The organism is Amycolatopsis acididurans (assembly GCF_012328925.1).
Lineage (GTDB): Bacteria > Actinomycetota > Actinomycetes > Mycobacteriales > Pseudonocardiaceae > Amycolatopsis_E > Amycolatopsis_E acididurans.
The window spans coordinates 111,187-167,191 of sequence record NZ_JAAXLS010000013.1; the positions used below are offsets into that span (position 1 = coordinate 111,187).

Annotated in this window: 56 protein-coding genes (2 of these 56 running past the window's edge); 30 read left to right on the forward strand and 26 right to left on the reverse strand. The window is 69.3% G+C overall.

The window, feature by feature from the left end:
• Window positions 1–517, reverse strand: the beginning of a protein-coding gene (locus HFP15_RS20220) for a serine hydrolase domain-containing protein (protein WP_168517912.1). The gene continues 833 nt to the left of window position 1, outside the view; 517 of the gene's 1,350 nt are visible here — the first part of the coding sequence; the start codon lies at window positions 515–517; its stop codon lies beyond the left edge, outside the window.
• Between the two features lie 94 nt (window positions 518–611).
• On the reverse strand, window positions 612–1,760 hold the full coding sequence (locus HFP15_RS20225; protein ID WP_168517914.1) for a citrate synthase 2: 1,149 nt from the start codon (window positions 1,758–1,760) through the stop codon (window positions 612–614).
• 330 nt (window positions 1,761–2,090) lie between these two features.
• On the opposite strand from HFP15_RS20225, the gene HFP15_RS20230 reads away from it, so the two are divergent.
• From HFP15_RS20230 to HFP15_RS20265, 8 genes are all read left to right on the forward strand, one after another.
• The gene (locus HFP15_RS20230; protein ID WP_168517916.1) at window positions 2,091–2,393 is read left to right on the forward strand and encodes an urease subunit gamma; all 303 of its coding nucleotides are present in this window, start codon (window positions 2,091–2,093) and stop codon (window positions 2,391–2,393) included.
• 8 nt (window positions 2,394–2,401) lie between these two features.
• Entirely contained in the window at window positions 2,402–2,701 is a 300-nt protein-coding gene (locus HFP15_RS20235; protein WP_168517918.1) for an urease subunit beta, read from the forward strand.
• Window positions 2,698–4,416 carry an urease subunit alpha gene (locus tag HFP15_RS20240; RefSeq protein ID WP_168517920.1) on the forward strand — a complete coding sequence of 573 codons (1,719 nt, stop codon included), beginning with the start codon at window positions 2,698–2,700 and terminating at the stop codon, window positions 4,414–4,416. Before HFP15_RS20235 ends, HFP15_RS20240 begins: the two co-directional genes overlap by 4 nt.
• A complete protein-coding gene (locus HFP15_RS20245; protein ID WP_168517922.1) occupies window positions 4,416–5,096 on the forward strand; it encodes an urease accessory protein UreF in 681 nt (226 codons plus the stop codon). The genes HFP15_RS20240 and HFP15_RS20245 overlap by 1 nt, the downstream gene beginning before the upstream one ends.
• Window positions 5,086–5,775, forward strand: coding sequence for an urease accessory protein UreG (gene ureG, locus HFP15_RS20250; protein ID WP_168517924.1), 690 nt, complete (start codon window positions 5,086–5,088; stop codon window positions 5,773–5,775). The genes HFP15_RS20245 and ureG overlap by 11 nt, the downstream gene beginning before the upstream one ends.
• Complete coding sequence (locus tag HFP15_RS20255) at window positions 5,772–6,488, forward strand: urease accessory protein UreD (protein ID WP_168517926.1); 717 nt, start codon at window positions 5,772–5,774, stop codon at window positions 6,486–6,488. The genes ureG and HFP15_RS20255 overlap by 4 nt, the downstream gene beginning before the upstream one ends.
• A gap of 168 nt (window positions 6,489–6,656) precedes the next feature.
• Window positions 6,657–7,328 carry a pyridoxamine 5'-phosphate oxidase gene (gene pdxH / locus HFP15_RS20260; RefSeq protein WP_168517928.1) on the forward strand — a complete coding sequence of 224 codons (672 nt, stop codon included), beginning with the start codon at window positions 6,657–6,659 and terminating at the stop codon, window positions 7,326–7,328.
• A gap of 60 nt (window positions 7,329–7,388) precedes the next feature.
• Entirely contained in the window at window positions 7,389–8,669 is a 1,281-nt protein-coding gene (locus tag HFP15_RS20265; RefSeq protein WP_168517930.1) for an MFS transporter, read from the forward strand.
• Between the two features lie 29 nt (window positions 8,670–8,698).
• Here HFP15_RS20265 and map read toward each other — a convergent pair whose 3' ends face one another.
• The 3 genes from map to HFP15_RS20280 are packed head-to-tail and all read right to left on the reverse strand — an operon-like array spanning window position 8,699 to window position 10,905.
• Window positions 8,699–9,481 (reverse strand): type I methionyl aminopeptidase, encoded by a 783-nt coding sequence (gene map, locus HFP15_RS20270; protein ID WP_168517932.1) that lies wholly within the window; start codon window positions 9,479–9,481, stop codon window positions 8,699–8,701.
• 48 nt (window positions 9,482–9,529) lie between these two features.
• Window positions 9,530–10,345, reverse strand: coding sequence for an MBL fold metallo-hydrolase (locus tag HFP15_RS20275; protein WP_168517934.1), 816 nt, complete (start codon window positions 10,343–10,345; stop codon window positions 9,530–9,532).
• On the reverse strand, window positions 10,345–10,905 hold the full coding sequence (locus tag HFP15_RS20280; RefSeq protein ID WP_168517936.1) for a TetR/AcrR family transcriptional regulator: 561 nt from the start codon (window positions 10,903–10,905) through the stop codon (window positions 10,345–10,347). Before HFP15_RS20280 ends, HFP15_RS20275 begins: the two co-directional genes overlap by 1 nt.
• A 66-nt stretch (window positions 10,906–10,971) precedes the next feature.
• Between HFP15_RS20280 and HFP15_RS20285 the strand changes: the two genes are divergently transcribed.
• Entirely contained in the window at window positions 10,972–11,880 is a 909-nt protein-coding gene (locus tag HFP15_RS20285) for an aldose 1-epimerase family protein (RefSeq protein ID WP_168517938.1), read from the forward strand.
• 25 nt (window positions 11,881–11,905) lie between these two features.
• A complete protein-coding gene (locus tag HFP15_RS20290) occupies window positions 11,906–13,117 on the forward strand; it encodes an amidohydrolase (protein WP_168517940.1) in 1,212 nt (403 codons plus the stop codon).
• Window positions 13,118–13,264: 147 nt separating this feature from the next.
• On the opposite strand, the gene HFP15_RS20295 is transcribed toward HFP15_RS20290, so the two are convergent.
• Complete coding sequence (locus HFP15_RS20295) at window positions 13,265–14,401, reverse strand: acyl-CoA dehydrogenase family protein (protein WP_168517942.1); 1,137 nt, start codon at window positions 14,399–14,401, stop codon at window positions 13,265–13,267.
• A gap of 65 nt (window positions 14,402–14,466) precedes the next feature.
• Between HFP15_RS20295 and HFP15_RS20300 the strand changes: the two genes are divergently transcribed.
• From HFP15_RS20300 to HFP15_RS20315, 4 genes are all read left to right on the forward strand, one after another.
• The gene (locus HFP15_RS20300; RefSeq protein WP_168517944.1) at window positions 14,467–15,126 is read left to right on the forward strand and encodes a TetR/AcrR family transcriptional regulator; all 660 of its coding nucleotides are present in this window, start codon (window positions 14,467–14,469) and stop codon (window positions 15,124–15,126) included.
• On the forward strand, window positions 15,123–16,043 hold the full coding sequence (locus HFP15_RS20305) for a carbohydrate kinase family protein (protein ID WP_168517946.1): 921 nt from the start codon (window positions 15,123–15,125) through the stop codon (window positions 16,041–16,043). The genes HFP15_RS20300 and HFP15_RS20305 overlap by 4 nt, the downstream gene beginning before the upstream one ends.
• Window positions 16,044–16,236: 193 nt before the next feature.
• Window positions 16,237–17,544: a citrate synthase gene (locus HFP15_RS20310; protein WP_168517948.1), complete on the forward strand. Its 1,308-nt coding sequence runs from the start codon at window positions 16,237–16,239 to the stop codon at window positions 17,542–17,544.
• Between the two features lie 98 nt (window positions 17,545–17,642).
• A complete protein-coding gene (locus HFP15_RS20315; RefSeq protein ID WP_168517950.1) occupies window positions 17,643–18,989 on the forward strand; it encodes a cryptochrome/photolyase family protein in 1,347 nt (448 codons plus the stop codon).
• Here the strand turns inward: HFP15_RS20315 and HFP15_RS20320 are convergent.
• The 9 genes from HFP15_RS20320 to HFP15_RS20360 all read right to left on the reverse strand — a co-directional run bounded on the left by HFP15_RS20320 (window position 18,967) and on the right by HFP15_RS20360 (window position 28,701).
• Entirely contained in the window at window positions 18,967–20,139 is a 1,173-nt protein-coding gene (locus tag HFP15_RS20320) for an ABC transporter permease (RefSeq protein WP_376768877.1), read from the reverse strand. The two genes, HFP15_RS20315 and HFP15_RS20320, sit on opposite strands and share 23 nt — an antisense overlap.
• A 5-nt stretch (window positions 20,140–20,144) precedes the next feature.
• Window positions 20,145–21,059 (reverse strand): ABC transporter ATP-binding protein, encoded by a 915-nt coding sequence (locus tag HFP15_RS20325; RefSeq protein WP_168517954.1) that lies wholly within the window; start codon window positions 21,057–21,059, stop codon window positions 20,145–20,147.
• Between the two features lie 82 nt (window positions 21,060–21,141).
• Complete coding sequence (locus HFP15_RS20330; protein ID WP_168517956.1) at window positions 21,142–21,834, reverse strand: TetR/AcrR family transcriptional regulator; 693 nt, start codon at window positions 21,832–21,834, stop codon at window positions 21,142–21,144.
• 37 nt (window positions 21,835–21,871) lie between these two features.
• Entirely contained in the window at window positions 21,872–22,402 is a 531-nt protein-coding gene (locus HFP15_RS20335; RefSeq protein ID WP_312871662.1) for a gamma-glutamylcyclotransferase, read from the reverse strand.
• Between the two features lie 62 nt (window positions 22,403–22,464).
• Entirely contained in the window at window positions 22,465–23,565 is a 1,101-nt protein-coding gene (locus tag HFP15_RS20340) for an S-(hydroxymethyl)mycothiol dehydrogenase (RefSeq protein WP_168517958.1), read from the reverse strand.
• Between the two features lie 81 nt (window positions 23,566–23,646).
• A complete protein-coding gene (locus tag HFP15_RS20345) occupies window positions 23,647–24,843 on the reverse strand; it encodes a C39 family peptidase (protein ID WP_168517960.1) in 1,197 nt (398 codons plus the stop codon).
• A gap of 29 nt (window positions 24,844–24,872) precedes the next feature.
• A complete protein-coding gene (locus HFP15_RS20350) occupies window positions 24,873–25,280 on the reverse strand; it encodes a PaaI family thioesterase (RefSeq protein WP_168517962.1) in 408 nt (135 codons plus the stop codon).
• A 5-nt stretch (window positions 25,281–25,285) separates the two neighbouring features.
• On the reverse strand, window positions 25,286–26,980 hold the full coding sequence (locus HFP15_RS20355) for a TIGR03767 family metallophosphoesterase (protein ID WP_168517964.1): 1,695 nt from the start codon (window positions 26,978–26,980) through the stop codon (window positions 25,286–25,288).
• Between the two features lie 92 nt (window positions 26,981–27,072).
• Entirely contained in the window at window positions 27,073–28,701 is a 1,629-nt protein-coding gene (locus tag HFP15_RS20360) for a long-chain fatty acid--CoA ligase (RefSeq protein ID WP_168517966.1), read from the reverse strand.
• Between the two features lie 267 nt (window positions 28,702–28,968).
• On the opposite strand from HFP15_RS20360, the gene mihF reads away from it, so the two are divergent.
• Both mihF and HFP15_RS20370 read left to right on the forward strand, forming a co-directional pair.
• A complete protein-coding gene (gene mihF, locus HFP15_RS20365; protein WP_168517968.1) occupies window positions 28,969–29,280 on the forward strand; it encodes an integration host factor, actinobacterial type in 312 nt (103 codons plus the stop codon).
• A gap of 71 nt (window positions 29,281–29,351) precedes the next feature.
• Complete coding sequence (locus HFP15_RS20370; RefSeq protein WP_168517970.1) at window positions 29,352–30,467, forward strand: isochorismate synthase; 1,116 nt, start codon at window positions 29,352–29,354, stop codon at window positions 30,465–30,467.
• On the opposite strand, the gene HFP15_RS20375 is transcribed toward HFP15_RS20370, so the two are convergent.
• Window positions 30,464–31,132: a 4'-phosphopantetheinyl transferase family protein gene (locus HFP15_RS20375; RefSeq protein ID WP_168517972.1), complete on the reverse strand. Its 669-nt coding sequence runs from the start codon at window positions 31,130–31,132 to the stop codon at window positions 30,464–30,466. The genes HFP15_RS20370 and HFP15_RS20375 overlap by 4 nt on opposite strands.
• 88 nt (window positions 31,133–31,220) lie before the next feature.
• Between HFP15_RS20375 and HFP15_RS20380 the strand changes: the two genes are divergently transcribed.
• Window positions 31,221–32,390 carry an acyl-CoA dehydrogenase family protein gene (locus HFP15_RS20380; RefSeq protein WP_168517974.1) on the forward strand — a complete coding sequence of 390 codons (1,170 nt, stop codon included), beginning with the start codon at window positions 31,221–31,223 and terminating at the stop codon, window positions 32,388–32,390.
• 160 nt (window positions 32,391–32,550) lie between these two features.
• Here HFP15_RS20380 and HFP15_RS20385 read toward each other — a convergent pair whose 3' ends face one another.
• From HFP15_RS20385 to HFP15_RS20400, 4 genes are read right to left on the reverse strand one after another with little or no spacing between them, the layout of a single operon-like run.
• On the reverse strand, window positions 32,551–32,874 hold the full coding sequence (locus HFP15_RS20385; RefSeq protein WP_168517976.1) for a hypothetical protein: 324 nt from the start codon (window positions 32,872–32,874) through the stop codon (window positions 32,551–32,553).
• A 57-nt stretch (window positions 32,875–32,931) separates the two neighbouring features.
• A complete protein-coding gene (locus HFP15_RS20390; RefSeq protein WP_168517978.1) occupies window positions 32,932–33,573 on the reverse strand; it encodes a TetR/AcrR family transcriptional regulator in 642 nt (213 codons plus the stop codon).
• The gene (locus HFP15_RS20395) at window positions 33,564–35,078 is read right to left on the reverse strand and encodes an AMP-binding protein (RefSeq protein WP_168517980.1); all 1,515 of its coding nucleotides are present in this window, start codon (window positions 35,076–35,078) and stop codon (window positions 33,564–33,566) included. The genes HFP15_RS20390 and HFP15_RS20395 overlap by 10 nt, the downstream gene beginning before the upstream one ends.
• Entirely contained in the window at window positions 35,075–35,791 is a 717-nt protein-coding gene (locus HFP15_RS20400; RefSeq protein ID WP_168517982.1) for an enoyl-CoA hydratase/isomerase family protein, read from the reverse strand. The genes HFP15_RS20395 and HFP15_RS20400 overlap by 4 nt, the downstream gene beginning before the upstream one ends.
• A gap of 46 nt (window positions 35,792–35,837) precedes the next feature.
• Here HFP15_RS20400 and HFP15_RS20405 point away from each other — a divergent pair, with 46 nt between their 5' ends.
• The 7 genes from HFP15_RS20405 to HFP15_RS20435 all read left to right on the forward strand — a co-directional run bounded on the left by HFP15_RS20405 (window position 35,838) and on the right by HFP15_RS20435 (window position 42,153).
• Entirely contained in the window at window positions 35,838–37,415 is a 1,578-nt protein-coding gene (locus HFP15_RS20405) for an amidohydrolase (protein ID WP_168517984.1), read from the forward strand.
• Window positions 37,415–37,861, forward strand: coding sequence for a GNAT family N-acetyltransferase (locus tag HFP15_RS20410; protein WP_168517986.1), 447 nt, complete (start codon window positions 37,415–37,417; stop codon window positions 37,859–37,861). Before HFP15_RS20405 ends, HFP15_RS20410 begins: the two co-directional genes overlap by 1 nt.
• A gap of 43 nt (window positions 37,862–37,904) precedes the next feature.
• Window positions 37,905–38,591, forward strand: coding sequence for a metal-dependent transcriptional regulator (locus tag HFP15_RS20415; protein ID WP_168517988.1), 687 nt, complete (start codon window positions 37,905–37,907; stop codon window positions 38,589–38,591).
• 67 nt (window positions 38,592–38,658) lie between these two features.
• On the forward strand, window positions 38,659–39,468 hold the full coding sequence (locus HFP15_RS20420; protein ID WP_168517990.1) for an LLM class flavin-dependent oxidoreductase: 810 nt from the start codon (window positions 38,659–38,661) through the stop codon (window positions 39,466–39,468).
• A gap of 18 nt (window positions 39,469–39,486) precedes the next feature.
• Window positions 39,487–40,509: a zinc-dependent alcohol dehydrogenase family protein gene (locus HFP15_RS20425; RefSeq protein ID WP_168517992.1), complete on the forward strand. Its 1,023-nt coding sequence runs from the start codon at window positions 39,487–39,489 to the stop codon at window positions 40,507–40,509.
• Window positions 40,510–40,511: 2 nt separating this feature from the next.
• Window positions 40,512–41,342 carry a MurR/RpiR family transcriptional regulator gene (locus HFP15_RS20430; RefSeq protein WP_168517994.1) on the forward strand — a complete coding sequence of 277 codons (831 nt, stop codon included), beginning with the start codon at window positions 40,512–40,514 and terminating at the stop codon, window positions 41,340–41,342.
• Between the two features lie 10 nt (window positions 41,343–41,352).
• Entirely contained in the window at window positions 41,353–42,153 is an 801-nt protein-coding gene (locus HFP15_RS20435; RefSeq protein ID WP_168517996.1) for a helix-turn-helix transcriptional regulator, read from the forward strand.
• A 104-nt stretch (window positions 42,154–42,257) separates the two neighbouring features.
• On the opposite strand, the gene HFP15_RS20440 is transcribed toward HFP15_RS20435, so the two are convergent.
• The 4 genes from HFP15_RS20440 to HFP15_RS20455 all read right to left on the reverse strand — a co-directional run bounded on the left by HFP15_RS20440 (window position 42,258) and on the right by HFP15_RS20455 (window position 47,095).
• Window positions 42,258–45,077 carry a PQQ-dependent sugar dehydrogenase gene (locus HFP15_RS20440; protein ID WP_168517998.1) on the reverse strand — a complete coding sequence of 940 codons (2,820 nt, stop codon included), beginning with the start codon at window positions 45,075–45,077 and terminating at the stop codon, window positions 42,258–42,260.
• 141 nt (window positions 45,078–45,218) lie between these two features.
• Window positions 45,219–45,734: a hypothetical protein gene (locus tag HFP15_RS20445; protein ID WP_168518000.1), complete on the reverse strand. Its 516-nt coding sequence runs from the start codon at window positions 45,732–45,734 to the stop codon at window positions 45,219–45,221.
• Window positions 45,735–45,934: 200 nt separating this feature from the next.
• Entirely contained in the window at window positions 45,935–46,225 is a 291-nt protein-coding gene (locus tag HFP15_RS20450; protein ID WP_168518002.1) for a glutaredoxin family protein, read from the reverse strand.
• Window positions 46,226–46,261: 36 nt separating this feature from the next.
• Window positions 46,262–47,095: a phosphoribosylaminoimidazolesuccinocarboxamide synthase gene (locus HFP15_RS20455; protein WP_168518004.1), complete on the reverse strand. Its 834-nt coding sequence runs from the start codon at window positions 47,093–47,095 to the stop codon at window positions 46,262–46,264.
• Window positions 47,096–47,188: 93 nt separating this feature from the next.
• Here HFP15_RS20455 and HFP15_RS20460 point away from each other — a divergent pair, with 93 nt between their 5' ends.
• Window positions 47,189–48,601 (forward strand): MDR family MFS transporter, encoded by a 1,413-nt coding sequence (locus HFP15_RS20460; RefSeq protein WP_210717581.1) that lies wholly within the window; start codon window positions 47,189–47,191, stop codon window positions 48,599–48,601.
• On the opposite strand, the gene HFP15_RS20465 is transcribed toward HFP15_RS20460, so the two are convergent.
• Complete coding sequence (locus HFP15_RS20465) at window positions 48,594–50,288, reverse strand: SDR family oxidoreductase (RefSeq protein ID WP_168518006.1); 1,695 nt, start codon at window positions 50,286–50,288, stop codon at window positions 48,594–48,596. The genes HFP15_RS20460 and HFP15_RS20465 overlap by 8 nt on opposite strands.
• An 89-nt stretch (window positions 50,289–50,377) precedes the next feature.
• On the opposite strand from HFP15_RS20465, the gene HFP15_RS20470 reads away from it, so the two are divergent.
• From HFP15_RS20470 to HFP15_RS20480, 3 genes are all read left to right on the forward strand, one after another.
• A complete protein-coding gene (locus HFP15_RS20470; RefSeq protein WP_312871663.1) occupies window positions 50,378–51,229 on the forward strand; it encodes an SAM-dependent methyltransferase in 852 nt (283 codons plus the stop codon).
• A gap of 57 nt (window positions 51,230–51,286) precedes the next feature.
• Entirely contained in the window at window positions 51,287–51,937 is a 651-nt protein-coding gene (locus HFP15_RS20475) for a rhomboid family intramembrane serine protease (protein WP_168518008.1), read from the forward strand.
• A 212-nt stretch (window positions 51,938–52,149) separates the two neighbouring features.
• Window positions 52,150–53,064 (forward strand): ribonuclease Z, encoded by a 915-nt coding sequence (locus HFP15_RS20480; protein WP_168518056.1) that lies wholly within the window; start codon window positions 52,150–52,152, stop codon window positions 53,062–53,064.
• A 14-nt stretch (window positions 53,065–53,078) separates the two neighbouring features.
• On the opposite strand, the gene HFP15_RS20485 is transcribed toward HFP15_RS20480, so the two are convergent.
• Window positions 53,079–54,077 carry a hypothetical protein gene (locus HFP15_RS20485; protein WP_168518010.1) on the reverse strand — a complete coding sequence of 333 codons (999 nt, stop codon included), beginning with the start codon at window positions 54,075–54,077 and terminating at the stop codon, window positions 53,079–53,081.
• 137 nt (window positions 54,078–54,214) lie between these two features.
• On the opposite strand from HFP15_RS20485, the gene HFP15_RS20490 reads away from it, so the two are divergent.
• Window positions 54,215–55,504 carry an MFS transporter gene (locus HFP15_RS20490; protein ID WP_312871664.1) on the forward strand — a complete coding sequence of 430 codons (1,290 nt, stop codon included), beginning with the start codon at window positions 54,215–54,217 and terminating at the stop codon, window positions 55,502–55,504.
• An 18-nt stretch (window positions 55,505–55,522) separates the two neighbouring features.
• Window positions 55,523–56,005 carry the 5' portion of an HNH endonuclease family protein gene (locus HFP15_RS20495; RefSeq protein ID WP_376768880.1) on the forward strand. 177 nt of this gene lie beyond the right edge of the window, so the window shows 483 of its 660 coding nt (coding positions 1–483); the start codon lies at window positions 55,523–55,525; the stop codon falls past the right edge of the window.

The window sequence follows — 56,005 nt, forward strand, 5'->3', positions numbered from 1 at the left end:
CGCGCACCACGTCCAGCCAGCTCGTTCCCCGGTGACGCGCGAGCAGTTCACCGAGCACGCCGTAGCCGACGTTGGAGTAGTGGAAACGGCTGCCCGGACGGTTCTTCACCGCGTCCGAGGTCAGGCTCGCCTCCAGCGTGTCCCAGCTGCCGCCGGGGCTGCGTTCCCACCACGAACCCGGCGACTCCGACGTGAGCCCGCCGGTGTGCGACAGCAGCTGCGCGATCGTGGCCGAGCCGAAGCCGGTGCCGGGCACGTGCTTGTCGAGCGGATCGTTGAGGTCGAGCCTGCCCTCGTCGCGTAACCGCATGACCGCGGCGGCGACCAGCGACTTCGTGATCGAGCCGAGCCGGTACTGGGTGTCGTTGTCCGGCGGTGTGCCCTCCACGGTGCCCCGCGCACCGGACCAGGTCAGCTCGCCGTCGCGCACGACGCCGGCGACGATCGACGGGACCCGTGCGGCGGACTGTTCGGTCGCGAGCCGGCGGAGCAGGGCGAATTCGGTGCTGGACAGCATGCGGACATTCTGCCCTCGCTTGCTCCGCCCCCATGGCGTGAGGGACCCCCTCGTGGTGGATGGCGCCACGAGGGGGTCCCTCACGGACAGCGGCTCAGAGCGTGGTGACCGCGCTCCAGCCCTCGACCTCGTCCGGGGTGCGCGGGCTGGGGCCGACGTAGGTCGCCGACGGGCGGACCAGGCGGCCGGTGCGCTTCTGCTCCAGGATGTGCGCGGCCCAGCCCGCGGTGCGGGCCGAGGTGAACATCGCGGGCATCATGTGCGGCGGGACCTTCGCGAAGTCCAGGATCACCGCGGCCCAGAACTCGACGTTCGTCTCGATCTGCCGGTCAGGGCGGCGCTCCCGCAGCTCGGCCAGCGCGGCCTGCTCCAGCGCCGCCGCGACCTCGTACCGTTCTGCGCCCAGCTCCTTGCAGGTGCGGCGCAGCACGCGCGCACGCGGGTCCTCGGCGCGGTAGACGCGGTGGCCGAAGCCCATCAGCCGTTCCTTGCGGTCGAGGATGCCCTTGACCAGCGCCCGCGCGTCGCCCGAGCGCTCGACCTCCTCGATCATTGGCAGGACGCGGGCCGGGGCGCCGCCGTGCAGCGGCCCGGACATCGCGCCGATCGCGCCGGACAGCGCCGCGGCCACGTCGGAACCGGTGGACGCGATGACCCGCGAGGTGAAGGTGGAGGCGTTCATGCCGTGCTCGGCGGCCGACACCCAGTAGGCGTCCACGGCTTTGACGTGGGCCGGGTCGGGCTCGCCCCGCCAGCGGATCATGAACCGCTCGGTGATCGTCCTGGCCTCGTCGACCCGCGACTGCGGGACGGCGGGGACGCCGATGCCCCGCGCGGACTGCGCGACGTAGGACAACGCCATCACCGAGGCGCGGGCCAGGTTGTCGCGGGCTTCCTCGTCGCTGATGTCCAGCAGGGGACGGTATCCCCAGATCGGGGCCAGCATCGCGAGGCCGGCCTGCACGTCGACCCGGACGTCGCCGGTGTGCACGGGCAGCGGGAACGGTTCGGCGGGTGGCAGCGGATTGCCGAACCTGCCGTCGACCAGCAGGCCCCACACGTCGCCGAAGCTGACCTTGCCCGCCAGGTCCTCGATGTCCACGCCCCGGTAGCGCAGCGCGCCACCGTCGCGGTCCGGCTCGGCGATCTCGGTGCGGAAGGCGACCACGCCTTCCAGACCCGGTTTGAAGCCGTCGTCAGGTGCCGCCGGCTGGTTGTTCACAACAGGCGCTGAGGTAGTCACGGTGAGAGACCTTTCAGTATCCGAGCGGGTGCCGCACCCAACCGGTCCTCCGACGCGACCGCTCCTGCCTCGCATCGCTGCGTGCGGCCCCTTCGACCTGCGTTCCCCGACAAAAAGTTGCCCTCTGTTCGTGCCCGCGCAAGCGGCACGCGGGGCGCGCACCGTCGCACGGATGCCCAAACCATGCCCCTCCGGCGGGCGAGTGGCAATCGAAAGAAGCGGTGGTTTCGGTCACGATTACGAGAACGATTCAGTCAACGGAGGCCTTCTCGTGTAAATCCTGTGTTTCTCGCGGGCGCGCCCGCGCCCGCGCGGTGATAGACCTAGCTCATGCACCTCAGCCCCCAGGAACGCGACAAGCTCCTGATCCACGTCGCCGCCGACGTCGCCCGCCGGCGCCTCGAGCGCGGCGTGAAGCTGAACTACCCCGAGGCCGTCGCGTTGATCACCGACTTCGTCCTCGAAGGCGCGCGGGACGGGCTGAGCGTGACCGAACTGGTCTCCAGCGGGCGCACCGTGCTCTCGCGGGAGCAGGTGCTGCCCGGTGTGCCGGAGATGGTCGATTCCGTGCAGGTCGAGGCGACGTTCCCGGACGGCACGAAGCTCGTGACCGTGCACGACCCGATCGTCTAGGAGGTTGCGTGCACCCCGGAGAGATCATTCCCGCTGGTGAGCCGGTCGAGCTGAACCCGGGCAGGCCGAGGATCACGCTGCGCGTGGTCAACACCGGCGACCGGCCCGTGCAGGTCGGCTCGCATTTCCACTTCGCCGACACGAATGCGGCGCTGGACTTCGACCGCGCCGCCGCGCAGGGGTGCCGTCTCGACGTCCCGGCCGGCACGTCGGTGCGCTTCGAACCGGGCGTCGACCGCGAGGTGGCGCTCGTTCCGCTCGCGGGGAACAAGGTCGTGCCGGGGCTGCAGCGGAAGGAATCGAAGTGACCAGCATCGATCGTGAGCGCTATGTCGAGCTGTTCGGCCCGACCGCCGGCGACCGCATCCGGCTCGCGGACACCGAGCTGACCATCGAGGTCACCGAGGACCGCAGCATGGGCCCGGGTGCGGGCGACGAGGTCATGTTCGGCGGCGGCAAGGTCATCCGCGAGTCGATGGGCCAGGGCATGGCCACCCGCGCCGAGGGTGCGCCGGACCTGATCATCACCGGGGCGGTGATCCTCGACCACTGGGGTGTGATCAAGGCCGACGTCGGCGTCCGTGACGGCCGCATCGTCGGCATCGGCAAGGCGGGCAACCCGGACACGATGGACGGCGTCGACCCCGCGCTGGTGATCGGCCCGTCCACGGAAGTGCTGGCGGGCAACGGGAAGATCCTCACCGCGGGCGGGATCGACTGTCACGTGCACTTCATCTGCCCGCAGCTCGTGGACACCGCGCTGGCCGCCGGGCTCACCACTCTCGTCGGCGGCGGTACGGGCCCGGTCGAGGGCAGCAAGGCCACTACGGTCACCCCCGGCGCGTGGAACCTGGGCCGGATGCTGCGCGCGATGGACGCGATGCCGATCAACATCATGTTGCTGGGCAAGGGGAACACCGTCCGGCACGACGCGTTGCGTGAGCAGTTCGAGGCCGGTGCCGGTGGCCTGAAGCTGCACGAGGACTGGGGTTCCACGCCGGCCGCGATCGACGCGGCGCTGACCGTCGCGGGCGAGTACGGCGGCCAGGTCGCCATCCACACCGACACCCTGAACGAGGCCGGATTCGTGGAGTCCACCGTGGACGCCATCGGCGGCCGTTCGATCAACGCCTACCACACCGAGGGCGCCGGTGGCGGGCACGCGCCGGACATCATCAAGGTCGTCTCGCTGCCCAACGTGCTGCCCTCCTCGACGAACCCGACGCGGCCGCACACCGTGAACACCCTCGACGAGCATCTCGACATGCTCGTGGTGTGCCACCACCTCAATCCGTCGGTGCCCGAGGACCTGGCGTTCGCCGAAAGCCGGATCCGGCCGACCACGATCGCCGCCGAGGACGTGCTGCACGACATGGGCGCGATCTCGATGATGAGCTCGGATTCCCAGGCCATGGGCCGGATCGGCGAGGTCATCATCCGCACCTGGCAGACCGCGCACGTGATGAAGCAGCGGCGTGGTTGTCTGCCAGGGGACGGCGCCACCGACAACCTGCGGGCCCGCCGGTACGTCGCGAAGTACACGATCAACCCGGCGATCGCGCACGGCATGGCCCACGAGATCGGCTCGGTCGAGATCGGCAAGCTCGCCGATCTGGTCCTGTGGGAGCCCAAGTTCTTCGGTGTGCGCCCGCACGTCGTGCTCAAAGGTGGGTTCCCGGCGTGGGCCGCGATGGGCGACGCGAACGCCTCGATCCCGACCCCGCAGCCGGTGCTGGCGCGGCCGATGTTCGGTGCGCAGCCCTCGGTCGCGGAGGAGACCAGCCTGCACTTCGTCACCGAGGCGGCGCTCAAGGCCGACGTCGCGGGCACGTTCGGGCTGCGGCGACGGCTCGCGCGGATCGAGGACACACGGTCGGTCGGCAAGGCGGACATGGTGCTCAACGACGCGCTGCCCGACGTCCAGGTGGATCCGGACAGCTTCGCCGTGCACGTGGACGGCGAGCTGATCGAACCGCAGCCGGTGGCGGAACTGCCGATGGCGCAACGGTATTTCCTGTTCTGATGGACGCCGTCTCGCTGCTGCTCGCCGATTCGCGCTTCCCCGGCGGCGGGCACGTGCACTCCGGCGGGCTGGAGGAGATCGTGGCCCGCAAGCTCGTCACCGCCGAGCGTGACCTGCCGCCTTTCCTGTACGGCAGACTGTGGACCGCGGGTCTGCTCGGCGCCGCTTTCGCCGCGGCGGCGGCACATGCCGCACGCCGTGGTGTCCACAGCGGACATTGGCGGCGGCTGGACGCGGAACTCGACGCGCGCACGCCCTCCCATGCGCAGCGGGAGGCCTCGCGGGCGCAGGGCCGTGGCACGGCGAGGGCAGGCCGGATCGCGTGGCCGGCCGTGCGGGACCTGCTGGCCGTGACCCCGCGGCCGCATCATCCGGTCATCGTCGGCGCGCTGGCCGGCGCCGGTGGCGCGCTGCCCCGCGAGGCCGCGCTGACGGCGGCCTACCTCGCCGTCAGCGGTCCGGCGAGCGCGGCCGTGCGGCTGCTGGGATTCGACCCGCTCACCGTCAACGCGACGGTGGCACGATTGGCTCCGGAGCTGGAAGCGGTCGCCGAGCGGGCGGCCGCGACCGCGGGCGCGGATCCGGCGGAACTGCCCGCGCCGAACGCCCCGGCGCTCGATTTGTTCGCCGAGGCACACCTTCGGCAGCACAAGGAAGAGGTGCGTCTTTTTGCCAGCTGAACACGGACACGGTCACTTTCATCCGGTCAGCTTCGATCCGACCGTCGCCGAGCCCGACCACCACGAGGCCGCGCCCGCGCACGGCCGCGCGTACCGGATCGGCATCGGCGGCCCGGTCGGCAGCGGGAAGACGGCGCTGGTCGCCGCGCTGTGCCGGGCACTCGGCGACGAGATCAACCTGGCCGTGGTGACCAACGACATCTACACCACCGAGGACGCGGATTTCCTGCGCCGGGCCGGGGTGCTCGACGCTGCGCGGATCGAGGCCGTGCAGACCGGCGCGTGCCCGCACACCGCGATCCGGGACGACATCACCGCGAACCTCGACGCCGTGGAACGGCTGGAGGAACGCTTCCCCGGGCTGGAACTGGTGATCATCGAAAGCGGCGGGGACAACCTGACCGCGGTGTTCAGCCGGGGGCTCGCCGACAGCCAGGTGTTCGTGGTCGACGTCGCCGGCGGGGACAAGGTGCCGCGCAAGGGCGGGCCGGGCGTCACCACCGCCGATCTGCTGGTGATCAACAAGATCGACATCGCGCATCTCGTCGGCGCCGACATGACGGTGATGACCTCGGACGCGCACCGGATGCGCGGTGAGCTCCCCGTCATCACACAGTCCCTTGTGGACACTCCGGACGCGCCGGATGTCGCAGCCTGGGTGCGTAAGCAGCTTCGGTGAAGGCGGACGCGAGGCTCGTCGCGGAGTGCGTCGAGGGCAGGACGGTGCTGCGCGAGCTGCGCTCGATGGCGCCGCTGACGCTGTTCCCCAAGCGCCGTGGTGGTCCGGACGCGGTGGTGCACCTGGTCAACTCGGCGACCTCGCCGCTGGGCGGGGACGAGCTGACGTTGAGCGTGGTGGTCCGGGCCGGCGCCCGGCTGCGGCTGTCCGGTGTGGCCGCGACGCTCGCGCTGCCCGGCCACCGTCCGGGCGGGAGCCGGGCCCGCGTCGAGGTCGAGATCGAGGGTGACGGCGAGCTGGAGTACCTGCCGGAGCCGACGGTGATCACGTCGCGGGCGCGGCACACGGCGGAGTTCTTCGCGACGGTCGGACCGGACGCGCGGCTGCGCACGCGCGAGGTGCTGGTGCTCGGCCGGTCCGGCGAGGACGGTGGCGTGCTGCGCACGACGCAGCGGATCGTGCGCGGCGAGGTGCCCGTGCTGCACCAGACCCTGGAGGTCGGCGCGCTCAACGCGAGCCTGGCTCACCTGGCGGGGCGGCGCGTGCTGGCGACGGAGGTGCGCATCGACGGCGCACTCGTGGCGCCCGCGAGCGGCGACTGGTGGTCGCGCAGCCCACTGGCCGGCGGCGGCTGCCTGCTGGCCGCGCTGGCGCAGGAAGCGGTGACCGCGGAGCGAGACCTCGATCGGGCGAGGTCGGCCCCGTCCTGGTAGCCCTCGCCGGGAAGTCAAATATCCCGCACCGTGGGTCTTGATCGAGCCAGCTGATCGCCTCCGTGGCTAGCGTCACCGTTCGGCGGGTTTCGTGATGGGGAACAAGGCCCTAACGTCAGCTCTTATCCACTGTTACTGATGCGTGTACACGGGCGCGGAGGTTGGCTCATGCCGGAAGTCGACAACATCGACGACGTAGCGGTTCGCCTGCCAGGTATGCGAGTTGCGTACGAGGGCGAGGCGCTGGACGAAGCCGATCTGGCGCCGACCTGGACCGAACAGCTGCAGGCCTGGCTGAATGAGGCCATCGCGGCCGGTGTCGCCGAGCCCAACGCGATGGTGCTCGCCACCGCCGACGCCGAGGGCAGGCCGTCCTCGCGCACCGTGCTGTGCAAGGGCCTCGACGAGCGGGGGGTGGTCTTCTACACGAACTACACCTCGAAGAAGAGTCACGACCTCACCGTCACGCGGTACGCCTCCGTCACCTTCCCGTGGTACGCGCTGCACCGGCAGGTCACCGTGCGCGGCGAGGTCGAGAAGGTCGACATCAAGGAGACCGCGGCGTACTGGGCCTCCCGGCCGCGCGGCTCGCAGCTCGGCGCGTGGGCGTCGCCGCAGTCGCAGGTGGTCGAGGGCCGCCGCGATCTGGACAACGCGCTGGCCTCGATCGAGCGCCGCTTCGCCGACGTCGACGAGGTACCCTTCCCGCCGCACTGGGGCGGCTGGCGCATCCGGCCGGAGGTCGTGGAGTTCTGGCTCGGCCAGCAGAACCGGCTGCACGACCGCCTGCGCTACGTGCTCACCCACGACGGATGGCGCATCGAGCGCGTCGCCCCCTGACTCCCGGCCAAGGGAAAATCACACTCGGCGAAGTAGTTAGCTCGGCTAAGCTCGTTTGCCGTGACTGTCGAGGCCAAGAGCGGGGGCAAACGCAGGCGTTTCGGGAACGTCGTCATCGACACCCAGCCCCTGCGCGAGCCCGCCTTCCGGCGGCTGTGGATCGGTACGGCGGTGACCGCGATCGGCAGCCAGCTCACCACGGTCGCCGTCCCGAAGCAGGTCTTCGACCTCACCGGTTCCTCCGGCTACGTCGGGCTGACCGGCGCCGTGGCGCTGGTCCCGCTGCTGGTCTTCGGCCTGTGGGGCGGCGCGATCGCGGACACCGTGGACCGCCGCAAGCTGCTGATCTTCGGCAACGCCGGCATCGCGATCGTCTCCGCGCTGCTGTGGCTGCAGGCCTGGCTCGACGTGGGCTCGGTGTGGCTCGTTCTCGCGCTGCTGGCCTTCAATCAGGCGTTCTTCGCGATCAACATGCCCACCCGCAGCGCGATCGTGGCCCGGCTGGTCGCCCCCGAACTCCTCCCGGCGGCCACCGCGCTGTCCAGCACCATGAACATGTTCGGCACCGTGTTCGGCCCGATGGCCGCCGGTGCGCTGATGCCCGTGCTGGGCCTGCCGACGCTCTACCTCCTCGACACGATCGCGCTCCTGCTCACCCTCTACACGGTGTGGCGCCTGCCCGCGCTGCCGCCGCTGTCCGGTCAGGTCCGCCGCGCCGGGCTGCGCGACGTGATCGACGGGTTCCGCTACATGGGCACCCAGAAGGTGCTGCTCGCCAGTTTCGTCGTGGACATCATCGCGATGGTGGCGGGTATGCCGCGCGCCCTGTTCCCGGAAATGGCCGAGCGCACCTTCGGCGATCCGCACGGTGGCGGCCTCGCGCTGGGGTGGCTGTTCGCGGCGATCCCGATCGGCTCCGTCTTCATCGGACTGTTCTCGGGCTGGCTCGGCCGGGTCCGGCGCCAGGGCGTGGCCGTCGTGGTGGCGATCTGCGCGTGGGGCGCGGCGGTCGTCGGGTTCGGGCTCGCCCATTCGCTGTGGCTCGCCGTGACGTTCCTGATCGTCGGCGGTGCCGCCGACATGATCAGCGCGATCTACCGCCAGTCGATCCTGCAGGCCGCCGCGACCGACGAGATGCGCGGCCGGATGCAAGGCGCGTTCACCGTCGTGGTCGCGGGCGGGCCGCGCATCGCCGACGTCACGCACGGCTGGACCGCCGCCGCGGTCGGTACGACGGCCGCCGCGTCCGGGGGCGGTGCGCTGGTGATCGTGCTGATGGTGGTGGCGGTGGCGCTGCTGCCCGCGTTCTGGCGGTACCGCGCGGGGGCCGTCGTCGAATAGGCCGTTTCAGCAATCTCCCTGGCTGGCCGCTACGCCCCGTGGTCCGGTGCGCGCCGGGTGAGCACCAGCGGACCGTCTTCGGTGATCGCGACCGTGTGCTCGGAGTGGGCGGTGCGCGAGCCGTCGGCCGAGCGGATGGTCCAGCCGTCGGGGTCGTAGACGATCCGGTCGGTCGTGCGCGCGAACCACGGTTCGAGTGCGAGGGTCAGCCCCGGCCGGAGCTTCAGCCCGCGGCCCGGCGTGCCCTTGTTGGACACGTGGAGATCCTCGTGCATGGTGCGGCCGATGCCGTGGCCGCCGAACTCCGTGTTGACCGGATAGCCGTAGTCGCAGGCCACCGCGTAGATCGCCGCCGAGATGTCGCCGAGCCGGTTTCCCGGGCGGGCGGCCTCGATCGCCGCTTCCAGGGCTTCCTCGGTGGCGCGGACGACCCGCAGGTCCTCCTCGGCGGCGGTGCCGACGATGACCGTGCGCGCCGAGTCGGCCGTCCAGCCGTTGATGCTGACCGCGAGGTCCGCACTGAGCACGTCCCCGTCGCGCAGCGTGTAGTCGTGGGGCAGGCCGTGCAGGACGGCGTCGTTGACCGACAGGCAGATGACGTTGCGGAACGGGCCCTTGCCGAAGGAGGGCGCGTAGTCCCAGTAGCACGACTCCGCCCCGCGCCGTTTGATCATGCCGCGCACGTGGTGCTCCAGGTCCAGCAGGTTGACGCCCACGTCGGCGAGCCTGCCGACCTCGGAGAGCACCTCGGCGACGAACCGCCCGGCCACGTGCATGCGTTCGATTTCCGCCGGTGTCTTCAGTTCGATCATGCGTACCCCCGTATTGTCGGTATAATAATACCAACGTAGCACGCGGGGCTAGCCGTCGAACCGGCGTAGGTCCACGGGATCGTGTGCGGTGAAGATGTCGACCTCGCCGGTGCCGGCCAGCTCGCGCAGCCGCCGCTGATTCGCCAGGCGTGGCCCGGGAACCGTCTGCACCCTGGCCTCGAACAGCTTCAGTCCCAACGGAATGTAGGGCCGCACCGGGTCGATCTCGCGGTGGTGGAAGTACGAATCGCCGGCGTGCAGCAGCCAGCGTTCGCCGGTGTCGATCGCGACGCCGGCGTGTCCGCGCGTGTGCCCGGCGAGCGGGATCAGCAGGATTTCCGGCGGCAGGCCCTTGAGTTCACGTACGGCGTCGAACCCGGACCACGGCTCGCCGAAGTCGGCATACGAACTCCACTGTGGACCGTGGGCGAACTGCACCTTGCGGTACCGCAGTTCCTCCGGCCGGCCGATGGGGCTTTGCAGTGCCCGCAGTTCCTCGGCGTAGACGTGCACGGTCGCGTGCGGGAAGTCCACCAGCCCGCCCGCGTGGTCGAGATCGAGGTGGGTGAGCACGACGTGCCGCACGTCCGCCGGATCGAACCCGAGCCGCTTCACCTGTGCCAGCGCGGATTCCTCCAGCCGCGGTCGCGCGCCGGTCAGCCGCATGAAGCTCTTGCCGAGCCAATCGGACCGGGTGGCGGCCCGCGTGCCCATCCCGGTCTCGACCAGCACCAGTTCGTTCCCGGCCTCGACGAGCAGGCAGTGGCACACCAGTTCGGCGCGGCGCAGCAGCCCGGCGCGGCCGTCGATCAGCCGCCCGCCGAAGGGGCGCATGGTGCCGGCGTTGAAGTGGTGAACGCGCATCAGGATTCCTTTCCGAACAACGCCGCCAGGTGTTCGCCGACCGTGCGCAGCGGGCCGAGGTCGCGTCCTACCTTCGCGAGCATCAGCGCGCCCTCGATGGAGGTGAGCGCGATCGTGCCGGCCCGCTTCGCCTCCGATGCCGAAAACCCCAGTGCCACAAGGTGTTCCTCGAACACGTCGAGCCACGAACCGTATCCTTCGGCGCAGGCCGACCTGATCGGTTCGCTTTCCGTGGCCGCGTCCACCGCCACTGTCGCGATAGGACAACCGCGGCGGAAGTCCGAGGCTTCGAGTGCCTCTCCGAGTGCGTTGATCACGGCCTCGATGCCGCCCTTGCCGAGTAGCTCGCGCAGCAGATCGTGGAGCCTGGCCGCCGAGACGGTGAGCGCCTCGGCGGCCAGTTGTTCCTTGCCGCCGGGGAAATGGAAGTACAGCGAGCCCTTGGGTGCCCCGCCCGCGCTCACCAGCTGGTTGAGCCCGGTCGCGTGATAGCCCTGGCTGTGGAAGAGATCGGCGGCGGAGTCGAGCATCCGCTGCCGGGTGTCGGTTCGGCGGACCATGGCCGGAACTGTAGCTCAAACTATGACGACTGGTCTAGTTACTTTCGGGAGCGGTAAGTTGCGGACATGGCCAACCCCACGGGAGAGCAGTTCGAGATCGTCCGCGGCAACGCACGCGCGATCGTCACCGAGATCGGCGCGGGCCTGCGGGCCTTCGAGATCGGCGGCGTGCCCTATGTCGAAACGTTCGACGCCGACGCCAAGCCGCCCAAAGGGGCAGGCCAGGTGCTGCTGCCGTGGCCGAACCGCACCAAGAACGCCGAATGGACCTACCAAGGTCAGCTGCAGCAACTGGAGGTCACCGAGGAGTCGCGTGGCAACGCGATCCACGGGTTGACCCGGCATCGCGAGTGGACACTCGTCGAGCACGCCGAATCCTCGATCACGTTCGAGATCGAAATCGAGAAGCAGCAGGGCTGGCCGGTGCCGCTGCACGCGCGCATCACCTACGAGGTGGCGCCGCGCGAGCTCACCGTGACGCACGAGATCCGCAACGAGGGCGAGACGCCGATCGGGGTCGGCGTCGGCACGCATCCGTACTTCCGCATCGGCGACGTGCCCACCGACGAGCTCACGCTGACCCTGCAAGCCACCCGCGTGCGGCCGTACGCCGCGGACAAGCAGCTTCCGTACTCCGACGAGCAGGACGTAGAGGGCACCGAGTACGACTTCCGTTCCGGCGTGCTGCTCGCGACCGTCGACCTCGACACCGCGTTCGGCGGTCTGGGCACGGGCGAGGACGGCCGCCACCACCACGTGCTCGGCCACGGCGAGAAGAGCGTGGACGTCTGGGCGGGCGCGGACTTCCGCTGGGTGCAGGTGTTCACGCCGGAGGACCTGGTCGGGCGCGGCCGGGCGGTGGCGATCGAGCCCATGACCTGCCCCGCCGACGCGCTCAACTCCGGCACCGACCTGATCGAACTCGACCCGGGCACGTCGTGGAGCGGAAGCTGGGGTGTCCGCGTCACGGGCTGAGCCGCTGCGGTTAGCGTGTCGAACCATGACGACTGCGATTGTGGGCGGGTACGTCGTGCCGGTCGACGGGGAACCGGTCGACGGTGGCACGGTCCTGATCGAGAACGGGAAGATCACGGCGGTCGGCCCCGAGGCCGATGTGGACATCCCGGAGGATGCCGAACTGGTCGACGCCGCCGGCGCGTGGGTGCTGCCGGGTTTCGTCGACGCGCACGTCCACCTCGGTGTGCACGAGGAGGGCGAGGGCTGGTCGGGTAACGACACCAACGAGATGACCGACCCGAACGGCGCCCGTTTCCGTGCCGTCGACGGCATCGACCCGTTCGAGGTCGGTTTCGACGACGCACTCTCCGGCGGCGTCACCAGCGTCGTGATCAAGCCCGGCTCCGGCAATCCGATCGGCGGCCAGACCGTCGGCGTGAAAACGTGGGGCCGCACCGCGCTGGACATGGTTTTCGCCGAGCAGGTCAGCGTCAAGAGCGCGCTGGGCGAGAACCCGAAGCGGGTGTACGGGGAGAAGAAGCAGACGCCCTCCACGCGGCTCGGGGTCGCCGCGATCATCCGCGAGGCGTTCACGAAGGCCCGCAACTACGCCGCGCAACGCGACCACGCGCGTACGGAAGGCAAGCCGTTCGACACGGATCTGACGCTGGAGACGCTCGCGCAGGTGCTCGACGGGACCCTGTACTGGGACCAGCACACGCACCGCGCCGACGACATCGTCACCGCGATCCGGTTGGCCAAGGAGTTCGGTTACAAGCTCGTCGTCAACCACGGCACCGAGGGGCATCTCATCGCCGATGTGCTGGCCGAGGAGGGTGTGCCGGTCATCCTCGGGCCGCTGTTCACCACGCGGTCGAAGGTCGAGTTGCGGAACCGGACGCTGCGCAGCGCCGGGATCCTGGCCCGGGCAGGCGTCCGGATCGCCATCACGACCGATCACCCGGTCGTCCCGATCAACTTCCTTGTGTACCAGGCGGCGCTGGCCGTGAAGGAGGGTCTGGAGCCGGAGGCGGCGCTGCGTGCGCTGACGGTGAACCCGGCGAGCATGCTCGGCCTCGACGACCGGATCGGCTCGCTGAAGCCCGGGCTGGACGCGGACGTGGTGGTGTGGTCCGGTGACCCGCTGGACGTGATGAACAGGGCACTGCGCGTCTTCGTGCGCGGCCACGAGGTCTACACCTTCGACGAAGGTCGTGGCGAGGGCGTCGTCGCGGAGCGGCGGTACCGGGAGTAGTCCGGTTCGCTTCGGCTTGGGTCGGTTTGGGAGGTTTGGCTCGGGGGTCTGGTTCGGTGCCGGTCGCGTTGCCGGCCGGTGGGGAGAGGTCCGGCTGTTGCTCGGCTTCGCCGTCGGGGTGGTTCGGCTTCGCCGTCGCGGCTTTGGTCAGGCTCGCTTCAGTTCGCGGGCGATGACCATGCGCTGGATCTGGTTGGTGCCTTCGAAGATCTGCGGCACCTTCGCCTCGCGCATGTAGCGCTCGACCGGGAAGTCGCGCGTGTACCCGGCGCCGCCCAGCACCTGCACCGCGTCCGTGGTCACCTTCATCGCCGCGTCGGTCGCGACCAGTTTCGCTACCGAGGCCTGGCGCCGGAACGGCATGCCGCGGTCCCGCCGTCGCGCCGCGTCCAGGTAGCTCGCGCGGGCCGAGTCGATCGCCGCGGCCATGTCCGCCAGCAGGAACTCCAGCCCCTGGAACTCGATGATCGGCTTGCCGAACTGGGTGCGGCCCTTGGCGTATTCGACCGCTTCCTCCAGCGCGGCCTGTGCCAGACCCACCGCGCACGCGGCGATCCCGAGCCGTCCGGAGTCCAAAGAGGACAACGCGATGCGCAGCCCGGCACCTTCCTCGCCGATCAGCCGGTCGGCATCGACCCTGGCGTCCGCGAAAATCATCTGCGCCGTCGTGGAACCGGTCAGTCCCATTTTGCGCTCCGGCGGCGCCGCCGAAAGCCCGGGCGTCGCGCCGTCGACCAGCAGGCACGAGACGTCCGCGTCGCTCGTGCGCACCATCGTCGTGTAGAAGTCGGCCTCGCCGCCGTGCGTGATCCACGCCTTGGTCCCGTTGACCACGTACTGCTCGCCGTCCCGCCGCGCCCGCGTCGACAGCGCCGCCGCATCGGAACCGGCGTGCGTCTCCGACAGCGCGTACGCGCCCAGCAGATCGCCGTCGAGCATTGCGGGCAGCCACCGGTCACGCTGGGCGTCCGTGCCGTGGTGGGCGAGCGCGAAGCACGACATCGTGTGCACCGACAGGCCGACGCCGACCGACATCCACGCGGCCGCGATCTCCTCCAGCACCTGCAGGTACACCTCGTAGGGCACCTCGCCGCCACCCCAGCGGCCGGAGTACGGCAGCCCCAGCAGGCCCGACTTCCCGAGCAGCCGGAACTGCTCGCGAGGGAAGCGCTCGGCCTCCTCGTACTCCGCCGCGAGTGGTTTGAGCTCCTCGCGGGCCAGTTCGGTGGCCAACGCGAGCAGGTCCTCGGACTCCCGGTTCGGCAGCAGGCGCTCGACCGTCATCGCCGTCTCCTGTACTCGAAGCAGTACTATATAACCATTCACAGTACAGCACATACGGTGTCCGGATGGTAGACCGCGTTCGGCTCCGGGTCCCGAGCAGCAAACAACTGACCGCCCGGCAGCGCGCGCTGCTCGCGGAACTGGAGGAGCTGTTCCTCGTCGAGGGGTTCATGCACTTCACCCTCGACGACCTGGCCGCGAAGACGCACTGCTCGAAGTCGACCCTGTACGCACTGGCGCCGAGCAAGGAGCAGCTCGCGGTCCGCGTGGTCGCCCACTTCTTCAAGGGCGCGGCCGATCTGCTGGACGAGCGCATCGCGCGCATCGACGACGCGCGCCAGATCATCGGCACCTACCTGGCGGGCATCGCCGAGTACCTCAACCGGGCCTCGCCCGAGTTCATGCGCGACATCAACGACTTCGGCCCCGCGCGAGCCGCGTACGAAATGAACAGTCGCGCCGCCGCGGCACGCATCCGCTCCTTCATCAAGAAGGGCGTCGATGACGGAGTGTTCCGAATTGTGCACGCAACGTTGATCGCCGAGATGGCCGCGGTGCTCATCGAGGGCATTCAGACCGGCGTCGTCGGTTCGCGCGCCGGAGTTTCCGACGCCGAGGCGTTCGCGGCGCTCTCGGAGCTGCTCTTGGACGGGCTGGTATCGCGTGCCGATTCCGTCGAGGGCGGCGGTCGGGCCGCGGATGACGGGCTAGCATCGCCCCCGTGATCGTGGTGGGCGGTGAGGCACTGGTCGACCTGGTGCCCGGAGAATCCATAGTGGACAGCGGACTGACGGCGCTGGTGCCGCGGCTCGGTGGCGGCCCGTACAACGTGGCGCTGGCGGCCGGGCGGCTCGGCGCGCCGACGGCGTTCCTGTCCCGGTTGTCGCGGGACCGGTTCGGCCAGGCGATGCGCGCGCGCCTGACCGCATCGGATGTCGATATATCGATGATCCAGGCCGGTGTCGAGCCGACCACGCTCGCCGTCGTCGCCCTGGACGAGCGCGGCGCGGCCAGCTACACCTTCTACACCGAGGGCACCGCCGACCGGCTGGTCGCCGATCCCGGCCCGCTGCCGGCCGAGGTGTCGGTGCTGTGCCTGGGCACCCTCGGCATGGTCCTGGAGCCCGGTGCCACGGCGTACGAAACGATGTTGCGCCGCGAGTCCGCCCGCGGGGTGCTGACCGCACTCGATCCCAACATTCGCGCCGACCTCATCCCGGACGCGGACGCCTACCGGCGCCGGTTCGAGTCCTGGCTGCCCGACGTGCGCCTGCTCAAGCTGTCCGATGACGACGCCGAGTGGCTGGCGGGCGGCGCCGACGCCACGGCCGCGGCGAAGGGCTGGCTGGACGCCGGGGTGGACGCCGTCGTGCTCACCCGCGGCGCCGAGGGCATCGCCGTCCACACGAGAACAGTCGACATTTTCGTGCCGTCGGCTCCGGCGAATGTCGTGGATACGATCGGCGCCGGGGACACGGTGCAGGGAGCACTTTTGGCGTGGTTGCACCAGCACGATGTGCGCATGATCACCGAATTGAATGAAGTGGAATGGCGCGAAGTGCTCACTTATGCGGCGAAAGCGGCGGCGATCACAGTCTCGCGCAGCGGTGCGGAGCCGCCCAGAGCTGAGGAAATGGTGTGAAACTGATCCCAACGGTTTGCTCTGGGTAACACAATGGCTGCGCGATACCGGGTCGTTCGACTAGCGTAAGAGTGGAATTCATACCCCAGCGGGGCGGTGTGCGGCGAGGCCAATTCCCGGTCGCGCGCGAACAAATGGCCGCCTGTACGAACTGCAGGCGCCGCCGGCCCGTGTGACCGTGAGAGGGACTTGCATGTCCGACGCGACTGCGGCGTCCGGCGGCAGCACGGTATCGCTGCGCCTGCCGACCGGCGAGCACGAACTTAAGGTGGTCAACGCCGTCGAGGGCGCTCCCGGTATCGAACTGGGCAAGTTGCTGGCGCAGACGGGGTACATCACTTACGACCCGGGTTTCGTCAACACCGGCTCGACGTCCTCGGCCATCACCTACATCGACGGCGACGCCGGCATTCTCCGCTACCGTGGCTACCCCATTGAGCAGCTGGCGCAGAACTCGAACTTCATCGAGGTCTCCTACCTGCTGATCTACGGCGAGCTGCCGACGAAGGACCAGCTGGAGGACTTCACCCAGAAGATCAACCGGCACACCCTGCTGCACGAGGACCTGAAGCGCTTCTTCGACGGCTTCCCGCGTGACGCGCATCCGATGCCGGTGCTCTCCAGTGCCGTCTCGGCGCTGTCGACGTTCTACCAGGACTCGCTCAACCCGTTCGACGAACCGAACGTGGAGCTGTCCACCGTGCGGCTGCTGGCCAAGGTGCCGACCCTGGCCGCCTACGCGTACAAGAAGTCCATCGGCCAGCCGTTCCTGTACCCGGACAACTCGCTCGGCCTGGTGGAGAACTTCCTGCGGATGACCTTCGGGCTGCCCGCGGAGCCGTACGAGATCGACCCGGACGTGGCCAAGGCGCTGGACCTGCTGTTCATCCTGCACGCCGACCACGAGCAGAACTGCTCGACCTCGACGGTGCGCCTGGTCGGCTCGTCCGAGGCGAACCTGTTCGCGAGCATCTCGGCCGGCATCATGGCGCTGTTCGGGCCGCTGCACGGCGGGGCCAACAGCGCTGTGCTGGAGATGCTGCAGGGCATCAAGGCCGACGGCGGCGACGTGGCGAAGTTCGTCGAGCGCGTGAAGAACAAGGAGAAGGGTGTCCGCCTGATGGGCTTCGGGCACCGGGTCTACAAGAACTACGACCCGCGCGCGAAGATCATCAAGAAGACGGCCGACCAGATCCTGAGCAAGCTCGGCAACGACGAGCTGCTCGACATCGCGAAGACGCTCGAGGAGACCGCGCTCTCCGACGACTACTTCATCGAGCGCAAGCTGTACCCGAACGTCGACTTCTACACCGGCCTGATCTACCGGGCGCTGGGCTTCCCGACGCAGTACTTCACCGTGCTGTTCGCCCTGGGCCGCCTGCCGGGCTGGATCGCGCACTGGCGCGAGATGATCACCGACCCGCAGACGAAGATCGGCCGCCCGCGGCAGATCTACACCGGCGAGAAGGAACGGGACTACACCCCGATCACCGAGCGCTGACAGCCAGTACGAGCGCCCTTCCCCAGCCGGGGGAGGGCGCTTTCGTCTGTCCGCGCCTCACCAAGCGCCCCAGCTCGAAGCCACATAGGGTTGCCCGCATGGCTTCCGAAACGGCCGTGCTCTGGTTCCGCCGCGATCTCCGGCTCGACGACCACGCCGCGCTGCTCTCCGCGACCGAGCGGGCGGACAAGGTGCTCGGGCTGTTCGTGCTCGATGAGCGGCTGCTGCGACCCTCCGGCGCGCCGCGGGTCGCCTTCCTCTACGGCTGTCTTCGCGAACTGGCCGATCAGCTCGACGGCAGGCTGCTCGTCGTGCATGGCGATCCCGTCACCGAAGTGTCCAAGGCCGCCCGGGCGGTCGGCGCCGCCAGCGTGCACGTCACCGCCGACTGCGCGCCCTACGGCACCACCCGTGACCGCGCCGTCGCCAAGGAGCTGGCGCAGCACGGCATCGAATGGGTGGAGACCGGTTCGCCCTACGCGGTCACGCCGGGACAGGTCACCAAACCGGATGGCGAGCCGTACCGGGTCTTCACCGCCTTCTACCGCGCCTGGCTCCGCCGTGGCTGGCATTCGCCTGCCCGCAAGTCCACTGTGGAATGGATCGCGCCGGAACACGCGCCGAAAATTCCGAAGGACCCGGACATCGGCGAGATGAAACTCCCGGAACCGGGCGAGAAAGCCGCGAAACGCGTGTGGAAACGCTTTCTCAAGGACGGCCTCGGCGGCTACGACGCCGAGCGCGACCGCCCCGACCACGACGGCACGACCCGGCTTTCTCCTTATCTGCATTGGGGTTGCGTGCATCCGCGCACGCTGCTGGCCGACCTTGCCGGGCATCGCGGCGCGGGCGTGGAGTCACTGCGCAGCGAGATCGCGTGGCGCGAGTTCCACGCCGACGTGCTCTGGCACCGCCCGGACGCCGCGCGCCGCAACTACGACAAGCGCTTCGACCGTATCGCCTATGACGAGGACCGCAGCACGTTCGATTCCTGGTGCGAGGGCCGCACCGGCTACCCGATCGTCGACGCCGGAATGCGCCAGCTGCTCGCCGAGGGCTGGATGCACAACCGCGTCCGCATGATCGTGGCGAGCTTCCTGGTCAAGGACCTGCACCTGCCGTGGTGGTGGGGCGCACGGCATTTCATGCGCCATCTCGTCGACGGCGACCTCGCCTCCAACCAGCTCAACTGGCAGTGGGTCGCGGGATCGGGCACCGACGCGGCACCGTACTTCCGCATCTTCAACCCCACCACGCAAGGCGAGAAGTTCGATCCGCAGGGCGATTACGTGCGTAAGTACGTGCCGGAACTGCGCGGCATACCAGGAAAAGCCGTGCACCAGCCGTGGAAGCACCAGCCCGAGGGCTACCCGGAGCCCGTGGTCGACCACGCCCACGAACGCCAGGTCGCGCTCGACCGGTTCAACCGCGTAAAGCGCTCTTGAGCGACAGCCTGCTCCCGGTGTGCAGGATCCCGTTGCGGTAGATCTTCGCGCCGATCCACGTGAGCGCCGCGCCGGCGAGCAGGGTCAGCGCCACCGACAACGCGATCTCCCATCCCGGTGCGGTGCCCGTCGAGATCCGGCCCGGCATCAGGATCGGCGAGAACAACGGAACCAGCGAGAGCACCCGCGTGGCCGATCCGTCCGGGCTCTGGATCATCACGTTGAACCCGACGATGAACCCGAGCGTGATCACCATCGTCACCGGGCTGATCACCGCTGCGGCGTCCTCCTGCCGCGACACCAGCGACCCGGCGGCGGCGTACACCGTGGCATAGAGGAAGAAGCCCAGCACGTACCAGACAACGCCCCACAGCACGGCTCCCGTGGCGACCCCGGACAGCGTGAGCACACCGGCGGCCGACGCCATCGCGACGCCCGCGACCGCGAGTATCACGATCTGCACGAGTCCGACCAGGCCGAGCCCGAGCACCTTGCCCGCCATCAGCTGCCACGGCCGCACCGTCGACAGCAGCAGCTCGATGACGCGGCTGGCCTTCTCCTCGACCACGCCCTGCGCCACGAACGCACCGTAGGTCTGAATGCTGAAGAACAGCAGGAACACCGTGACCAGTCCGACGGCAAGCCGCTGGCCGTGTCCCGGATCCGGCGGTTCGAGCTGACCGACGGCGACCTGCACACTGTCCACTTCGCGCATGACCTGCGCGGGATCCTGGTCGGCCTCCAGCAGTTTCGCGTTGAGCACCTGCTGCTGCGAAATACCGTTCAGCACGGGGCGCAGCTTGTCGTCCAGATCGGACTTGACCAGGACGTGCAGATCGGTGGCGTTGCCGGACAGCAGCGCGTCCAGGTCGCCGTCGGCCACCTGCTTCCTACCCTGTTCGGGGTCGGTGACCGCGGTCGTCTCGACCGTTTCGCCGACCTGGCCCGCGGCGGTCTTGAGCTGCTGGGCGATACCGAGGGTCTGCCCGCTGAGCCCGATCTTCGACGTGCTCGCACCGGCGATCAGGGTGCTCTGCAGCAGCAGGTAGCCACCGAGCACGAGCAGGATCACGACAGTGCCGGTCACGAAGGAGCGGGTGCGCAGGCGCATGTTGAGCTCACGCCGCGCGACGAGCCAGACCGTGCTCATCGGAGTCATTTCCGGCCCCCGCTCACCACGTTGCGGAACAGTTCGGTCAGTGTCGGCCGACGGCGCCGGAACTCGCGGACCGGCCCGGTCTCGAGCGCCGCCCGCAGCACCTCCTGGTCGTCGACGCCCGGATCCAGCTCCAGCACGGTCCGTTCCGCATCCTCGTCGAGCACGGTCACGCCGGGCAACTGCTTCGCCCATCCCGCTTCGGCTCGCGGCGCCGATACGATCAGTTGTGAACTCGCGTCGGCGGTCAGCTCGGTGACCGTGCCGCACGCGACCAACCGTCCACTTCGGATGATGCCGATCCGGTCGCAGAGCCGTTCCACGAGATCGAGCTGATGGCTGGAGAACACGACCGGAACCCCGGTCGCGGCCTTTTCCCGGAGCACCTCGCTCATCACGTCCACCGCGAGCGGATCCAGCCCGGAGAACGGTTCGTCGAGTACGAGCACCGCGGGATCGTGCACCAGCGCCGCAGCGAGCTGCACGCGCTGCTGGTTGCCGAGGCTCAGTTTCTGCACCTCGTCGAGCCTGCGCTGCCGCAGGCCGAGCCGGTCGATCCAGCCGTCGGCGCGCTGCCGCGCGTCGGAGCCGGAAAGCCCGTGCAGCTCGGCCAGATACGCGAGCTGGTCGAACACCTTCATCTTCGGGTACAGGCCGCGTTCCTCGGGCATGTACCCGATCCTGGACCTGGTCCGCGGAGTGATGGGTGCGCCACCGAAACGCACCTCGCCGGAGTCGGCGGCGAGCACGCCGAGCGCGATCCGCATCGCCGTCGTCTTGCCCGCACCGTTGCTGCCGACGAAGCCGAACAGCTCGCCCGCCTTGACGTCGAAGGAAATCTTGTCGAGCGCGACCACTTGACCGTAGCTTTTGGACACCTGGTCAAGCGCCAGGTCCGCCCCTTCCGGACTCATGACTCCCCCTCACGACGCCAGATGTTGGCCAGGGTAGCCCACCGGTTGGGCAAGTGCGACGCCGTTGTCACATTGCCGTCTACTACGGCCGCAACGCCGAGTCGAGATGTCGTTCCAGTTCGTCCAGCAGTGCCGTCGCGTCCATATCTGCGGTCGCCGGCCGCAACGACAGCACAAAGGACTGGACCACCAGCAGGATCGTGCGGGCCTGCGCCGCGACGTCACCACGGCGGATCGAACCGTCCTGCTGGCCGTCCCGCACGAGCGCCGTGATCACCTGTTCGCCGATCTTCTGCGTGCCGCCGAATCGCTGGACCACGTAGGGCATCAGCAGTTCCGTGTCGACGTCGATCACCGTGCGCATCAGCTCGTCATCGCTGAGCAATCGCACCGCGGCGATCGCGCCCCGGATCAGCCGTTCCCGCGCCGTCGGCGCTTCGGCGCCCTCCGCGCTCGCCTTGTGCAGCAGCGCGCCGAACTCCCGTGTCATCAACGCCGAAAGCACGCTGCGCACATCGGGGAACCGCCGGTACAAGGTCATTCTGCTCACCTTGGCGGTTCTCGCGATTTCGGCCAGCGTCGCCCGGCGCAGGCCTACCGCGAGCACGCACCGGCGCGCGGCGTCGAGCAGGGCGTCGTCGGAGACGCGTGCCGTGGTCTGGCGGGCGCGGGTGTCGGCGAGGTTGGATGCGCGTGCAGATGAACGTGCATCAGCACTGGAGTCGGATTGTGCGGCGTGATACGGTCTGAACGTCGTGTGACTGTCCTCATCCATATGTCACCGTGCCCTCTTCGGTTTCAGGCGGGCGATATTAGACGATCACGATGTCGAGCCCATGTGAGGGCGCCGCTTCGCCCTCCAACGTGAGTGCTTTCCGTTGTGACACCTGATTGGTTCGTACGACGGCGCCGTCCACGAGCAGCGGCATCCGCGCCGGTCCGGTGCCCACGTAGGCGAAAACCTCGGGTAGCGCGGTGCCGTCGGACAGCGTCACATCGGCGTGCAGCCGCGCGAGGTGGTAGCGCTTGCCGCGGCCCTCGCACACGTCGAGCACGGCGAGTTGTCCCCTTGTGGCAAGCCAGATCGCATGTGTCTCGACGGCGCCGGGCAGCGCGGCGAGCGTGGCGGGCCGCTGCCCGTCGCGCTCGCGCAGCCCCGCCGCCCACACGGCCGCGATGTCGCGGCAGTGTGCGAGCAGAACGGTCACGTCACCGGTGAGCCCGAGGTTTTCCCGTAACCACGTGATTTTGCCGGGGCAGGCGTTGGAACCATAAGCCAGTACTGGAATCCGGTTTTCGAAATCGAGGGTTTCGACCGGAAACCCGCATCCGTCGCGGTGCACGAACGAACAGTCCGGCCGCGCCCCGGGATAGGGATCGGCCGGAAACTCCTCGTCGCGGAATATCAGCGGAACTCCACCACGCTGCGCAACACGTCGCCCCTGTGCATCCGGGCGAAGGCCGCTTCGACCCCGTCCACGCCGATGCGCTCGGTGACGAACTTGTCCAGCGGCAACCGGCCCTGCAGGTACAGATCCACCAGCATCGGGAAGTCGCGCGAGGGCAGGCAGTCGCCGTACCACGACGACTTCAGCGAACCGCCGCGCGAGAAGAAGTCGACCAGCGGCATGTCGTCGAGGCGCATGTCCGGCGTCGGCACGCCCACGAGTACGACCGTGCCGGCGAGATCTCGCGCGTAGAACGCCTGCTTCCACGTCTCCGGACGGCCCACGGCGTCGATCACGACGTCGGCGCCGAACGATCCGGTGAGGTCCTGGACGGCCGTGACCACGTCGCCCTGGCTCTTGCCCCGCGAGTTGACCGTGTGCGTGGCGCCGAACTCCTTGGCCCACTCCAGTTTCCGGTCGTCGGTGTCGACCGCGACGATCGTGCGCGCACCGGCGAGGCGGGCGCCGGCGATGGCCGCGTCGCCGACGCCACCGCAGCCGATGACCGCGACGGTGTCACCGCGTGTGACGCCGCCCGTGTTGATCGCGGCGCCGATCCCGGCCATCACGCCACAGCCGAGCAGTCCGGCCACGGCGGGCTCCGCTTCCGGGCTGACCTTGGTGCATTGCCCGGAATGCACGAGCGTTTTCTCCAGGAATGCGCCGATGCCCAGCGCCGGGCTGAGCGCGGTGCCGTCGCTCAGCGTCATCGGCTGAGCCGCGTTGAAGGTGGAGAAGCAGTACCACGGGCGGCCGCGTTTGCAGGCGCGGCAAGTGCCGCACACGGCGCGCCAGTTGAGGATCACGAAGTCGCCGGGCTCGAGATCGGTGACGCCCTCGCCGACCGCCTCGACGTGGCCCGCGGCCTCGTGCCCGAGCAGAAACGGGAACTCGTCGTTGATGCCGCCTTCGCGATAGTGCAGGTCGGTGTGGCAAACGCCGCAGGCCTTGACCGACACCACGGCCTCGCCGGGCCCCGGGTCCGGCACGAGCACCGTCTCCAGCGACACGGGCTCACCCTTCGCGCGGGACACCACACCCTGCACCTCGTAGGCCATGCTGCGACCACCTTCCCTGCCGGTCCTGTGCGCAGCTTGCCAGAAGTCATGCGGTTATGGCGACCGAGACATATGTCCCGTTCAGCCCGGCGTAATGACGTAGGCGATTCCGCCGGTGCCGCTCGCGACCGTGCCGTCGTCGGCGTACCGCTTGGTGCGCAGCCAGACGTTGGTGAACTGGGCGCGCTTGTAGACCGTGCGCACACCGGCGTCGCTGTTCGCGGCCGGGTCGTTGACGATGACGTCGCCGTCCTTGGTGAACCCGATGACCACCATGATGTGCCCGGCAGTGCCGTAGCCGGCGCCGACGAGTTCGTCCGCGCGGAAGGACTGCGAGGTGATCACCGGGATCCCGCGGGCGATGTAGTCCTCCACGTCGGACAGGGCGTGCAGCCGCGTGATGTGGCCACGCAGGCCGAAGCGGGCGGCGTAGGCGGTGTTGAACGGCCAGTTCCCGGTGCCCTCGTAGGCGTAGTCGTAGGTGTTGCGGGCCGCGTAGTCCACGGTCCGGTCCGGGTAGTCCGCGGGAATCCAGGACATGTCGCGGTCGCTCGGACGGCGGCCCCAGTACTCGACGACCATTTCGGTCGAGGTCGGGCTGCACCAGTTCTCGCCGCCGCCACCGTATTCCGGAAAGTGTCCTTTGTGGATATTCTGCGCGTAGGCGGGCACCGGCAGCTCGATGCCGGAAGCCCTGCCGGGAGCGGAAACCGGCGCTGCGAACCGGTCGGGAATGTTGGAGGTCATCGCGCCGATCGCGGTCACCTCCGGCATGGCGTCGATGCCCTGTGCCCGGTACAGGCTCAACCGCAGCCGGTAGGAACGCAGCGTGACGCCCGGCTTCATCACGAGCGTGTCCACACTGACCGAGGCGTTCGCGTCGTCCTGCCCGTCCACACTGGTGCGCCGGAAATCGGTGTCGTCGCTCGCCCAGCGGCCCATCACGTACCACGCGGTCTCGGCGCCGGTGCTGGTCTCGCCCTGGGCCTCGACCTGCAGCCAGGTCCCGGCCGGGGTGCGCGCGTTCCAGGACGCGATCAGCTCGGTGGCGTCGAAGCCCTGGCGGAACACCGGCGAGGTCCACTGCGAGTACTCGTAGGTCCGGCCGTCGTCGCTGGCCCGGCCCATCGGGCGCGCGACCGGATCGGACCACTCGTGGTAACTGACGGGCCCGTCGGCGCGGCTTGTCCGCGCCTCGGCTGGCAGAGCACTCACCGTGGCCATCATCGCCACGGCGAGCAGTGTGAGCAAGCGGATCACCCCGGAGATTTTCCTCATCTCCGGCAATGGTGTAAACCACTTACCTGCTAAAGGACGGCCTGGCTCTGGGTGACCTTGGCGACGAGCTTGCCCGCGTCGTCGTGGATTTCGGTTTCCACGACGATGACGCGGCGCCCGGGATGCAGCGGGCGCGACGTCGCCGTGGCGTGGCCTTCGCGGATGGCGCGCAGGAAGTTCGTCTTCGACTCGATCGTCGTGGTGCCCTTCGCGCCGTCGGGCAGGTTCAAGAACGCGCACACGGCCGCGTTGGCGTCGGCCAGCGACATCAGGACGCCGCCGTGCAGCACGCCGCCCAGCGTGCACAACGAGTCCTCCCACGCCAGACGCGACCGCACCAGGTCCTTGCCGTGCGCGAGCACCTCGACGCCCAGTCGCTCGGTGAACGGCATGGTCTGGTGGAACAGCGCGGTGCCCTCTTCGTCGAGATCGCTCATGGGCTTCACCGTAGCGGGTTGACCACCAGCAATTCGGTGTTGTGATCACCCGCCGCGCCGACCCGGGCGAGATCGACGTGGATGTCGTTGTAGGAGAACTCGCGGTACATCGACGCGAGCGCGGCGGGCGAGGTGTCGCCGTAGTCGGCCGCGTACGGCGAATCGGCCTCGATCAACGTGGTGAACAGCGACAATGTGCCGTCGGCGTTGTCGGCGACCTCGATGATCCGCGCGTGCTGCGGGAAGTCGACGTGCGAGGCGGTGTTGATCTCCCAGAATCCCTGCGCCGGGGTCTTGCCGGGATGCGCGGTGATCTTGTTCAGGTGCGTGTGCCCGTTGACCCAGGCCAGCACGTTCGGGAAACGCTGGAGCAGCGCGACGAACGCCTCGCCGGTCAGCCGAGGCTCCAGCGGATGCCGGGAGTCCGGCAGGGTGTTGCCCATCGTGTCCGACGTGTGGTGGCTGAACAGGATGAACAGTTCGTCGGTCACGTCGTGGGTGACCTTGTTGCCCCAGAAGTCGTAATACGTGGAACTGCCGCGGGTGAGGGTTTTCTCGACCCACGAGTACTGGCTCAGCCCGATCGACCCGTCCGCGAGCCCGGCCAGCGTCGTGGTGTCGAGGCTGATGCCGGTGATGCCCGGCGCGATCCGGAACGTGTAGTAGACGTCGACGCCGTCTGCGTTGCCGCCGGTGAACCCGTGGCCTTCCGGGCCGGGACCGGTGTTCGCGGCGTCGAGGTGGGCCTGCACGAACTCGGCCGTGGTGAAGGGTTTCCGGCGCGGGTCGGGGGTGACCTCGCGGATCGTCCCGCTGCCGCCGAACAACTCGGCGACGGGCACGCTGCCGCCGGAGGAGACCGCGGCGGCGAGCTTGCGGGTGGTGCTCTCGTCCTTGCCGATCACCTTGTACGCGCCGGTGTACCAGTACTCGATGCCCGGAATTCCTTCCGGCAGCGAGCCGACCACGCTGTCGTCGTGGTTGCCGAACGTGCAGTACCACGGAATGTCCAGGCCGGGCGAGGTGAAGCCGGCACCGGCCGCGGCGAGCAGACCGGGGATCGTCGGGAAACCCTTGGCGGTGTAGTCGTCACCGCGCAACGGCCCGGCCGGATTCCAGTACGTCGGTGAGCCGGAGGCCTGCACACCCTCGTACCGGTACGGGTCGCCGGAGTTGGGCACGATCGTGCCGCCGTTGAGCAGGCCGAGGAACCAGTCGAGTTCGAGTTGCTCGTGATTGTCGGTGTTGTCGCCGGTGGTCATCACGAAGTCGAGCGCGCGCCCGGTGAACGGACCACCGCGCAGGCCGTTCACGCGGCGGATCAGCGCGGCCGTCGCGACCGTGCCCAGTGTCTCCTGTGGACGATGCGCGGAGGAGATGAGCGGGTGCAGGTACTCGAAGCGCGCGGGGCTCTCGGTGTCGGTGATGTGCAGGTCGGTGAACTGCACGAACGAGCCGAGCCCGGTGCGCCGGTCGTCACGGCCGGACCGGCCGGCGACGAGATCCTCGCGCACGACCAGCGGCCAGCCCGGCCCGGCGGTGAGCCGGGTGTAGCCGCTGGTCGTCACCGGGGTCGCGACGGTTTCCAGCGTGGTGCCCGCGGTCGAGACCGCGCGTTTGGCGCTGGCCGCGGGCGCGCCGATGAGCAGGCCAAGCCCGGCGAGCCCGGTCGCCGTCACGAATCCGCGCCTGGAAATCACACGCCACCTCCCGGTCAGGGCTCACATACTGTCCGGTAACCCTAACCGGGAGGTAACAACGGGGCGACCTGAACGCGAATACTTTTCGCGAACTAGAAGTGGGTGACGTCCAGCGATCCGTCCGAGTTCATCGCCCGCAGCCGCTTCTTGTCGAACTTGCCGACCGAGGTCTTGGGCACCTCCTCGATGAACGTCCAGTGCTCGGGCAGCTGCCACTTCGCGACCTTGTCGGCGAGGAACTCGCGCAGCTCGACCGCGGTGACCTGCTGGCCCTCCCGCACCACGACGGCGACCAGCGGGCGCTCGTCCCACTTCTCGTCGGGCACGCCGATGACCGCGGCCTCGGCGACGGCGGGGTGCCCCATCACGGCGTTCTCCAGGTCCACCGACGAGATCCACTCGCCGCCGGACTTGATCACGTCCTTGGAACGGTCGGTCAGCGTCAGGAACCCGTCCGGGCTGATCTTGCCGACGTCACCGGTGCGCAGCCAGCCGTCGTGGAACTTCTCCGGATCCACCTGGGAACCGCCGTAGTACGACGCGGCGATCCACGGGCCCTGCACCTCCAGTTCGCCCACGGCCTCGTTGTCCCACGGCATCTCCTCGCCGCTGTCGCCGATGAGGCGCGCGGAGACGTTGGCCGGGAAGCGGCCCTGCGTGTAGCGGTAGCGCCAGGCCTCCTCGCCGGTGGCGGCCTTGGGCGGGCGGGCGACGCTGCCGAGCGGCGAGGTCTCGGTCATGCCCCATGCGTGCAGGATCGGCACGCCGTAGCGCTCCTCGAACGCGTGCATCAGCGACGGCGGCGCGGCCGAACCGCCCACCACGACCTCGCGCAGATGCGAGATGTCCTGCGGGTTGGCGTCCAGGTACTGCAGCAGGCCCTGCCAGATGGTGGGCACCGCGGCGGCGAACGTCGGCTTCTCGGTGGCCAGGACCTGCGCGATCGGCTCCGGCTGCAGGAACCGGTCCGGCATCACCAGCGACGCGCCGATCATCAGCGCCGCGTAGGGCAGGCCCCAGGACATCGCGTGGAACATCGGCACGATCGCCAGCGCCTTGTCGGACTCGGCCAGGCGCATGCTGTCGGTCATGCACACCTGCATCGAGTGCAGCCAGATCGAGCGGTGCGAGTACGCGACACCCTTCGGGTCACCCGTCGTGCCCGACGTGTAACACATCGCAGCCGCCGACCGCTCGTCCACGTCCGGCCAGTCGAACGTGTCGGCCTGGCGCGAGAGCAACTCGTCGTAGGAATGCACCTCGACGCCGTCCGGGGCCTGCAACGTCGCCGGGTCACCGTTGGCGACGATGACGTGACGCACGGTCTTCATTTCCGGGAGCTGTTTGGCCAGCAGCGGCACGAGCGTCCCGTCGACCAGGATGACCTGGTCCTCGGCGTGGTTGGCGACGAAGACGAGCTGCTCGGGGAACAGCCGGATGTTGAGCGTGTGCAGCACCGCGCCCATCGCCGGGATGGCGGCGTAGGCGGCCATGTGCTCGGCGTTGTTCCACATGAAGGTACCGACGCGCTGATCTCCGGTGATGCCGAGCCCGCGCAGCGCATTGGCCAGCTTCGCGGCATGTTTGCCCAGGTCGGCGAAGGTCTCGCGGCGTGAGCCCGAGCCTGTCCAGGTGACGATTTCGCTCTCCGCGTGCACCGTGCTGCCGTGGCGCAGCAGGGTGCCGATCGAGAGGTGTCCGTCTTGCATCGTGCTGAGCATGGGGGGCACTCCCGCGAGGTTGGTTCGACGATGAACTGCACTTGAGTGTGACTCTAAGTCGTAGATACCGCTGGTCGCCAGAACGAGCCGTGCACCTCCCCGACCGGGCGAGTGCGCGCGTGTCGATTTCGCGGCATCGGCCCAGGTGGCGTTTACTGGGGCCGTGGACCAGACGGTCTGGCCAGCGCTTGCTTGTGCAAGCACTTTGCTGGGTGCCCGGCCGTCGCCGCGAGAGCGGATATCCGAGAACAAGGAAAGGACACTACGTTGGCTCTGCCCACGTTGACTCCGGAGCAGCGTGCCGAGGCACTGGCCAAGGCCGCCGAAGCTCGCAAGGCGCGCTCCGAGCTGCTCGCGTCGATCAAGTCCGGCAAGCAGAGCATCGACAAGGTGCTGCTGAAGGCCAAGGAAGACAAGACCATCGGCAAGACGAAGGTGACGCAGCTGCTCAAGGCCGTCCCCGGGCTCGGTGCCGTGAAGGTCGCCGCCCTGCTCGAGCAGGCCGGCATCGACCCCGACCGGCGGGCGGCCGGTCTCGGTGAGCGCCAGCGTGAGGCGCTGATCTCCGCCCTGAAGTAAGACCTGGCGCCCGGTGGGCACGTGACGCACTTCGCGACGCGTGCCTGCCGGAGTGCGCCCACAATGGAGGTGTGGACTCTGCCGAGCTGCTCGAGGAATACACGCCGGGCGATTTCTTTTTCGCCACCCACGCGCGGACGGTCCTCGGGTCCGGCTCCCGCCAGGCCTTCACCGATACCGACGTCGTTTCGCTGAGCGACGAGGTCTTCGCCGCACTGGCCGAGGCCCCCGAGTCGCTCGCCGTGGGTGTTCTGCCCTTCGACACCACCGCCACGCCGGGACACCTCGTGTTGCCGCGACGCGTGCGTGTCGCCGGAGCCACCGTTTCCGCGGGTCGCAAGCCCGTGGCGGCGCCCGTCTCCGTTCGCGCCGTGCCCGAACCGGTGCGGCATGCCGAGGCGGTCGCACGCGCGGTGAAGATCCTGCGTGAACGCGGGATGCGGAAGGTCGTGCTGGCCCGCGCGCTCGACGTCGGCTTCGCTTCGCCCGTTCCGGCGCAGGCGATACTCAACAACCTGGTGACCGACAAGGCGGGCGGCTACACGTTCGCCGCCGGGCTGCCCAGCGGCCGTTCCCTCATCGGCGCCACCCCTGAGCTGCTGCTTTCCCGGTTCGGGGGGCACGTCGTGTCGTATCCGCACGCCGGTTCCGCGCCCCGGTCGGCCGATCCGGTCAGCGACCGGGAGAACGCGGCGACGCTGGCCGCGTCGCGCAAGGACCGCACCGAGCACGCCGTACTCGCCGAGGCGGTCGTGGAGACGTTGCGGCCGTTCTGCCGCCGCCTCGACGTGCCCGCGGAGCCGTCGCTGGTGTCCACGCCGACGATGTGGCATCTGGGCACGAAGATCTCCGGCGAACTCGTCGACCGGGACGTCACGGCCCTGCGGCTGGCCGCGGCGTTGCACCCGACTCCTGCGATCTGTGGCTCGCCCACCGACTCGGCCCGGCAGCTGGTCGGGGAGCTGGAGCCGTTCGACCGCGGGTACTACGCAGGGACCGTGGGCTGGATGGACGCCAGGGGCGACGGCGAATGGGCCGTGTCGATCCGCTGCGCCGAGGTGGACACGCGATCGCTGCGGCTGTACGCGGGCGGCGGCATCGTCCCGGCCTCCGACCCGAAAGCCGAACTCGACGAGACCTCCGCGAAGTTCCAGACCCTGCTGCGCGCCATGGGGCTGGAGCTTTAGGGCGTCCACCAGGTTTCGGTGATCTTCAGTTCGTCCGCGGTGAGCGCGGCGACCGCGCCGCGGTAGCCCTCGCCGGGATCCAGATCCGCGAGCCGGGTGGTGGCCGGGTCCAGCGCCTCGTGCCCGGATGCGATCAGCTCCGCCCCGGACAGCGTGATGCTCTGCAGCGGGATCTTCAGTCCGCGCCCGGTGGCCTTCATCAGGGCTTCCTTGCGGGTCCAGTACTGGAAGAACGTGCTGATCCGCTCCTGAGTGGACAGCGGTGCGAGCGCCTGCCGCTCGGTCTCGTTCAGCGCGTAGGCGATGAGTGAGTCGTCGGCGCGGCGGCTGTCGGTTTCCACGTCGAGTCCGACGGGCACACTGGTGACGGCCAGGCCGACGCGGTCGCCGGAATGGGAGATCGAGAACTCCACACCCGCCAGCCGCGGTTTGCCGTGTGGTTTACCGCAGTCCTCACACGTGGCGTCGAACGTGACCGAACCCGGCGCGAGACCGAGGCGCTCGCCGAGGATCGTTTTCGCGAGCACTCGCCCGGTCAGGAAGCGGCGCCGGTCGATCTCCTGGCGGTAGGCGCCGTGGCGGCCGCGTTCCGGCGAATCCAGCAGGTCAAGGTACCGGGGTTCGTTGGGCAGCGGCTCCGCCCACCACACCGCACACTCGATCACGCTCCCAACCTACGCGGCCGGCTTGGCAACCGTTGTACACTGGCGCCTAAGCAAGCGCTTAGTAACCCTCATCGTGGAAGGGCCGACGATGGACTTCACCCTGAGCACCGAAGAGCGTGAGGTACGCGACTGGGTGCGTACCTTCGTCCAGCGAGAGCTGATGCCGATGGAGCCGGAGGTGCTGCGTCGCGAGCGCGCCGGGCAGCCGGGTGTCACCGAGGAGGAGCTGCGGGCCCTGCAGCTCAAGGCCAAGGAGTCCGGGTTCTGGGGTGTGCAGACGCCCGAGGAGTACGGCGGCATGGGCCTGTCGGCGGTGATGACCGCGCTGCTGGAGGCCGAGCTCGGTAAGACGTTCGTACCGTTCCGCTTCGGCGGGTACGCCGACAACATCCTGTTCTACGCCAACGAAGAGCAGAAGCAGAACTACCTGCTGCCGACGATCGCCGGCGAGAAGCGTTCGTGCTTCGCGATCACGGAACCGGGCGCCGGATCGGACGCGAAGGCCATTCGCACGTCGGCGCGCAAGGACGGCGGCGACTGGATCATCAACGGCGAGAAGACCTTCATCACCGGCGGGAACGAGGCCGACTTCGTGATGGTCTTCGCGGTGACCGATCCCGAGAAGGGCGCCAACGGCGGCGTGACGTGCTTCCTGGTCGACCGCGAGATGGGCTGGAAGTCCGAGTACATCGACACCATGGGCGAATGGGGCCCGGCGGCGCTGATCTTCGAGGACGTGCGGGTGCCGGAGAGCCAGATCCTCGGCGAGGAGGGTCAGGGCTTCAACCTGGCGATGCAGTGGATCGGCCGCGGTCGCTACCTGCTGCCCGCGCGCGCGATCGGGTCGTGCGAGCGCCTGCTGTCGATGGCCATCGAGCAGGCGAACAACCGCGTGACCTTCGGGCAGCCGATCGCCGACCGCCAGGCGATTCAGTGGATGATCGCGGACTCGGGTGTGGAGCTGGAGGCGCTGCGCTGGCTGGTGCTGCACGCGGCGTGGCAGGTCGACCAGGGCATGGACTCGCGGCACGCCCAGTCGATGGCGAAGCTGTACGGCGGCCAGAAGGCGAACGAGATCGTGGACCGTGTGCTGCAGATTCACGGCGGCATGGGCTACACGAGGGAACTGCCCGTCGAGCGGTGGTATCGCGAACTGCGCCTGCTGCGGATCTACGAAGGCACCGACGAGATCCAGCGCCGCACCATCGCCCGCAACCTGCTCAAGGGCCACGCGAAGGTCACCGGCATCCTGGGCTGAGGCCGGCCCGATGCCCGGCACGGGTAGGCGAAGGCGCCAGGTGTGGGCTGTCGGCGTTGCGTCGGCTCCGGCCTGTGCTGCGGCCGTGCGCACGAAGGCCACCCCGGGCATGCCCGGGGTGGCCTTCTGCTATCGGAAAACAGTTATCTGTGAACGAGCCCTATTTGCTCTGGGCGCGCATGGCCAGTGGTGCGCCCGCGAGGTCCTCCTCGTTGCACAACACCTTCACGTCGTAATAGGGCGCGCCCTCGGTGTCGTCGTAGTCGAGGTGAATGGCCAGCACGTCGAGCGGTTCGCCTAGCCACTCCTGCGCGGTCCTCAGCCAGTTCGCGCAGCGCTCGAGGGCGGAAGGAAGATCATCGTCCCGGAACTCCACCGGGCGGTAAGGCACGTCTTGAACGTGATCGCGAGGGTCGGATGGTACCGGAAGCCCGGGGGCGAGACCTGAGTCGTCCAGTTCCAGTTGGATCGTTTGCTCACTCACCCTTTGAGGGTCCCTCTTTTACGCCGTCCGGGCAAGGTATCGGTGGGGAATCCCCAGCTAGAGGGGCGTGCGCCACACGGACGTGACCACCGTCCCCGCCCGCGCCACCGCGCCACGGCAGTCGCTGTCCGTACCGCCCAGCATGCGCAGCGCGAGCTTCGCGTGTTGAGCGGCCAGTTCCGGCAGCGGCAACGGCCCCCTCGGCGAGTACCACCGGGCCACGCCGGTGCACATCTCCAGCAACGCGAGTCTGGTCACAGCGGGCTGCGCGGCATCGAACTTCTCATTCGCGATGCCCTCGTCGATCACCTCTGCCCACAAGCGTTCGTACTCGTCACGCAGCCGGATGATCCGACGTTTCGCGGCCGGCGACAAAGCATGCACCTCGTTGTCCACCACGCGCGTTTCCGCTGGTTGCAGGGCATGTGTGAGCACGTGCAGCGCGACCAGCGACGCCAGCCGCTCCCGCGGATCGGTGACACCGGCCGTGGCCTCGCGGGCGCCGAGCAGCAGCCGCTCGAGGCATTCGCGCATGATCGAGGCGAGCAGCTCCTCCTTCGTACCCATGTAGTGGTACAGGCTTGCCGACGAAATCTTCGCCGCCTGCGCCAGATCCCGGATCCCGGCTCCGTGAAAACCCTTGTCCGCGAACAGTTTCACCGCGGCCCGCCGCACCCGTTGCTCGGTGTTCAAAGCCATGTCCGCCCCACCCGGTCGTAGGCGGGCCCTATCCACTTCCGCAGCTCACCCTTCGCCACGCGTTCCGAGGGTGTCAGCGGAAGCGCGTCCGCGAAGCACCAGTAGCGGGGCACCTTGAAGTAGGCCAGTTTGCCGGCGCAGAAGTCCGCCAGTTCCTCGGGATCGACGTCGCCCTCCGCCACCACGAACGCCTTGACCTCCTCGCCGCGCAGCTCGTCGGGCACCGCCACGACCGCGGCCAGCCGGACGGCCGGATGCGCGGACAAGGCCCGCTCGACCTCGTCCGCCGAGATGTTCTCTCCGCTGCGCCGGATCATGTCCTTGGTGCGGCCCACATGGAAGATCCTGCCCCGGCCGTCCATTGTGGCCAGGTCACCGGTGTGGAACCAGCCGCCACGGAAGGCGCGCCCGGTGGCCTCCGGATCGTCGTGATAGCCGTGCATGAGGCCGACGCCGCGCAGCACCAGCTCGCCCGTCTCCCCACGCGGCACGGGCAAGCCGGCGTCGTCGACGATCATCGCCTCGCGGTCGCGCGTCGGGCGGCCGATGCACCCGCTGCCCACCAGCTCGTCATGGTCCACTTCGGACATCCGGACGTCGCCGCCGGTCTCGGTCATGCCGAACGCCTCGAACCACGGCACGCCCCAGCGTCGCTCCAGATCCGCGTGCAGCTCACGCGGGATCGCCGACGCGCTGATCGCGCGCACCCGGTGCCGCCGGTCCTCGGGCGACTCCGGCTGCCGCAGCAGCAGCGCGGGCATCAGGCCCAGGCAGTAGAACCAGGTGACCTCGTACTCGCGGATCTTCGCCCAGAACGTGGCCGGATGGAACCGGTCGAGCACCACCAGGGTGGCGCCGGAGGCGAGCCCGAGTGCGATGTTCCACTGTGGATCAATGTAGTGAAACGGTTGCGCGGTGAGGATTATGTCCTCGTCGGAGATCGCGGGGAAGTCGGTGACCAGTCCGCGGGCGAGTGTCGTCCAGTACCGGTGCGGCAGGACGCAACCCTTCGGGGCGCCCGTGGTGCCGGAGGTGTACTGGATGTTCACCGGGCGTTCGCCCTCGACCTCGAACCGCGAGGTCGCTGTCGTCTCGGTCGTCAAATCCGCCACGGTGAGCACACGCCCGGGCGCGATGCGGTCGAGCAGCTCGCTGAACTCCGGCGCGGCGACGACGAAACGCGCCCCGGAGTGCCGCAGCACGTGGCCTCCGTCCAGCTCGCGGTAGTTGACGTTGACCGGCACCAGCGCGCAGGAGATCTTCGCCAGCGCGAGCCAGAGCAACGGGAATTCGGGTTCGTTGCGCAGCATCACCGCCACCCGGGCGCCGGGCTCGAGCCCCAGTTCGAGCAGCGCGAGCGCCATCCGCGTGCTGCGGCTTTCGACCTCGGCGAAGGTGCAGCGGTGGCCGGACCGGTCGAAGATCCACGCGGTCTTGTCCGGCCACAACGTCGCGGCGCGGCGCACGAGGGTGGCGAGGTCGTCGACCTCGTCGAGCGGGATCATCGCGCGCCGCGCAGCGTCTCGGTACCCTCGGGCAGGTGCTCGGTGATCAGCGCGTGGCTGATCTCCAGTTCGAGCGCGGCCGCGAGGTCGATCCCGTTGTCCAGTGCGCGTTTCGCGAGCGCGAGCGCGCCCGGCGACCGCCCGGCGATCCGGCGCGCCCAGCCGGCGGCCGCCTCGTGCACGTCGGCGACGACGGCGTTGACCAGGCCCAGCCCGAGCGCCGTCCGCGCGTCGAGGCGTTCGCCGAGAAGCACCAGTTCCTTGGCTTTCAGCGGCCCGACGATCAGCGGCAGCAGACGCGATGCGGCGCCCGTGACGCTGAGCCCCAGTCCGGTCTCGGGAAACGCGAACACCGCGTCCTGCGCGGCCAGGATCAGATCGCAGCCGAGCGCGAACTCAGCGCCCGCGCCGATCGCGTACCCGTGCACGGCGGCGATCACCGGCTGCGGCAGAGCGCGCAGGCGCCGGGTGACCTCCTGCAAGCGTTCCAGTCGCGGTCGCGAATCCCCTTGCGGGACAGGCTCTTTCAGGTCGTGTCCGGCGCAGAACGCGCGGCCCCGGCCGGCGAGCACGACCGCCTTCGCTTCGCCGACCGAGTCCAGCGCGCGCAGCAGGTCGGCGACCAGCGGATCCGAGACCGCGTTCAGCCGCTCCGGCCGGTTCAGCCGGATCCAGGCCACGCCCTCGTCCAGGGACACGTCCACCAAGCTCATGCCACCGAGCCTAGCCAACCGATCGATCGATCGATAGCCTCGGCAGATGCGAGTCGACGCGGTGTACGAGAACGCGCGTGTGCTGACCGGGAATTCGTGGACCTCGGCCGTCGCGGTGCTGCACGGCCGTGTCGTCGCGCTGGGCGAGGACGCGGAGACGTTGTCCACGGCGAACCGCGTCGATCTCGGCGGAGCCGTTGTCGTGCCGGGGTTCCACGACGCGCACAACCACATGGCCTGGTACGGGATGAGCCTGGACGAGGTGCCGCTCGGCGAGTGCGAACACGTCGACGAGGTCTACGCGGCGGTCGCCGAGCGCGCGAAGCACGTGCCGGACGGCGAGTGGATCGTCGGCAGCGGCTACGACCAGAACCGGCTGGGCGGCGATCATCCTGCTCGGCAGGGCCTCGACCGCGCGGCGCCGCGGCATCTCGTGCGGCTCAAGCACACCTCCGGCCACATGACGCTGGTCAGCTCGAACGTGCTCGATCAGCTCGACACCGCGAACGTGCCGGTCGGCGGGGACGTGCTCGCCGAAATCGGGCTGCTGCGCGAGCAGGCGCAACTGCTGCTACGCCCGCTGATCTACCCGACGCCGCTGTCCACACTGGTACGGGCGATCGAGCGGGCCGGGGAGCGCTACCTCGCGGAGGGCATCACGAGCGTGCAGGAGGCCGGCGTCGGCGGCGGGCTCGTCGGGGAGAGCCCGGCGGAGGTCGCCGCGTACCAGACCGCGCGCGAGCATGGCGTGCTGCGCGTGCGCACCACGCTGATGGTCTCCTCCGCGGTGCTGCACGACCTGTCGGACGGCGCGGGGTTCGGACTCGACCTGGGGTTGCGCAGCGGTCTCGGCGACGACTGGCTGCGCATCGGCCCGATGAAGCTGTTCGCTGACGGCTCCCTGATCGGCCGCACGGCCGCGATGCACGAGGACTACGCGAACGATCCCGGCAACCGCGGCTACTTCCAGCTGCCCGAGCGGGAACTGGCCGAGACGATCTTCCGCGCGCACGAGGCGGGCTGGCAGATCGCGACCCACGCGATCGGCGACCGGGCGATCACCGCCGTGCTCGACGCGTACGAAGCGGCGCTGGACGCCCATCCCCGGCCGGACCACCGGCATCGCATCGAGCATTGCGGCGTGTTGCGGCCGCGGGATCTGACGCGACTCGCGCGGCGGCGCCTGATCGCCGTGCCGCAGGGCCGCTTCGTCAACGAGATCGGCGACGGGATGGCGGCCGCGCTCGGACCGGAACGCGAGGCGTGGGCGTACCGGTTGCGTTCACTGCTCGACGCCGGATGCGTGCTGCCGGGCAGTTCGGACCGGCCCGTGGTCAACGGTGCGCCGCTGCTCGGGATGGCCGACATGGTGCGGCGTCGCACGTCGGGCGGGCACCTGTTCGGCCAGGACGAGCGCATCACCGCGGCCGAGGCCCTGCGGGCCTACACCTACGGCTCCGCGTTCGCCGCGTTCCGCGAGCGCGACCTCGGCACGATCGAGGTCGGCAAGCTCGCCGACCTCGCCGTCCTGTCCGCCGATCCTACCGATGAGCCCGCGCTGACCAGCGCTTTTGTGTTGGGAACCGTGCTGAACGGTGATCTTGTGTACGAAAGGGGACTGTGATGCCCGTCCGGGAGGCCGAGGCCACCGACGCCGGGGAGATCTGCGCGCTGATCGAGGAGCATGCCCGCTACGAGGGCAACGACACGCTCGTGCTCGACCGCGACGAGATGACCAAGCATCTGTTCGGGCCGGACCCGAAGGCGTGGGTGCTGCTGGCCGAACCGCCCGGCGAACCGGGCAAGATCGCCGGACTGGCCTTCTGCTCGTGGAACTTCTCCACCTGGGAGGCGCGGCCCGGCATCTGGCTCGACGACCTGTTCATCCGACCCGAATACCGCCGCTGCGGGCTGGGCCGGGAACTGCTCGCCGAACTGCGCACCCGCACGACCGGCCGCGTCGAATGGGACATGCGGGAGGGCAACGACAAGGCCGCGGCCTTCTACGCGGAACTCGGCGCCGAACCCGTTCCGGGCTGGATTCGCTACCGATGGTCATTTCGAGGTTAGGTAAGGCTGACTCGATCCAGGCCGACAACGTAAAGTTGAGGCCATGCCTGACAGCGCCAGCCGCCGATCATCGTCCTCGATCGAGGACTACATCAGGGTGATCTATGGCCTGGTCGAGCGCGGCGAGGCGGTCACGAACACATCGCTGGCGGGCCGCCTGGAGGTCAGCCCGTCCTCGGCGTCCGGCATGGTGACCAAGCTCTCCCAGCAGGGCCTGGTCGAGCATGTGCCGTACCGGGGGATCGAGCTGACGCCCGCGGGCAGGCTGCTCGCGCGGGGCGTGCTGCGGCGGCACCGGCTGATCGAGACGTGGCTGGTGCAGGAGCTGGGCTACACGTGGGACGAGGTGCACGCCGAGGCCGACGCGCTGGAGCACGCGGTGTCCGACCGGCTGGTCGAGCGCATTTCGGCGAAGCTCGGCAACCCGGTGCGCGATCCGCACGGCGACCCGATCCCGGCCGCCGACGGCAGCGTCGAGGAGATGCCGGCGCGGCTGCTGGACGAGCTGGAGCCCGGCGCGGTCGGGCAGATCGTGCGGGTGTGGGACACCGATCCGAACATGCTGCGCTACCTCGCCGATCACGCGATCGGGCTGGGCGAGCGCATCGAGGTGATCGAGCGGCAGCCCTTCGGCGGGCCGCTGGTGGTCAAGGTCGGCTCGCCGCCGGAGACGACCACGCACGCGCTGGGCAAGGAGATCGCCCAGGCACTCAGCGTCGCCGTACTCTGAGACGCGTACGCGCGAGTGCCGCCGCACGGCGGATGCCCCGGCCCCGGCCCGGGGCCACCATCGGGACATGACAAATCGCCCATTCCGCTTCGGCCTGGTCGGCACCGCGGCGGACCTCAAAACCTGGACCGACCTCGCGCGGCGGGCCGAGGACCGCGGCTACGACACCCTGGTCTCGCCGGATCCGCAGCTCGACGCCGATCCGTTCACGATCCTGTCCGCGGCCGCCGCGGTCACCACGAACCTGCACGTCGGCACTTGGGTCGCGGTCGATTCCTTCCGCGACCGGCGGCTGCTGGACTGGCAGGCGCGCTCGCTGCACGAGTTCACCGGCGGCCGCTTCGAACTGGGCCTCGGCACCGGAAGACCGGCCGCGGTGCGCAAACTGGAACAGCTCGGCGGCGAGTTCGGCACCGGCGCCCAGCGGTTCGCGCACATCAAGGAGACGATCGCCTACCTCAAACGCGAACCCGGCGGCCCGCCGCTGCTGCTCGCGCCCGGCGGGCCGAAGATGCGCGCGCTCGCCGCGCGGGAGGCCGACATCGTGACGATGGCCTTCATGCCGGACACCACCTCCGCCACGGCGAAATCCATTGTGGACAGTTTTCGCGCCGAGGCGGGCGAGCGGGACATCGAGCTGGCACTGTCCCTGATGGCCGTCGGCGACGAACCCGCGCCGTGGCTGGAGAAGTTCATCGGCAGCACCGTCGCCGAGCTGGCCGCCGCCGGTGCGGTGACCGTGTTGCCGGGCGGCCCTCGCGAGGGTGCGGACACCCTGTTGCGCCGGCGCGAGGAACTGGGCACGTCCTACGTGACGATCAACTCCGGGTTCCTCGACCAGTTCGCGCCGATCATCGAACTGCTGAAGGGCCGCTGACACACGTATCGTGGTCGCGTGCGTGCTGTCGTGTTCGAGCGGTTCGGGGGTCCCCTCGAGACGCGGGAGGTCCCGGACCCGGAGCCGTCGCCGGACGGGGTGGTGCTCGCCGTCGAGGCGACCGGGGTGTGCCGCAGCGACTGGCACGCCTGGCGCGGCCACGATTCCGGCGTGAAGCTGCCGCACGTGCCGGGGCACGAGATGGCCGGGCGCGTCGCGGCGATCGGGAGGCGGGTCCGTCGCTGGCGCGAGGGGGACCGCGTGACGGTGCCGTTCGTGTGCGCGTGCGGCACCTGCCCGCGATGCGCGAGCGGGCAGCAGCAGATCTGCGACGACCAGTTCCAGCCCGGGTTCACCGGCTGGGGTTCCTTCGCCCAGTTCGTCGCGCTCGAACACGCCGACGTCAACCTGGTCGCGCTGCCCGACGGGTTCGACGCGGTCACCGCGGCCGCGCTCGGCTGCCGGTTCGGCACCGCGTACCGGGCGGTGCTGCGGCAGGGCGGGCTCGCGGCGGGCGAGTGGGTCGCGGTGTTCGGCTGCGGCGGGGCGGGGCTCTCGGCGGTTCTGATCGCGGCGGCGGCCGGCGCGCGGGTGGTCGCCGTGGATCTCTCGCCGGACGCGCTCGCGCTCGCGAAGGAGCTGGGTGCGCAGGTGACGGCCGGTTCCGCCGAAGCCGTGCGGGACGTGACCGGCGGTGGGGCGCATCTGTCGCTGGACTGCGCCGGGTTGCCCGAGACGTGCGCCGCGTCCGTGTCGAACCTGCGCAAACACGGGCGGCACGTGCAGGTCGGCCTCCTGCCGCCGGGACAGGGCACGCCGCCGATTCCGATGCACCGCGTGATCGCCGACGAGCTGCGGATACTGGGCAGCCACGGCATTCAGGCGCACGAATATCCGGACATGCTGGAGTTCGCGTCCGGAATGGACCTCGCGCGGCTCGTCGGCCGCCGCATCGGGCTCGAGGACGCTCCGCAAGCGCTTGCGGAGCTGGACGAACCGGTCGCGGCGCGGGCCGGGGTCACCGTCGTGGAGCTCGGGTAGCCATGCCAGGGCCTGCCAGCTACCAGGAACTCGCCGAGCTGCTGCGCGGCAGGCTGCCGGACTACTCGTCCGGTCAGCTGCGGATCGCGCACATGCTGCTCGCCGACCCCGAGGGCACCGCGTACCGGGGCATCTCGTCGGCCGCGCGGCTGGCGGAGGTGCACGAATCGTCGGTGACGCGGTTCGCGAACTCGCTCGGCCTCGCCGGCTATCCGGAGATCATGGAGCTGTGCCGGATGTGGCTGGCCGAGCAGGCGCAGCTCGCCCGCCGGTCGGACGGCAACGGGCACGAGCCGCCGCCGGGTGGGGTCCTGTCGGCGACGCTGGAACAGGAGCAGGCGAACCTGTCGCGCACGTTCGGCAGGCTGGACCGGGCCTCGTGGCTGGCCGCGGTGTCGCTGCTCGCCGAGGCGCCCGGGGTCCCGGTGGCCGGGCTCGGGGACAGCGCGCCGGTCGCCGCGCTGCTCGCACGGAAGCTGGTGCACGCGCGGCAGGTCGGGCCCGCGTTCGTGGAGGACCTCAAGCGGCTCGGCGACGACGAGGTGCTGGTCGCGGTGTCGGTGCGCCGGTACGCGGCCGACACGCTGCGTGCCGTGGAACACGCGCGGGACCGCGGCGTGCGGGTGGTGGCGTTGACCGACAACGCCGCGTCGCCGCTCGTGGAGTACGCCGAGACCGCCCTGTTCGCCGAGATCGGCGGGGTCGGCCAGTTCCGGTCGCTCACCGCGCTCGCCTCGCTGGTGCAGGCGCTGGCCGCCGAGGTGGTGCTGCGGCGGGCCGAACTCGCGCCGGACGACGAGCTGCCCGCGGCTCTCGGATTCTGGTACAGCTAGTCTGACCTGGATGTATCTGGACCCGCGCGACTACGAGCACATGCTCGACCTCGCCGCGTCGATCCTGCGTGCCGAGGACCCGGAACAGTTGTGGCCGGTGCTCGCCGAGGAGTTGCTGGGGGCATTGGGTGGCACCGTCGCGATCCACAAGGCCGACCGGTGGACCGAGGACAGCGGCCTCGTCAGCGCGTGGGACGCGCGCGGTGCGCTGGCCGTCGAGGACGCCGCCCGGCGCAACGTCCGTGCCGGCTTGCCGTTTCAGCAGCGCCTGCCCACGAGCGAGCTGTGGCGCCCGGTGACCGGCCGGGATCTGGAGGGCGACGCGTGGCGCGACACCGAGGCCGCCGACGTCGCCAGGGACGCGTTCGACGCCGACGACGTGCTCGGCCTTCCGCTGGCGCACGAGAACGGGGTGCTACGGGGTTTCCTGATCTACCACCGTGCGGCGGATTTCACGCGGCGCGAACGCGAGTACGCCGAGCGGATACAACCCCTGCTCGCCGGCGCCGAGGCGCATTACCAGCAGCTGAAGCGGTGGCGTCATTCACTGCCGGAGCCGCGTAAACCCGCGGAATTCGGCCTGACCGCGAGGGAGACCGCCGTGCTGGCGCTGCTGGCCGAGGCATTGCCCGCGGCCGCGGTCGGGCGCCGGCTCGGGGTTTCGGTGCGCACGGTGCACAAACACGTCGAGAACCTGTACCGCAAACTCGGCACCACGGACCGGCTGTCCACAGTGCTGCGTGCGCAACGGCTCGGCCTGATCGCGGATGGCGCGCGCACCCCTCAGGACGCGCGCCACCCCGCTGGCTAGATTTTCGCGCCCTGGCGGGAAAGATCGCCATACGCAGTTCTACGTATTGACCTCCGATGCGGGACCGCCTCGCCGATGGAGGAGGTCCCGCATCGGAACGGGAGTTACCAGCGGCCGTCGATCACCCTGCCGTCCGGATACCACTGGATGAACCCGTACACGAAATCGTTCCGGCGCCCGCCGTCGAAGGTGAACTCGCCCGACCGCGGATACCCGAGATACGACCGTTCCCAGCCCAGCGCCGCCCACCGCGCCCGGATCGCGCCGTACACCTCGTGTGCGCCCGTCCCCGGCGTCCAGTAGATCGACGAGGCCTTGTCGAAGTGGTTGTAGCGGCCCACGCCGTCCGGTGTGGTCAGTTCGTCGGTGACGGGGTAGCCCATCGGACCGGTTTCCCAGCCGAGTTGCTGCCACACCTGCCGGATGGCGCCCCAGACACCGTGCGCACCGTTCGCCGGCGTCCAGTAGATCGACGAGGCCTTGTCGAAGTGGTTGTAGCGGCCGACACCGTCCGGTGTGGTCAGCTCGTCGGTGACCGGGTAGCCCAACGGGCCCTTCTCCCAGTTGAGCTGCTCCCACTTCTGCCGGATCACACCCCAGACGGCGTGCGCCCCGGTGTTGGGCGTGAAGTACACCGACGCGGTCAGCGTGCCCGGTGTGCCGACGAAGTGGTTGAACCGGCCGACGCCGTCCGGTGTGCCCGTCTCGTCGGTGACCGGCGCACCCAATCTGCCGTGGCCGCCCAGTTCCAGGTACTTCTGCAGGATCAGGCCGTGCACCTCGTGCACACCGGTGTCCTGCGACCAGTACAGCCTGCCGTTCTGGTAGTCGCGGTAGTGCACGCCGCCGTCGGCGACCTCGGCCCCTGTCGGGGTGCCGATCCACTGTCGCAGCGCGGTGTCGGACGCGTACCGCTGATCGATCGGCGAGGTGTAGTTCGCCGTCAGCGTCAGGTCCGAACCGGGCATGGCCAGCGACCGGCTGCGCGGCGCCGACGGGCTGTCGGCCCACGAGGCGAACGTCGACGCACCGTCACTGGCCAGCTGCGAAGCCACTACGTCGAGCGTGAGGCCCTGGGTGACCATCGCCGAGCTGACCCCGCTCTCGGACGGGATCTGCAGCGACGCCGGCACGTTCGAGGTCAGCGTGAGCTTGTGCTGGTTCGGCCACGCCAGGTACGACTTCGTCGTGCTGACCCCGGCGCTGTCGGTGACGGTCGCCGTCAGCCGCATCCGCGAGTCCGGATGCTCGGTGAAGTCCAGATCGAAGGCCGGGCCGGTGCCGCCGACGCCGGGGTGCGAATGGCAGGTCGACTCCTCGGGGCAGTGCAGCACGATGCTGGTCCACGCCACGTCGAGCGTCCCGTCCTCGGCGTCGGTCGCGGTGGCACCGAGATGGATCGGATCGCCGACGGCGAACTTCACATCGCCCGGCGTGGTCAGCGTCAGCACCGGCGAATGGTTCGACGGCGCCACGACGAGTTGCGTCGTGCCGGTCGCGCCGAGCGGGTCGCGCGCGGTCAGCGTCGCGGTGAACCTGTCGGTGCCCGCCGCATAGGTGTGCGTCGTGGTGACACCCGTTCCCGTTGTGCCGTCACCGAAATCCCACGAGTACGTCAGCGCGTCGCCGTCATAGTCCACAGAGGAGGACGCGTCGAAGGTGACGGTGCGGGTGTTCGGGTCGGTGGTGCTGGTGGCGTTCGCGACGGGGGCGGTGTTGCCCTGCGAGTAGGAGATCCGGCGGATGTTGCCGGAGAGGATGTCGGCGTAGACGACGTCGCCGTTGGGTGCCGCGCCGAACTTCACGGGGCCGCCGATTCCCGTTGCCCACGGCGGGTCCTGCGGGTTCTGGGTCAGCTTTCCCGTGCTGTCGTAGCGCATCGTCCAGATCTTGTTGGTGACGTAGTCGCCGAAGAAGAACATGCCCTTGTACTGGCTGGGATAGCTGGAGCCGGTGTAGACGAACCCCGCGGTCACGCTGTTGCCCTGGGTGCTGCCGCTGCCGTGCTGGTACTCCCAGATCGGCGGCTGGTTCTGCACTCCCGCGCACTGCGCCAGGTCCATGTAGCCGGGCGTGCGGTGGAAGCCCTCCCAGCACGGCCACGCGTAGTTGCGGCCGGGCTGCACGATGTCGACCTCTTCGTAGGTGTTCCAGCCGACGTCGCCGAGGACCGGCAGGCCGCTGCTCGGATCGAGGGAGAACCGGAACGGGCTGCGGAAACCGCTCGCGAACACCTTGCTGCGCGCCGAACCCGGGTTCCCGGCGTCGTAGTAGGGATTGCCGGGCACGCCGGCACCGGTCGCGGTGAGGTGCAGGATCTTGCCGTAGTACTGGTTGACGTCCAGCGCGCGCAGTGCGTTGGGGGTCATCTGCGTGTAGTCGGCGTCGTCGCCGATGGACACCCAGACCGTGCCGTCGTCGGCGGCCACCACGCCGGTCATGCCGTGCGCGATGGAGGTGTTGGGCACGTCCAGCAGCACGGTCTCGGTGTCCACGCCGGTCGGTTCCGGCGAGCCGGTGACGGTGAAGCGGGCTAGGCGGAAGGTGCCGCCGCCCGATGCGGGGATCGTGCGGGCCAGGTAGATCTGGTGCGAGGTGGCGTAGTCGGGGGCGACGGCGAGGCCGACGAGGCCGAGGTCGCCGTCGGTGCGCACCTGGAAGGTGTGGAGTGTGCGAGTGGCGCCGGACGGGGAAACCCACGCCAGCTTCCCGCTCTTGCCGATCGTGAGGATGCTGCCGTCTGGTAGGTAGGCGAAATCGGTCAGATCGTAGGCGGCTTGTCCACTCGGCTGATCGCGAAGGACGAAACCGGCGGGCAGGGACGCGGCGGCGGTGGCGCTCGGAGCCACCGCGACGAGCCCGACGACGACGAGCAGTCCGCCAAGAAGCGCGGACACCAGGCGCTTTGACCACCTTCGGTGCATGGACCCCCCTTTCAGGTGCATGTGATCTCTTCGCCCGAAAGGGGGTTTTCGTTGCTGGGAGTTACCGTGTTGTGATTTTTCTGCGAATTCGATCTTGACGTGAATGCTTCACGGAAACAATTCCGTCAATTGCCGGAAATGTCAGCACCACACGATGATGAATGTGCACCGGGTGTTTTTGGTGGTGGTTGTCGGAGCGCCCGGATTATTCGACGCCGAGTTCGATCCGCTATCTGAGGGCTGCGCGGAATTCGTCGTCGTGGTCGGGGTCAGCTGCGGGGTGGACGAATCCCGAGACTGCGTCACGGTGACCGTCGTGGGCCGCTTCGTCGTGGTGGGCACCGCGGCGGCGAGATGACCGAGCTGGTTGGTCACCACGACCGTCGTGCCGGTGTCGGTGATCTCCGTCCGGCTCTGCTCCGAGGGCACGCCGCCGCCCGCGAGTCCGCCGGTGGGGCCGTGTGGCAGACCCAACAGTGACGGCGAGTCCGCCTGCGGGTTCTGCGATCCGAAATGGACCATGATGGCGGCGAGCCCGCAGCCGATCACCACGGCCATCATCACCGCGAGCACGCGCAGCCGTCCGCGCCGCGGGGGCTCGACCTCGCTCCACCCCTCGCGTTCCAGCAGCTCGGCCACCGACACTTCGTCGTTCACCGGAGGTACCTTTCGAAAGGCAGGCAGAAGCGCGACGTGTCTTTTTAGCGCACGCTGGCATCCAGCCAATAGCCGGGGTGGGAAAGAAGTCGGAAAATCACGCATCGTATCGAAACGATCGCCCTCAGGCCGATTTTCGCGACGATCCGCAACCGGCGAGCCTCCAGTGCGGGTGCAGAGTTGCTAGGCCGACCGGGGGTCTACCGTTCGGGTGAAGCGGACTCCAGCAAGTGGGGGGCATGGGTGCGGACCGCGGCCAGCACCTCGTCGATGGTCGGGTTGACCATCGCGGCAGGGCCGACGAACACGGTCGGCACGGTCTCGCTGCCGTTGGTGGCGGCCCGGACCCGGGCGGCGGCCTCCGGGTCCTCCCAGATGTTGACCTCGTGCCGGGGCAGGCCCGCGCTGTCCAGATGGGCGCGCAGCAGCATGCAGAACCCGCAGCCGGGACGCCAGTAGAACTCGACCTTGGTGTCTTCCGAGACGGTCATGGTCTCCAGGCTAACCGCGTTCTACGGGGTGCTCGTTCAGGCGCCCCACGTCTTGCCGGTGATCCGCTCGTAGGCCTCGGTGTAGCGCTGCCGCGTCGCGGCGACGATGTCGGCGGGGATCTCGGGCCCCGGCTCGGTGCGGTCCCAGTCTGTGCTGTTGGCCCACTCCCGCACGAACTGCTTGTCGAACGCGTACTGCGGGCGGCCCGGCTCCCACTGGTCGGCGGGCCAGAACCGCGAGGAGTCCGAGGTCAGCACCTCGTCGCCGAGTGTCAGCACCCCATCGGCGTCCAGGCCGAACTCGAGTTTGGTGTCGGCCACGATGATGCCCTGCCCGGCGGCGTGTTCGGCGCCCCTGCGGTAGATGTCCAGCGTCAGCTCGCGCAGCCGTTCGGCGATCTCGCGGCCTTCCTGGCGCACCACGTCGTCGAAGGTGATGAACTCGTCGTGCCCCTCGGTGGCCTTCGTGGTGGGCGTGAAGATCGGCTCCGGCAGGCGGCTGCCTTCCACCAGTCCCGGCGGCAGCGCGACGCCGGAGACGGTGCCGTACTTCTGGTACTCCTTCAGCCCGAGCCCGGCCAGGTAGCCGCGCGCGATGCATTCGACCTGCACCATCTTCAGCTGCCGGCAGCGCACCGCGCGGCCGGCGCACTCCTCGGGCACGTCGGTGGTGGAGATGACGTGGTTGGGCACGACGTCGCGGAAATGCTCGAACCACCACGAGGACAGCTGGGTCAGCAGTGCGCCCTTGTCCGGAATCGGTGTGGGCAAAACCACGTCGTAGACCGAGATCCGGTCGGAGGCCACGAGCAGGATGTCGTCTCCGTCCAGGTAAAGGTCGCGAACCTTGCCCGAGTGAATGTGCTGCACCGTCTGCCTCCTGTGGTCTGCGCGCCGTCCATCCTAGATGCCGAGGTCCTCCGCCCTTGACCTCCAGTTATATAGAGGTTTGATGCTGGCCGCATGAACGAGCGGATTCCCTGGCCCATCTGGCGCGTCTCGTTGGTGATCGTCTTCGGCGCCTTCGTCAGCATGCTGGACACGTCACTGGTCAACGTGGGCCTCGACTCGATCCGCAACGCTCTCGGCGCGACGCTCGACGCGGTGCAGTGGGTGGCCAGCGCTTACCTGATCGCGCTGGCGGTGTCGCTGCCGTTGTGTGGCTGGCTGGGCCGCAAGGTCGGCGTCGGACGGCTGTGGCTGGCCGCGTTCGGCGCGTTCACCGTCGCCTCCGGGCTGTGCGCGCTGGCCGGCGACATCGGCTGGCTCGTCGTTCTGCGGGTGCTGCAAGGGATTTCCGCCGGACTGCTGGTGCCCGCCGGGCAGACGATTCTCGGCCAGGCCGTCGGGCCGAAGCGGCTCGGGCGGGTCATGTCCATCCTCGGCATCGCGGTCAGCAGCGGCCCCGCGATCGGTCCGGCGATCGGCGGGCTGTTGCTGCATTCGCTGTCCTGGCACTGGCTTTTCCTGATCAACCTGCCGGTCGGCGTGATCGGCATCGCGCTCGGGCTGCGGTACGTGCCGCGTGGTGACCGCGGCGCGGTGTCGCGTTTGGACTGGACCGGGCTGGTGCTGGTCAGCGCCGGGCTGCCGCTGTTCGTCTACGGCGTCACGATGATCGGGGAGAAGGTGACGCTCGCCTCGGTCTCGGTGCTGATGCCGCTGCTCGCCGGGCTGGCGGGGCTGCTCGCGTTCGGCTTCCGCGCCTGGCGTCGGGCCGGCCCGCTGGTGAACCTGCGGCTGTTCCAGGACAGGGTGTACGCGGCCGGCAGCGTCGCCACGTTGTTCACCGGCGCGGCGATGTTCGGCGCGATGCTGTTGTTCCCGCTGTATTTCCAGCTCCTGCGGGGCGCCGACGTGATCACCACGGGCCTGTCGCTGTTCTCCCTCGGCATCGGCACCACGCTCGTCATGCCCATTTCGGGCTGGCTGACCGACCGATATGGCGGCGGCATCGTTTCCTTGTGGGGCAACGGGTTCACCGTGCTGACGACAGTACCGTTCGCGTTCCTCGGCGCGGACACAGCGGCGGTGACCCTGCAGATCCTGCTGTTCCTGCGCGGTATCGCGCTCGCGCTTTCGGCCGTGCCCGCGGGTACCGCGGCGTATGCGGCGGTGCGGCGCGAGGACCTGCCCGACGCGACGACGACCGTCAACATCCTGCAGCGGGTGGGCGGCGCCGTCGGTGGCGCGCTGGTCGCGGTCATCCTCGCACAGGCGTTGCCGGAAGACGCCGAGCACGCGTTCCGGACGACGTTCTGGTGGCTCACCGGCGCGTCCGTGGTCGCGGTCGGTTCCGCGACGTGGTTGTGGCTCGCACAGCGCGCCGCCCGGGCCGACCGTCCTATCGCGACAGTCGTACCGGTGGCTAAGTGAACCGGACCGCCGCGCGCAGGAGCCCGGGGGTGAGCCGGGACAGGATCAGCCCGGCCTTCGCCTCCGGGGTCACCGGCACCGTCGCCTTGTTGTGCTCGACCGCGCGCACGATCTCCGCCGCGACCTTCTCCGGCCCGAAGCCGCGGCGTTCGTAGGCTCGGGTCGCGCTCGCCTGCTTCCTCGCCTGTTCCTCGGCGCTGAGCCCGGAGAACGTCGTCGTGCTCGTGATGTTCGTGTTCACCAGGCCAGGGCAGATGGTGGACACGCCGATCCCGCGCCGGGACACCTCCGCGCGCAGGCAGTCCGACAGCGTCAGCACCGCGGCCTTGCTCGTGGAGTACGCCGCCAGTGACTTCGCGGGCAGGTAGGCCGCCGCCGAGGCCACGTTCACGATGTGCCCGCCCTCGCCGCGGTCGGCCATCAGCTTCCCGAAGACCTGGCAGCCGTGGATGACGCCCCACAGGTTCACGTCCAGCACGCGCTGCCATTCCTCCGTCGTGGTGGCGAGGAAGCTGCCCGCGTGCCCGATGCCGGCGTTGTTCACGACGATGTCCGGTACCCCGTGGCGCGCGGCCACCTCGTCGGCGAACTTCCGCATCGCGGCCTCGTCCGACACGTCGACCCGGTAGGCGTGCCCGCCGGTCTCGCGGGCCGCGTCCTCGTCCAGATCGCACACCACGACCTCGGCGCCGCGAGCCGCGAACGCTCGCGCGGTGGCGCGGCCGATGCCGCTGCCGGCCCCGGTCACCACGACCAGCGGTCCCTGCTTCGCCCCGGCCTGCCCGCGCGCCAGCGCGTGCGCCGCGGGCTTGCCATCGACGTGGTCGATCAGTTCCGTGGTCATGCGCGCGACCTCGGCGCCGTCGCGAAGCAGCGCCGACCAGTGGCCGGCGTAGAGTTTGCGCCGCCACAGCCGGGCCGCCCAGCGTTCGGCTCCCTCGGCGAGCGCGGGCGTGACGTAGTTGTCGTGCACCGGCGTGATGACCTGGACCGGAACCTCGGTGCGGCGCTCACGCGGCTTGCCGAGGCGTTCGCGGAAGTTGGCCCGGTACAACGAGACGCCGTGCGACGCGTCGCTCGCCAGCGTGTCGGCGGGGTGATCAGGGCGCGGTGCCACGCCTTCGACCCGCCGCAACAGCTCCGGCCAGCGCTTGGCCAGCACGAGCCGCCACATCAGTTCCGGCACCACGGGCGTGTGGAAGGCGAGCACGTACCAGGAATGCAGCTGCTGGACCAGTGCCTGCTTGAGTTTGCGCGGGCTCGGCCTGCGGAACCGGTCGCGCATCCAGTAGCCGACGTGATCGAGGCACGGGCCGGAGATCGAGGTGTAGGACGCGATCCGCTCGTGCGCGCCGGGCTCGGTCACCGCCTCCCAGCTCTGGATCGAACCCCAGTCGTGCGCGACGACGTGCACCGGTGCGTCCGGGCTCACCGCGTCGGCGACGGCGAAGAAGTCGTTCTTCAGGTGTTCCAGCCGGTAAGCGGCGGTGCCGCGCGGCGAGCCGGACTGTCCGGCGCCGCGCACGTCGTAGCGCACCACGTGAAAACGTTCCGCGAGCACCGCGGCCACGTCGTCCCACACCGCGTGCGTGTCGGGGTAGCCGTGCACCAGCATCACGGTGGGCGCCTCCGGCGGGCCTTCCTCGAACACGGCCAGCCGCACATCACCCGACAGCACTGTCCTCATGACGGGAAGTTAACTGTGACTTCGGGTAACAGTCAAGCTGCGATAGGCTGCCCGATCAGTTATCGGTTTTCGGGAAAAGGAGTCGAGGCGTGAACCACCGGCCGGACGCGACTCCACTGCCAACCGGTCTCGACCTCGATCACCCCAACGCGGCGCGGGTGTACGACTACTTCCTCGGCGGCACCGCGAACTGGGCGATCGACCGGATGCTCGGTGACAAGCTGCTGGAAGCGGTGCCGATCATCCAGACGGGCGCGAGGGTCAATCGCGAGTTCCTCAACCGCGCGGTGCGTTACTGCGTCCGGCGGGGCATCACCCAGTTCCTCGACCTCGGCTCGGGCACACCCACCGTCGGCAACGTGCACGAGGTCGCCGACAAGCTCGAACCGGGCAGCCGCTGCGTCTACGTCGATCTGGAGCCGGTCGCCGTCGCGCACGCGCGGATCCTGCTCGACCAGCACGGCGATCCCGAGCGGCACACGGTGCTGCACGCGGACCTGCGTGACGTCAAGAGGGTGTGGAAGGACGCGGTGGCCACCGGCGTGCTCGACCCGTCGCGGCCGATCGGCCTGCTGATGGTGTCGGTGCTGCACTTCCTGCACCCGCAGGACGGCGTGGCCGAAGTCGCGGCGGAGTACCGGGACCTGCTGCCGCCGGGCTCGCACCTGATCATTTCGCACGCGACGCTCGACGCGGTGCCGGACGAGGAGAGAAGCCAGTTCGAGCGGGGTGTGGAGCTGTACCGCCTGTCCGGCAACCCGGCGCATCCACACCATCCGGATGTGATTCGCGGGTACTTCGGCGACTTCCGGATGGTGCGGCCGGGGCTGGTGTGGCTGCCCGACTGGCATCGCGACGCCGGTGCGTACCACCACAGTGCCCGGCTCGCCGACAATCCTTCGGCGTGCTGTTTTCTCGGTGGGATCGGCGTAAAGGACTGACGGTGGCGCCCGTTTCTCGCCTACGCTGAGCGGGAAACTGACGAAAGGTGCGCCGGGATGAAACCGCTGCCAACGGGGCAGGACGCCGAGGCCATGATCGCGGAGGCGCGCAAGGCGCTGTGGGTGATGGTCGGCTTCCTGGTCGCGCTGTGGATCGTGCAGATCGTCAACTGGCTCATGCACTACTCGCTCAGCTTCGACTACGGCATCCGCGCCCGCGAGACCGGTTCGCTGCCGGAGATCTTCAGCTCGCCGTTCCTGCACTTCAGCTGGGCGCACATCGAGGGCAACTCCGGCCCGCTGTTCATTTTCGGGTTCCTCGCCGCGTATCGGGGCGTGAAGAAGTTCCTCTGGGTGACACTGCTGATCATCGTCGTCGGCGGGCTCGGCGCGTGGTTCACCGAGGCGGACCAGACCGTGCTCGCCGGCGCCAGCGGCGTCGTGTTCGGCTACTTCGGCTACATCATCGTGCGCGGCCTGTTCGACCGGCGGCCGATCGACCTGGTCATCGGGCTGGTGATGGCGCTGTGTTTCGCCTACCAGTTCGCCGCGCTGCTGCCTTCCGAGGAAGGGATCAGCTGGAAGGGACACCTGTTCGGCTTCGCCGCCGGCGTGCTGGGTGGCTGGTTCTTCCGCGAGCGCAGGCCGAAGGCCGAACCGCTTCCCGAAGGCCCGACGACGCTGCTCGACGAGCCCACACAGGCCTGACGTCCGTTGTGGACCAATCCTCGGGACGGGTGGTCCGGAAATCAGGACACGTGTCCCGGATTCAGCTGATCGCCGGCGGCCGGTAGCTGCTGTCGCTGTCCTTAATGGACGGTTACCTGCCCGGCGCGGGCGCCACCACGAGCGGGGCTGCGCAGCAGGTGTCGCTGAACACCCCGCGCCCGGCCGAGGAAAAACGCGCTAGGGTCGCCGTTGTGTCGCTCCGTGAGCTGGTCGTGCTGGGCACCGCGAGCCAGGTGCCCGGCCGCACCCGTAACCACAACGGGTATCTCCTGCGCTGGGACGGCGAGGGGTTCCTGTTCGACCCCGGCGAGGGTACCCAGCGCCAGATGCTGCTGGCCGGGGTCGCCGCGTCGGCGATCACCCGGATCTGCCTGACCCACTTTCACGGCGACCACTGCCTCGGCCTGCCCGGCGTGGTGCAACGGCTCTCGCTCGACGGTGTGCGCCATCCGGTCGACGCCTACTTTCCCGCCTCCGGGCAGGAGTACTTCGACCGGCTGCGGCACGCGAGCGTGTTCCACGAGACCGCCGAGATCCGCGAATCGCCCGTTGCCGAAGACGGCGAGATAGCCGAAGGGGAGTTCGGCAAACTGTACGCGCGGCGGCTGGACCATCCGGTGGAATCCTTCGGCTACCAGCTCGTCGAACCGAGCGGGCGCCGGATGCTGCCCGAGGCGCTGGCCCGCTTCGGCATCACCGGCGCGGAGGTCGGCGAGTTGCAGCGCACCGGTTCACTGCGGTTCGGGCACCGGACGGTCACGGCGGAGCAGGTGAGCGTGGTGCGCCGCGGTCAGCGGGTTGCGTTCGTGATGGACACGCGCTTGTGTGACGCCGTGTACGAGCTCGCCGAACGCGCCGACCTGCTGGTGATCGAGTCGACCTTCCTCGAGGCCGAGGCCGCGCTCGCCCAGGACTACGGCCACCTCACCGCCCGGCAGGCGGCGCGGGTCGCCGCCGAATGCCGCGTCGGCAAGCTCGTGCTCACGCATTTCTCGCAGCGCTACGACAACTCCCTGTCCTTCTACGAGGAGGCCGCGGAGATCTTCGGCGGCGAGATCGTCGTCGCCGAAGATCTCAGCCGCGTCTCGGTGCCGAAGCGCCGCTAGTCCGAACGCGACAGTCAGGAGGCGGTGAGCTGCTGCTGGCGCGGGGCCACGTGCAGGTGCGGCCGGGTGCCCAGTGCTTCGCGCAGCCGGTCGTTCTCCGCCTGCAGTTCGCTCAGCAGGCGCTGCTGTTCACGCCAGGACACCGGCGCCGACTCGTACTCGCGCACGAGCTGCCGTGCGTCCTCCGGAATCGGCATCCGCGCCGCCCGGTCCCGTTCCGCGCGGCCCAGCATTCGGGCCAGCCGCCGGGTGTCGGTCGCGAGAATCCTTGTGCGGCCGAGAATCTTGTGCCGCAGCGGGTCCTCGGGGTTGTCCAGGTCGACCTCGGGAAGGTAGGTGCGCATCGTGCCGGCGGGCAGGTAGTGCGCCGAGCCGACCATCTCGTTGAAGCCCGCTTCGACGGTCCTGTCGAGCAGGAACGCGGTGCCCAGTCCGACCAGATGCCAGGTGATCTCCCGCGCCCACCGCTCGAACTCCTCGGGCGGCTGGTCGCCCTGGCTGATCATGTAAACGGGACCGCGCCGCGTCTCGTCGGCGAGGAAGTCCATGAGATCGGGCAGGTGTCCGCCGGTGACCCACTGCGGAGTCGGCGCCATCTCGGTACGCCCGTCGACGACGGTCAGTTTGCCCAGCAGAGCGCGGAGCACGCTCGGTACGGACATGCACCGGTTGTACGGCGCCTCGCCCAGCGCGGAGCAGTCGTCCCTGGTCTCGATCTCGGTCCAGATCCAGCCGGGCTCGTCGGGCCGCTCGAACACCGAGATCGTGGTGCGCCAGACGTCGCGTGGCTGAGCGTCCGGGTGCTGGCGCCGCCACTGGTAGAGCTGGCCATCTCCGCGCCGGTCGCGCAGGATGGTGACCAGGTCGTCGTGGTCGAGCACGTACTGGCCGGGACGGTCGGCGTCGAGGTGGATCTCCTTGCTCGCGAGCCATCTGCCCAGGTGCTCGATCACGGTGCCGAGAAGCTCTTGACCGGGTGCGGCCCGGAGGAAGGACCGGAATCCGACTGCCATCGCCGTCTCCTACCACTCGGGGACATTTGAAACCGCTGTGCCGTAGAGTGAAGTTTGCAGCCGGGTTGTCCGGCAGTCAAGAGGCAATGCGGACCCCGGCGTGACCGCACTTTCCGCGGCTTGTTTCGATTTCCGCCGTGACCGTGGAAAAGACGTCGCCGGACGTGAGCCGGAATCGGCGCAACGTGATCAGCTGGGCGCTGTGGGATTGGGGCAGCTCGGCCTTCAACGCCATCATCCTCACCTTCGTGTTCTCGGTGTATCTCACGAAGGCCGTGGCGGCCGACGAGACCACCGGCTCCGCGCGGCTCGGGCTCGGGCTGACCATCGCCGGGGTGTGCGTCGCGCTGCTGGCGCCGGTGACCGGGCAGCGCAGCGACGCGAGCGGGCGGCACAAGGTGTGGCTGGCCGCGCACACCGGCGTCGTCGTGGCCTGCATGGCGGGCATGTTCTTCGTCCGCGACAGCCCGTCGTATCTGACCCTGGGCATCACGCTGGTCGCCATCGGTGTGGTGTTCGTGGAGTTCGCCCAGGTCAACTACAACGCGTTGATGTTGCGGGTGGTCACACCGGAGAACATCGGGCGCATCTCCGGGTTCGGCTGGAGCATGGGCTACTTCGGCGGCCTGGTCGCGCTGACCTTCGTGCTGTTCGCGTTCGTGGAGCCCGACGTCGGGCTGTTCGGGGTCACCTCGGCGGGCGGGCTCAACATCCGCGTCGTAGCGCTCTTCTGTGCGCTGTGGTTCGTCGTCTTCGCGCTGCCGGTGCTGCTGTTCGTGCCGCAGCCGCCGCGGTCCGGCGCCATCGAGCGCCGCAACTTCTTCGCCAGTTATCCCGTGCTCGGCAGGCGGATCGCGCAGATGTGGCGGACCGATCGCAACACGTTGTGGTTCCTCATCGCGAGCGCGATCTACCGCGACGGCCTGCTCGCGATCTTCACGTTCGGCGGGGTGATCGCGGCCGGCACGTTCGGCTTCTCGTCCACCGAGGTGGTGATCTTCGCGATCGGCGCGAACCTCACCGCCGGGATCGGCGCCTTGTTCGGCGGCAGGCTGGACGACCGGATCGGGCCGAAGAAGGTCATCGTCGGGTCGCTCGTCGCGCTCGTCGTGGCCGGTACGGCCCTGGTCGTGCTGCCGGGCAAGGCGGCATTCTGGGTGTGCGGGCTCGCGCTGACCCTGTTCGTCGGCCCGTCGCAGGCCGCCGGCCGGACCTTTCTCGCGCGCATCGTGCCTAGGGAACGGGAAGGCGAGGCGTTCGGCCTCTACGCGACGACCGGCCGCGCCGCGACCTTCCTCGGCCCGGCGGCGTTCAGCGGGTTCATCTCGCTGTTCGGCAGCCAGCGGGCGGGCATGGTCGGCCTCGTTCTCGTCCTGCTCGTCGGACTCGTCGTGTTGCTGCCCGTGAAAGGGCCCGAGACCGAGTAATACTGCTCGGCGGAGTTGATCACGTCGAGGAACCGGGAGCCGAAAATCAAAAAGGGACTGCCGCTGCTGGCAGCGGTGATCGTCGCCCTGCTCGTGACCGTCTGGCAGTCGGGGGTGTTCGACACCCAGGCCGGCCCGCCTGCCTCGGCCGCGTCGGCGCAGGGTGAGCTGGCCGAGCTGGTGGTGCAGGCGCGCAGCGGCATGGGTGGCTACTCCCGTGACAAGTTTCCGCACTGGGCAACGGTTTCGGGGGAATGTGACACGCGGGAGACGGTGCTCGAACGCGACGGGCAGGACGTGCGCACGGACAGCGCGTGCCGTCCCACCGCGGGCACCTGGCGCAGCCCCTACGACGGCGGCACCTGGACCAAGGCGTCCGATGTGGACATCGACCACACCGTGCCGCTGGGCCAGGCATGGGAGTCGGGCGCCGCGTCGTGGACCAACGACCAGCGCAAAGCGTTCGCCAACGATCTCACCAGGCCCCAGCTGAAGGCGGTC

Coding starts and splice junctions, on each gene's coding strand:
- HFP15_RS20230 (WP_168517916.1), top strand. CDS start 2,091: ATGCACCTCAGCCCCCAGGAACGCGACAAGCTCCTGATCCACGTCGCC.
- HFP15_RS20245 (WP_168517922.1), top strand. CDS start 4,416: ATGGACGCCGTCTCGCTGCTGCTCGCCGATTCGCGCTTCCCCGGCGGC.
- pdxH (WP_168517928.1), top strand. CDS start 6,657: ATGCCGGAAGTCGACAACATCGACGACGTAGCGGTTCGCCTGCCAGGT.
- map (WP_168517932.1), bottom strand. CDS start 9,481: ATGATCGAACTGAAGACACCGGCGGAAATCGAACGCATGCACGTGGCC.
- HFP15_RS20275 (WP_168517934.1), bottom strand. CDS start 10,345: ATGCGCGTTCACCACTTCAACGCCGGCACCATGCGCCCCTTCGGCGGG.
- HFP15_RS20280 (WP_168517936.1), bottom strand. CDS start 10,905: ATGGTCCGCCGAACCGACACCCGGCAGCGGATGCTCGACTCCGCCGCC.
- HFP15_RS20285 (WP_168517938.1), top strand. CDS start 10,972: ATGGCCAACCCCACGGGAGAGCAGTTCGAGATCGTCCGCGGCAACGCA.
- HFP15_RS20290 (WP_168517940.1), top strand. CDS start 11,906: ATGACGACTGCGATTGTGGGCGGGTACGTCGTGCCGGTCGACGGGGAA.
- HFP15_RS20295 (WP_168517942.1), bottom strand. CDS start 14,401: ATGACGGTCGAGCGCCTGCTGCCGAACCGGGAGTCCGAGGACCTGCTC.
- HFP15_RS20300 (WP_168517944.1), top strand. CDS start 14,467: ATGGTAGACCGCGTTCGGCTCCGGGTCCCGAGCAGCAAACAACTGACC.
- HFP15_RS20310 (WP_168517948.1), top strand. CDS start 16,237: ATGTCCGACGCGACTGCGGCGTCCGGCGGCAGCACGGTATCGCTGCGC.
- HFP15_RS20315 (WP_168517950.1), top strand. CDS start 17,643: ATGGCTTCCGAAACGGCCGTGCTCTGGTTCCGCCGCGATCTCCGGCTC.
- HFP15_RS20320 (WP_376768877.1), bottom strand. CDS start 20,139: ATGAGCACGGTCTGGCTCGTCGCGCGGCGTGAGCTCAACATGCGCCTG.
- HFP15_RS20325 (WP_168517954.1), bottom strand. CDS start 21,059: ATGAGTCCGGAAGGGGCGGACCTGGCGCTTGACCAGGTGTCCAAAAGC.
- HFP15_RS20330 (WP_168517956.1), bottom strand. CDS start 21,834: ATGGATGAGGACAGTCACACGACGTTCAGACCGTATCACGCCGCACAA.
- HFP15_RS20340 (WP_168517958.1), bottom strand. CDS start 23,565: ATGGCCTACGAGGTGCAGGGTGTGGTGTCCCGCGCGAAGGGTGAGCCC.
- HFP15_RS20345 (WP_168517960.1), bottom strand. CDS start 24,843: ATGAGGAAAATCTCCGGGGTGATCCGCTTGCTCACACTGCTCGCCGTG.
- HFP15_RS20350 (WP_168517962.1), bottom strand. CDS start 25,280: ATGAGCGATCTCGACGAAGAGGGCACCGCGCTGTTCCACCAGACCATG.
- HFP15_RS20360 (WP_168517966.1), bottom strand. CDS start 28,701: ATGCTCAGCACGATGCAAGACGGACACCTCTCGATCGGCACCCTGCTG.
- HFP15_RS20380 (WP_168517974.1), top strand. CDS start 31,221: ATGGACTTCACCCTGAGCACCGAAGAGCGTGAGGTACGCGACTGGGTG.
- HFP15_RS20390 (WP_168517978.1), bottom strand. CDS start 33,573: ATGGCTTTGAACACCGAGCAACGGGTGCGGCGGGCCGCGGTGAAACTG.
- HFP15_RS20395 (WP_168517980.1), bottom strand. CDS start 35,078: ATGATCCCGCTCGACGAGGTCGACGACCTCGCCACCCTCGTGCGCCGC.
- HFP15_RS20400 (WP_168517982.1), bottom strand. CDS start 35,791: ATGAGCTTGGTGGACGTGTCCCTGGACGAGGGCGTGGCCTGGATCCGG.
- HFP15_RS20405 (WP_168517984.1), top strand. CDS start 35,838: ATGCGAGTCGACGCGGTGTACGAGAACGCGCGTGTGCTGACCGGGAAT.
- HFP15_RS20410 (WP_168517986.1), top strand. CDS start 37,415: ATGCCCGTCCGGGAGGCCGAGGCCACCGACGCCGGGGAGATCTGCGCG.
- HFP15_RS20415 (WP_168517988.1), top strand. CDS start 37,905: ATGCCTGACAGCGCCAGCCGCCGATCATCGTCCTCGATCGAGGACTAC.
- HFP15_RS20420 (WP_168517990.1), top strand. CDS start 38,659: ATGACAAATCGCCCATTCCGCTTCGGCCTGGTCGGCACCGCGGCGGAC.
- HFP15_RS20430 (WP_168517994.1), top strand. CDS start 40,512: ATGCCAGGGCCTGCCAGCTACCAGGAACTCGCCGAGCTGCTGCGCGGC.
- HFP15_RS20435 (WP_168517996.1), top strand. CDS start 41,353: ATGTATCTGGACCCGCGCGACTACGAGCACATGCTCGACCTCGCCGCG.
- HFP15_RS20440 (WP_168517998.1), bottom strand. CDS start 45,077: ATGCACCGAAGGTGGTCAAAGCGCCTGGTGTCCGCGCTTCTTGGCGGA.
- HFP15_RS20450 (WP_168518002.1), bottom strand. CDS start 46,225: ATGACCGTCTCGGAAGACACCAAGGTCGAGTTCTACTGGCGTCCCGGC.
- HFP15_RS20460 (WP_210717581.1), top strand. CDS start 47,189: ATGAACGAGCGGATTCCCTGGCCCATCTGGCGCGTCTCGTTGGTGATC.
- HFP15_RS20465 (WP_168518006.1), bottom strand. CDS start 50,288: ATGAGGACAGTGCTGTCGGGTGATGTGCGGCTGGCCGTGTTCGAGGAA.
- HFP15_RS20475 (WP_168518008.1), top strand. CDS start 51,287: ATGAAACCGCTGCCAACGGGGCAGGACGCCGAGGCCATGATCGCGGAG.
- HFP15_RS20485 (WP_168518010.1), bottom strand. CDS start 54,077: ATGGCAGTCGGATTCCGGTCCTTCCTCCGGGCCGCACCCGGTCAAGAG.